The organism is Streptomyces sp. NPDC007983 (assembly GCF_042958345.1).
Lineage (GTDB): Bacteria > Actinomycetota > Actinomycetes > Streptomycetales > Streptomycetaceae > Streptomyces.
In genome coordinates this window covers 57,672-115,342 of the sequence record NZ_JBIBJI010000011.1, presented here as the reverse complement: position 1 = coordinate 115,342, position 57,671 = coordinate 57,672, and the positions used below count along the sequence as shown (strand labels likewise).

The 57,671-nt window shown below is 72.4% G+C and carries 10 protein-coding genes (2 of these 10 cut by a window edge); 6 read left to right on the top strand and 4 right to left on the bottom strand.

The window, feature by feature from the left end:
- The 4 genes from ACFZCY_RS29610 to ACFZCY_RS29595 form a co-directional block, all read right to left on the bottom strand.
- A protein-coding gene (locus ACFZCY_RS29610) for a Xaa-Pro dipeptidyl-peptidase (RefSeq protein ID WP_391179858.1) crosses the window boundary here: on the bottom strand, positions 1 to 1,811 show its 5' portion. It extends 73 nt beyond the left edge of the window; only the first 1,811 of its 1,884 coding nucleotides appear in the window; the start codon lies at positions 1,809 to 1,811; its stop codon lies off the left edge, out of view.
- A gap of 117 nt (positions 1,812 to 1,928) precedes the next feature.
- The gene (locus tag ACFZCY_RS29605; RefSeq protein ID WP_391179856.1) at positions 1,929 to 2,252 is read right to left on the bottom strand and encodes a DUF5988 family protein; all 324 of its coding nucleotides are present in this window, start codon (positions 2,250 to 2,252) and stop codon (positions 1,929 to 1,931) included.
- Positions 2,221 to 2,991 carry a BTAD domain-containing putative transcriptional regulator gene (locus tag ACFZCY_RS29600; RefSeq protein WP_391179853.1) on the bottom strand — a complete coding sequence of 257 codons (771 nt, stop codon included), beginning with the start codon at positions 2,989 to 2,991 and terminating at the stop codon, positions 2,221 to 2,223. Before ACFZCY_RS29600 ends, ACFZCY_RS29605 begins: the two co-directional genes overlap by 32 nt.
- Before the next feature lie 540 nt (positions 2,992 to 3,531).
- Positions 3,532 to 4,344, bottom strand: coding sequence for a methyltransferase domain-containing protein (locus ACFZCY_RS29595; RefSeq protein WP_391179851.1), 813 nt, complete (start codon positions 4,342 to 4,344; stop codon positions 3,532 to 3,534).
- A gap of 243 nt (positions 4,345 to 4,587) precedes the next feature.
- Here ACFZCY_RS29595 and ACFZCY_RS29590 point away from each other — a divergent pair, with 243 nt between their 5' ends.
- The 6 genes in view from ACFZCY_RS29590 to ACFZCY_RS29565 are tightly spaced (at most 42 nt apart) and all read left to right on the top strand, a layout consistent with a single transcriptional unit that may run on beyond the window.
- Entirely contained in the window at positions 4,588 to 11,802 is a 7,215-nt protein-coding gene (locus tag ACFZCY_RS29590; protein ID WP_391179848.1) for a beta-ketoacyl synthase N-terminal-like domain-containing protein, read from the top strand.
- A 42-nt stretch (positions 11,803 to 11,844) separates the two neighbouring features.
- Positions 11,845 to 18,450, top strand: a complete 6,606-nt coding sequence (locus ACFZCY_RS29585; protein ID WP_391179845.1) for an SDR family NAD(P)-dependent oxidoreductase — start codon at positions 11,845 to 11,847, stop codon at positions 18,448 to 18,450.
- Positions 18,451 to 18,492: 42 nt separating this feature from the next.
- Positions 18,493 to 30,534: an SDR family NAD(P)-dependent oxidoreductase gene (locus ACFZCY_RS29580; protein WP_391179842.1), complete on the top strand. Its 12,042-nt coding sequence runs from the start codon at positions 18,493 to 18,495 to the stop codon at positions 30,532 to 30,534.
- A gap of 17 nt (positions 30,535 to 30,551) precedes the next feature.
- Positions 30,552 to 42,581, top strand: a complete 12,030-nt coding sequence (locus tag ACFZCY_RS29575; RefSeq protein WP_391179840.1) for an SDR family NAD(P)-dependent oxidoreductase — start codon at positions 30,552 to 30,554, stop codon at positions 42,579 to 42,581.
- A 42-nt stretch (positions 42,582 to 42,623) separates the two neighbouring features.
- Positions 42,624 to 54,611 (top strand): SDR family NAD(P)-dependent oxidoreductase, encoded by an 11,988-nt coding sequence (locus ACFZCY_RS29570; RefSeq protein ID WP_391179837.1) that lies wholly within the window; start codon positions 42,624 to 42,626, stop codon positions 54,609 to 54,611.
- A gap of 25 nt (positions 54,612 to 54,636) precedes the next feature.
- A protein-coding gene (locus tag ACFZCY_RS29565; RefSeq protein ID WP_391179834.1) for a type I polyketide synthase crosses the window boundary here: on the top strand, positions 54,637 to 57,671 show its 5' portion. It continues 1,945 nt past the right edge of the window; only the first 3,035 of its 4,980 coding nucleotides appear in the window; the start codon lies at positions 54,637 to 54,639; the stop codon falls past the right edge of the window.

Genomic DNA, 57,671 nt, shown 5'->3' with positions numbered 1-57,671 from the left:
GGGTCCTCGAAGTAGAGGAAATCGGCGTCGGTGCCCGCGAGGACGAGACCGAGCCGGTGGCCGGGCTCGATCCGGTAGTCGTTCGGCAGCGTCCGCCAGGTGATGCGGTAGGACGCCCCCGGGGTCAGCGGTTCGGGTGTGGTCGGAGAGTGCCGGTTCTGCGCGTCCATCCAGCCCCGGGCGATCACCTCGGAGGGGCCGCGCACCGTCACATTGGCCGTCTTCTTGTAGCACGCGTCGTCCGCGGCGGTGCTCTCCCCGTGGCAGGACTCCTCGGCGAGTCCGCGCAGCCCGTCGTGGATTCCGTTCAGCGGATCGTTGCGCGCCCAGTCGATCCGTTCGGCCTCGCCGTAGTCGACCAGCAGTGCGGTGAGATTCGACGTCGGCTTGTCGAGCCTGACCCTGAGGTCCACGGTCGGGGTGCCCGAGATCCGTGCGCCGGTGCGCAGCGGCGGGGTGAGAAACGCGAGCCTGCCGGGCCGGGCGGAGGCCGGGTCGGCGGTGAGGTCCGCCTCGCTCAGCTTGAGGTCGGTGAAGGCGCCGGTGCTTGTGCCGGTGGCCGGACGGAGTGCCAGCGAGCCGTCGGGCTTCGGGCGCAGGGGCGCCGGGGAGGTGCGGGCCGGCCAGTCGGCCTGGGTGGTCCAGGTGGTGGGGCCGGACTGCAGATCCACCCGGGGCTCGTCCATGATGCCGTTCCGGATGCCGTACAGCCAGTGGTCGAACCACCGGTGCACGGTATCGACCCAGCGCGCGCGCCGCCCGGGCCAGTCGAACGGGTCGGTGTGGCCGTAGCGCCCGAGCCACAGCTTGCGCGGTACGCCGCGCTCGGCCAGCGGGGTCCACCAGTTGGCGAGCTGGTCGATCCGCACGTTGTAGTCGCTGAGGTCGTGGACGGCGAAGACACTCGCCCGCACCTTGCTCACCTGGGGAGCGGGCGGCGCGAGGTAGTCGCGCTCCTTCCAGTAATCGTTGTAGTCGCCGGTGGCGTCGTCCTCGCCCGCGGCCAGCCGGTCGCGCACCGCCTGGCACTTCGCGGGCGGGTCGGAGTCCAGCGAACCGGCCAGCCAGGGGCCGAACCCGTTCCAGTGCTTGGCGCCGTTGGTCCGGGCGAAGTCGTACCAGGAGCTGATCCCGGAGATCGGGACGATCGTCTCCAGCCCCTCCACTCCGGTGCCCGCCACGGCGTTCGCCAGGGTTCCCTCATAGGAGTGGCCGATCATTCCGGTCCTGCCGCTGGACCAGGTGGCCTTCACCTCGCTGCCGTCGGCCCGGTGGGCGGTGGCCCGGCCGCCCAGCCAGTCGATCGCCGAAGTGGCGGCGGCGACGTCGGCCTTGCCGCCGACGGTCGGACAGCCGTCGGATCTGCCGGTGCCGGTCACGTCGACGTCGACGACGGCGTAGCCGCGGGGCACGAAGTAGTTGTCGTAGAACAGGGGAAACGTGGCGGGGGAGCCATCGGAGGCGTAGGCCTTCCTCTCCGCCTCGAAGCCCCGGCCGACGGTGTCGTTGTACGGGCTGGCCAGCATGATGACCGGGACCTTGAGCCCCCGTTCGGTCTCCCGGGGGCGGATGACGTCCACGGCCACGCGGTCCTTGGCGCCGTCGCCGTCGCTGTCGACGGGGGTCTGGACCATGACGTGTTCCCGGATGGCGTCCTGGTAGGAGAACACCGGCTGGGTACGGCCCCGGGTCACGGTGACCGAGGGCCCGGGGGAGGGGCGTGCCGCGGCGGGGCCGGTGGCGATGGCGGCGAGGGACGTCGATATCGCGACCGCGGCGGCCGCGGCCCCTCGCCATCGTGGAATGAGCACGCGGTCCTCCTGATTGCATGAGTGCTGCTGATGGGAAGAGTCCTGTCGCGCCGAGGGGCGCCGGACCGATGCCATCGGTCCGGCGCCCCTCGGGGAGGGTCTTCCGAGCCCCGGCGGCTACTCGGCGATTTTGGTGCGCATGATCCAGCGAAAGACCGCCGGGACGAGGTCGCCGTCAATGAGTTCGAAATGCTCGTATCCGTTGCGGTGCTGGATTTTGAGCTTCCTGGCGGCAAGGGACGCCCGCCCGGTCCGATGCGCCCGGGGAAGATCCTCCGGACCCCCTTCGAGGACGACCTCGATCGGGCCGCTGTCGGGAAAATATGTGCTCTGTTCCGTCATCTGTTCACCCGTCACCTGTTCACCTCGCCCCTCATGGATCGGCGATTTACCGGACCTGGCCGCGCCTTCACGCGGGAACCTGCAGTTCGAGCCGGTCATCCGAGGTGAGGATGGCCCGCTGCATGTCCTGAAGGGCCCGGCACGGTTCGAGTCCGAGTTCCTCGTTGAGCGTCTTCCGCGCCGCTTGATACACATGCAGTGCGTCCGCCCGCCGACCGCAGCGGTAGAGCGCCAGCATCAGCTGACGATGCAGTGCCTCCCGAAGCGGATGCTCGGTGGTCAGCTGATACAGATCACTCACCAGTTCGCGATGGCGGCCGAGCATCAGGCGCGAATCCGTCAGCATTTCGACACATTCCAGACGGGCTTCCTTCAGCCAGGTCTGAAAACCCTCGAGAATCGGGCCATGGCACACATCGTCGAGCAGCGGATCACGCCAGAGGTCGAGTGCGCTTTCGAAACTGGCCGTGGCCTGCTTGTAGCGCCGCTCCCTGAGATGATCCCGGCCCTCGCCCACCAGCCGTTCGAAACAGTGGAAGTCGAGGTCGTCGGAGCCCAGGCGCAGAACGTATCCCGGGGGACGGGTGAGAACCGGGCTTTCGCTCTGCTGGGGCCGGCGCAGGAACTTGCGGATCTGGGAGACGTACACATGGAGGCCCGCGATCGCCCGGCGCGGTGGGTCCTCGCCCCAGATCTCCGTGATGAGCTGGTCGATCGGGACCACCTGATCCGCCCGGACCAGGAGGACGGTCAACAGGACTTCGATCTTCCGTGCCCTGATGGATAACTTCCGCCCCTCCTCGGCCACCCGGAGAGGCCCCATGATCTCATATCGCACTACGTGCCCCGTCCGAGTCGCCGATGCGTGCGGTCATGGGACAGTCGGCGACGTTGCCGGAAATCCCCGCGAGATTCTTCGTGTTTTCGTGCCCGCCCGGGGGAGGTGCCTGTCTCCTGGAGACGAACGAATGTGCGGGCCCGCGTCGCATCCGTACCGCTGAGCCGCCCGCCTGTGGGAAGTGGACCGGCTGTTTATCGCCGCACGGGGACGGACAGTGCTGCCGGATCCGCTTACTCACGTCGTTCGCGACTGCCATTACTCACCCCTCTTTATCACGGACCTGCCGGTGATTCAGAAACCGCGAACGCGCAGTTCACTGCCCATGGCAGGTGCCCTTCGTCCTAAGCGAGTCCTATGACTACCCACCTCACCTAGAATCCGGATATATAAGCCCTAGAGGCGGCTCTTCGGAAAGGCGCGGATTTCGATACCGAGTGGAAGATCAGGGTCCGGATGTCTCGGCCTTGAGTGAGAAGTGGGAAGTCGCGGGACTTCAGGGGCCGGTCGCCCCGTGGAAACCGGCCCCGAAATCCTTGGTCAAAGCTTGTGGGCCACCACGATCGCACAACCGGCACTGGGCACCGTGGGCAGCGCCGACTTGGCGGCGTCGAGCACTTCCTGCACGCTCACCCCGTGCCGCTCCTCGAACTCCCGGCGGCACTTCAGAATGCCGTCGATCATGCGGCCTGCGGTGTCCTTGGTGTGCTCGGTGACGTCGGTCAGCTCGTCCAGCAGCAGCCCGGCGTCGCTGATCAGGCCGGGCCAGTCCGCCAGCCCGGTCAGCGAGGTGACCGCGCCGGGATCGTTCTCCGGCTGATAGCTGCCGTCGCTCGGCGGGGTCACATCCGTCAGCACCAGCCGGCCGCCGGGCGCCAGCACCCGGGCCATCTCGCGCAGCGCCGTGGGCCGGTGCATGTGGTTGATGGACTCGAACGCGAGGATCGCGTCGAACGACGCTTCCCCGAATGGCATGGCCATGGCATCGGCGTAGTGGAACGACACCTGGTCGGACATGTGCTCGGCGCACGCCGCTTCGGTCGCCTGCTTGACCTGAAGCTCGCTGATGGTGATCCCCAGAACACTGGCCCCGGTCGTCGACGCCACCCGCAGCGCGGGCTTGCCGATACCGCAGCCCACATCCAGCACCCGGTCTCCCGGCCCCACCCGCAGCCGTTCGATGAGCAGATCCGTGAAGCGGTCCGTCGCCTCCCGGACCGAGCTGGTGTCGGACGGGCCGTCCCAGTAGCCGAAGTGGAAGTTGTCGTCCCACGCCATCTGCAGCAGCGGTCCGAGCGAACTGTAGTAGTCCGAGACCTGGCCGCCTGGCGGCGCGGGTGATGGGGATGTCATGGCATTCCTCCTGTGTGCTCGGCGCTCCGAACGGCCGTCAAGTGGCCACGAGGGCCCCCTGTTCAGCGATGGTCCGGGGTTCCGGTAACGCGTCTCTAAAGTGACCGGCCGCGGGCTTTTGGTCTGCCTTTAGAACCGCGCCCCACGATGGGCCACGTGCTCGCACCGATCATCAATCCGGAGCGGGAGTGCCGCCCATGACCAACCACATCCCTGCCCACCTCGAGCGCCGTACGTGGTGTGATGGCTAGCGCCCCGCCCACCCGGCCACCTCAGCCCGCGGAGCCCATCGCCGTCGTGGGAATGGCCTGCCGGCTGCCCCACGCACCCAGCCCGTCAGCGTTCTGGCAGCTGCTGCGGCAGGGCCGCCACGCCATCACCGCGATGCCCGCCGACCGCCGACAGCCCGGCCCGCCTGCCGATCCGGCCGCGCCTTCCGCTCCATCCACCGGCTGGTACGGCGGATTCCTGGACCACGTCGACAGGTTCGACGCCGAGTTCTTCGGCATCCCGCCGCGCGAAGCGGTGGCCATGGACCCTCAGCAGCGGCTGATGCTCGAACTCGGCTGGGAGGCGTTCGAGGACGCCGGTTTCCGCCCCGAAACGCTGAAGAACACCCCCACCGGCGTTTTCGTCGGCGCGATCTGGGACGAGTACGCGGCCGTGCTGAGCCGCCACCGGCCCCTCGCGAGCACCCGGCACGCCATGACCGGCGTCCACCGCGGCATCATCGCCAACCGGATCTCCCACCGCTACGGGCTGCGCGGCCCCAGCCTCACCCTCGACACCGCACAGTCCTCGTCCCTGGTGGCCGTCCACACCGCATGCGAGAGCCTGCGCCGCGACGAATGCACCCTGGCGCTGGCCGGCGGCGTCAACCTCATCCTCACCGAGGAGAGCATGGAGGCCGCCGCGGCACAGTTCGGCGGACTCTCCCCGGACGGCCGCTGCCACACCTTCGACGCCCGCGCCAACGGCTTCGTACGCGGTGAGGGAGGCGGCGCCGTCCTGCTCAAGCCCCTCGCCGCGGCGGTGCGGGACGGCGACCCGGTGTACTGCGTGATCCGCGGCAGCGCGGTCAACAACGACGGCGCCACCGACGGCCTGACCACCCCCGATCCGGCGGCGCAGGAAGCCGTGGTGCGCCTCGCCCACCAGCGCGCCGGAACCACCCCCGGCGACATCCAGTACGTCGAACTGCACGGCACCGGCACACCCGTCGGCGACCCCATCGAGGCCGCGGCGCTCGGCGCCGCCCTCGGCAGTGCCCGTACGGCGGACAACCCCCTGCTGGTCGGCTCGGCCAAGACCAACGTCGGCCACCTGGAGGGCGCCGCGGGCATCGTCGGACTGCTCAAATGCGCCCTCGCCATCACCCACCGGCACCTCCCGCCCAGCCTCCACTACACCACCCCCAATCCGCGCATCCCGCTGGCCGAACTCGGACTGCGTGTGCAGGACGAACTCACCGTGTGGCCACGCCCGGAGCGGCCGCTGCTCGCCGGAGTCAGCTCCTTCGGCATGGGCGGCACCAACTGCCATCTGGTGCTCGCCGAACCGCCCGCACCCACGGCGGCCACCCCGCCCCCGCTCCCGGCTCCGCCCGTCGTCCTGTGGCCGCTTTCCGCCAGGACCCCCGCCGCGCTGCGTGCCCAGGCCGCGCGGCTGCGCGACCACCTCGCCGACCACCCCGGCGCCGACCCCGCGGACATCGGCCACGCGCTGGCCACCACCCGGACCGCCTTCCCGTACCGCGCCGTGCTCCTCGGCGACGGCCACCACCCCGACGAGCTGCCGCGCGGGCTCGACGCACTCGCGCAGGGCGCACGGACCGCCGGACTCGTCCGGGGCCGGGCGGCCGGACGAGGGCTTGCGCTGCTCTTCAGCGGCCAGGGCAGCCAGCGACCCGGCATGGGCCGCGAACTGTACGCCGCACACCCACTCTTCGCCGACGCCCTGGACGAGATCTGCGACACCCTGGCCCCGCACCTCGAACTACCCCTGCGTGACGTCATGTTCGCCGAACCCGGTACGCCGCACGCGGCGCTGCTGGACCGGACGTCGTACACCCAGCCCGCCCTGTTCGCCATCGAAGTCGCCCTCTACCGGCTGGTGACCTCCTGGGGGCCGGAGCCCGACTGTCTGATGGGCCACTCGGTCGGCGAGATCGCCGCGGCACAGGTGGCCGGGGCGCTCTCCCTCCCCGACGCCTGCGCGCTGGTGGCCGCCCGTGGCCGGCTCATGCAGGCGATCACTGCGGACGGGGCGATGGCCGCCTGGCAGGCCACCGTGGACGAAGCCACCGAACTGCTGGCCGGGAGGGAAGACCGGATCGGCATCGCCGCGGTCAACGGCCCCTCCTCCGTCGTGGTCTCCGGGGACCGGGACTCCGTCCACGACATCACCACCGGCTGGCGGGAGCGCGGCCGCAAGGCCCGTCTGCTGAAGGTCAGCCACGCGTTCCACTCCTCGCACATGGACCCGATCCTCGGCGAACTGCGCTCCGTGGCGGCAGACTTGGCTGTCACCCCACCGGTCATTCCCGTCGTCTCCAATGTGACCGGCCGCGTCACCACCGCCGAACAACTCGCCTCCCCGGACTACTGGGCCCGCCACGCCCGAGAGGCGGTGCGGTTCGCCTCCGGAATGCACACCCTCCGCGCGGCGGGCGTCACCACCTTCCTCGAACTCGGACCGGACGCCCAGCTGACCGCCATGGCCCGCGAATGCCTCGCCGAGCAGCCCGGCACCGAGGACGGCCCCGACCGGCCGCGCCCCCTCGCCGTGGCCGCTCTGCGACGTGACCGGCCGGAGGTGCGCACCTTCGCCACCGCCCTGGCCGAGGCGTACGTCCGCGGCGCCGCCCTCGACTGGGAGCGGGCCTTCGGCGGACACCGCTCCCGCGCGGTAAGCCTGCCGACGTACGCCTTCCAGCGGGAGCGCTACTGGCCCGTGGCCGAGTCCACGGCCCCGGCCACGGACAGCGCAGCCACCGCCTCGTCGCCGACCGGTCGGCCGGCGGAGCTGACCGGCGCGGAGCGCGACCGCGCCCTGCTGGACACGGTGCGCGACGCCGCTGCCGCCGTCCTGGGACACCCGGGCCCGGAGGCCATCGACCCGGCCCTCAGCTTCAAGGACCTGGGCTTCGACTCCCTGGCGGCCACGGAACTGAGCGAGCGGCTGAGCGACGCCACCGGGCTGCCGCTGCTCGCCACGCTCACCTTCGACCACCCCACGCCACTGGCCGTCGCCGCCCATCTGCGCAGCCACGTCGACCGGACCCCGGACACGCCGACGAACGCCCCGACCGCCCGGGTGAGCCCGCCACCGGCCACGAACGACGACGATCCCATCGCGGTGGTGGCCATGGGCTGCCGCTACCCCGGCGGGGCCGACACACCGGAGGCGCTGTGGCGGCTGCTGGCCGAGGGCGTGGACGCGATCGGCGCGTTCCCCGGGGACCGGGGCTGGGACCTGGCGGGGCTCTTCGACCCGGACCCGGACCGCCCCGGCACCAGCTACGCCCGCGAGGGCGGTTTCCTGTACGACGCCGCACGCTTCGACGCGGACTTCTTCGGCATCAGCCCGCGTGAGGCGCTGGCGATGGACCCGCAGCAGCGGCTGCTGCTGGAGACCGCGTGGGAGGCGTTCGAGCGCGCGGGCATCCGCCCCGCCGCGCTCCGCGGCAGCGCGACCGGGGTGTTCGTCGGGGTCACGCCCCAGGACTACGGCCCACGGCTGCACGAGGCGCCGAAGGGGCTCGACGGCCATCTGCTGACCGGCAGCACGCCCAGTGTGGTGTCCGGGCGGATCGCGTTCACCTTCGGTCTGGAGGGGCCCGCGGTGACGGTGGACACCGCGTGCTCGTCCTCGCTGGTGGCCCTGCATCTGGCCACCCAGGCGCTACGCCGGGGGGAGTGCCGGATGGCACTCGCGGGCGGAGTGGCCGTGATGGCCGCCCCGGGCATGTTCACCGGCTTCTCCCGTCAGCGCGGCCTGGCCCCCGACGGCCGGTGCAAGCCGTTCGCAGCCGCAGCGGACGGCACGGGCTGGGGCGAGGGCGCCGGACTGGTGCTGCTGGAGCGGCTGTCGGACGCGCGGCGCGACGGCCACCCGGTGCTGGCTCTGATCCGGGGCTCGGCGGTGAACCAGGACGGCGCGTCCAACGGACTGACGGCACCGAACGGGCCGTCACAGCAGCGGGTGATCCGCCAGGCCCTGGCCGCCGCCCGGCTTGCCCCGTCCGAGGTGGACGCGGTGGAAGCACACGGTACGGGCACCACGCTGGGCGATCCGATCGAGGCACAGGCCCTGCTCGCCACGTACGGACAGCAGCGCCCCACGGAGCGCCCCCTGTGGCTCGGATCCATGAAGTCGAACATCGGCCACACCCAGGCCGCCGCGGGGGTGGCGGGCGTCATCAAGATGGTGATGGCCATGCGGCACGGGCAACTGCCCGCCACCCTGCACATCGACGAGCCGAGCCCGCACGTCGACTGGGACAGCGGCGCCGTGCGCCTGCTCACCGAACCGGCCGCGTGGCCGCCCGGCGAACATCCCCGCCGCGCGGGCGTCTCCTCCTTCGGCATCAGCGGAACCAACGCCCATCTCATCCTGGAACAGCCCCCCGCCCCGGACACCGCGACCGCCGTTTCGTCCCCGGACGGACCCACGCCCTGGGTACTGTCGGCACGTAGCGCGGAGGCGCTGCGCGCACAGGCCCGCGCCCTGGTCGCCGCGCCGGCCACCGATCCCGACGCGTCCGCCACGGAGCTGGGCTGGTCGCTGGTCACCACGCGGTCGGTGTTCGCACACCGGGCGGTGCTGGTCGGCGAGGACCGCGACGCGCTGACGGCGGCGGCCCGGGCACTGGCGGCCGGTGACAGCCACCCGGGCCTCGTGGGCCCCGGCGCGGCACCTCCCGGAGCCATGAAGGCGAGCGGTCCGGGCCCCGTGCTGGTGTTCCCGGGTCAGGGATCGCAGTGGCAGGGCATGGGCGCCGAACTCCTCCGTACCTCCCAGGTGTTCGCGGCCAGAGTGGCCGCGTGCGAACGGGCGCTGACGCCCTATGTGGACTGGTCGCTGACGGAGGTACTGCGCGGCACCGACGGCGCGGGCGATCTGCGCCGGGTCGATGTCGTACAACCCGTGCTGTGGGCCGTGATGGTCTCGCTGGCCGCGGTGTGGGCGGAGTACGGAGTGCGCCCGGCCGCGGTCGTGGGCCACAGCCAGGGCGAGATCGCGGCGGCCGTGGTGGCGGGGGCGCTGTCGCTGGAGGACGGCGCGAGGGTGGTGGCGCTGCGCAGCCGGGCGCTGTGCCGCCTGGCCGGTGGCGGAGCCATGGCCTCGCTGGGGCTGGGCCGTGAGCGGGTGGCCCAGTTGCTGACCGAGCTGGGCGACCGGGCCGCCGCGGTGGTGGTGGCAGTCGTCAACGGGCCCGGATCCACGGTGGTGTCCGGACCGCCCGGGCAGGTGGCCGCCGTGGTGGCAGCATGCCAGGAGAGGGAGGAGCGCGCACGGTTGATCGAGGTGGACTACGCGTCCCACAGCCCCCAGGTCGACGTGATCACGCAGGAGCTGACCCACCTGCTGGACGGAATCCGCCCGGCCACGTCCACCGACACCGGTGTGGCGTTCTACTCGACGGTGACCGGCGGCCGGGCCCAGCCCGCCGACCTCGACACCCGCTACTGGGTGCGCAACTTGCGGGAACAGGTGCGGTTCGCCGACGCGGTCGATGCGCTCCTGGCCGATGGCCACCGCGTGTTCATCGAGGCCAGCACCCATCCGGTGCTGACCATGGGGATGCGGGAGTGTTTCGAGGAGACGGACGCCGCCGCCGTCGCCGTCCCCACACTGCGGCGCGACCACGGCGGCCGGGCCCAGCTGATGCGCTCACTGGGGCAGGCCTTCACCGCCGGGGTCGACGTCGACTGGACCGCCCTGTTCCCGGCCGACCCGCCGCCCCGTACGGTCGGACTGCCCACCTACGCGTTCCAGCGCGAGCACTACTGGCTGGACGCCGCCACCTCGCGCGGCGGCGATCCCGCCGACCTCGGTCTCACCTCCGCCGAACACCCCCTGCTGGGCGCCGCCGTGGAATTCGCCGACGGCAGCGGCTTGATGCTGACCGGGCGCATCTCGCCGCGGACACACCCCTGGCTGAGCGGGCATGTGGTGGGCGGCGTGGCGCTGGTGCCGGGCGCCGCGCTGGTGGAATGGATGCTGCGGGCGGGCGATGAGGCCGGTTGCGGTGAGGTCGAAGAGCTGGCGTTCCGGGCGCCGTTGGCGCTGCCCGCCACAGACGGCCTCCGCGTACAGGTGGCGGTGGGCGCCCCCGCCGACGACGGGCGGCGTGACGTCTGCGTGTACGCCCGGCCCGACGGCGACAGTACATCTACGGCATGGACGTGCTACGCCACGGGCGCACTGCGCCCCTCCGCGCCGGAGGACCAAGCGGCCGAGCCCGGGCCATGGCCCCCGGCCGGTGCGCGGCCGATGGCGACGGACGGGTTGTACGAACGGATCGCCGCCTCGGGCTACGCGTACGGCCCGGCCTTCCAGGGCGTGCGCGCGATGTGGCGCGACGGCGCGGACATACTGGCCGAGGTGGAGTTGCCGGAGGCCGCCGGGGAGCCGGGCGGGTACGGCATCCACCCGGCCCTGCTGGACGCGGTGCTGCAACCGGCCCTGGCGACCGAAGAGGACCGGCTACCGCCGGACGAGCGGCTGTGGCTGCCGTTCACAATGAGCGGCGTGGCGCTCTGGGCCGCCGACGCGACCACCGTACGCGTCCGGCTGTCCCCGCAGCGGCAGGGTGCGGACGGTGAGCGCGCGATGCGCGTGGCCGTGTCCGACGCCGCGGGCGCACCGGTGCTCACCATCGACACGCTCGTGATGCGCCCGGCCACCCCCGAGCAACTACGCCCCTTGGACGGCTACGGCTACGGCTACGGCGCGGCCGAACGCACCGCACCGGTGTCCGGCAACGGCGCACGGGACCATGGGGTACGGGGCGGGCGGCGGCGCTCCGCGTCCACTGCGGCCGGCACGCCCTCGGCCGACTGGACCGCACGGCTCAGGGGACTGTCGGCGGCCGAACGGCAACGGGCGGTGCTCCACCTGGTCCGCCAGCACGCCGCCACCGTGCTGGGGCACACCGACCCCGACGCGGTACACACCGGGGCCAGCTTCAAGGAACTGGGCTTCGAATCCCTCACCGCCGTCGAGCTGCGCGACCGCCTCGCGGCGGCCACGGGGCTGCGCCTGCCCGCTGCTCTCATCTTCAGACATCCGACCCCGGAGGGCATCGCCCACTATTTGACGCAGCGGCTTTCCCCCGAAGGCAAGGTCCCGACGCAGAAGTCGACGGAAGCGATGAATGTTGCGGAAAGGCTGGAGTCCGCGTCCGCGGATCAGGTTCTTGACTTTATTGACAACGAGCTTGGTGTGTCCTGAATGTACCGGGTGCGACGATCGCTGAAGGCCGGGTGACCCCTAGTGGCGAACGAAGAGAAGCTGGTCGAGTATCTCAAGCGGGTCTCCGCTGACCTGCACGATACGCGACAGCGTTTGCGTGCGGCGGAGGAGCGTGCCCAGGAGCCGGTGGCCGTGGTGGGAATGGCCTGCCGCTTCCCGGGAGGCGTCACCTCCCCCGAGGAATTGTGGGATCTGCTCAGCTCCGGCGTCGACGCGATCGGGGATTTTCCCACGGACCGCGGCTGGGATCTGGAAAACCTCTACCACCCCGATCCCGAGCATTACGGCACCAGTTGCGTCCGCCAGGGCGGATTCGTCGAGGCCGACCAATTCGACGCCGCGTTCTTCGGGATCAGCCCGAGAGAGGCACTGGCGATGGACCCGCAGCAGCGGTTGGTGCTGGAAATCGCCTGGGAAGCGCTGGAGCGGACCGGAATCGACCCGGCCACTCTGAAAGGCACCCGCACCGGCGTCTACACGGGCGTGTCCAGCCAGGACTATCTGGCCCGGGCGCCGCGGATTCCCGAGGGCTTCGAGGGGTACGCCACCACGGGCACCCTCACCAGCGTCATCTCGGGCCGGGTCGCCTACACGTTCGGTCTGGAGGGACCGGCGGTGACCGTGGACACCGCGTGTTCCGCCTCGCTCGTGGCCATCCATCTTGCCTGTCAGGCACTGCGCCAGGGCGAATGCACCCTGGCGCTGGGCGGCGGCGTCACCTCGCTCGCCACACCCATCATGTTCACCGAGTTCTCCCGGCAGAGGGCGCTGGCCCCGGACGGCCGCTGCAAGTCCTTCGCGGCCACCGCGGACGGCACCGGCTTCTCCGAGGGCGTCGGCCTGGTGGTGCTGGAACGGCTGTCGGACGCGCGACGCAACGGCCACCGGGTGCTGGCGGTGATCCGGGGATCGGCCATCAACCAGGACGGCGCATCGAACGGTCTGACCGCGCCCAACGACGTCGCCCAGGAACGCGTCATCGGCCAGGCGCTGGCCAGCGCCCAGCTGTCGCCGGGCGATGTGGATGCGGTGGAGGCCCACGGCACCGGTACGAAGCTGGGCGACCCGATCGAGGCCGAAGCGCTGATCGCCACGTACGGCCAGGGCCGCCCCGCCGATCGACCGCTGCTGCTGGGCTCCCTGAAGTCCCACATCGGGCACACCCACGCCGCCGCCGGGGTGGCGGGCGTCATCAAGATGGTGACGGCCCTGCGGCAAATGGTCCTGCCGGCGAACCTGCACCTGGACGAGCCGACCCCGCATGTGGAGTGGGAAGGCAGCGGCGTGCGGCTGCTGACCGAGCCGACCGCCTGGCCCGAACTGGACCGGCCCCGTCGGGCGGCGGTGTCCTCCTTCGGCATTTCCGGCACCAACGCCCACGTGATCCTGGAGCAGGCTCCGGACGTGCTTGAGTCCGTGGAGGTACGGCCGGTTGTGGGCGTGGTGCCGTGGGTGGTGTCGGCGCGAGGCGTGGAGGCGCTGCGGGGTCAGGCGGCGGCGTTGGCGGCGCGGGTGGCTGATGGGGAGGTGACGCCTGCCGAGGTTGGTTGGTCGTTGGTCAGGTCGCGGTCGGTGTTCGAGCATCGTGCGGTGGTGGTGGGTGAGGACCGTGCGGAGTTGTTGGCCGGGGTGAGGGCGTTGGCGGTGGGGGAGTCGCATCCGGGTGTGGTGTGTTCGGGTGTTCCGGCGCTGGCGGGTGAGGTGGGTCCGGTGTTGGTGTTTCCGGGGCAGGGTTCGCAGTGGGTGGGGATGGGTGCGGGGTTGTTGGATGCGTCGCCGGTGTTTGCGGCGCGGGTGGCGGAGTGTGAGCGGGCGTTGTCGCCGTATGTGGATTGGTCGCTGAGCGGCGTATTGCGTGGCACTGGGGGTGATGTGGGTCGGGTTGATGTGGTGCAGCCGGTGTTGTGGGCGGTGATGGTGTCTTTGGCTGCGGTGTGGGCGGGGCATGGGGTGCGGCCTGCGGCGGTGGTGGGTCATAGCCAGGGGGAGATTGCGGCTGCTGTGGTGGCGGGGGCGTTGTCGTTGGAGGACGGCGCGAAGGTGGTGGCCCTGCGTAGCCGAGCCCTGCGCAAGCTGGCCGGTGGTGGGGCAATGGCGTCGCTGGGTGTGGGGCAGGAGGAGGCCGGTCGGCTGCTGTCGGGACTGGGCAATCGGGCCGCCGGGGTGGGTGTGGCGGCCGTCAACGGACCGTCTTCTACGGTGGTTTCGGGTACTCCGGAGCAGGTGGCGGCCGTGGTGGCCGCGTGCCGGGAGAACGGCGACAGGGCACGCCTGATCGACGTGGACTACGCCTCCCACGGCCCCCAGGTCGACGAAATCCGCGATGAACTGGCGCATCTACTGGACGGCATCCGTCCGATCGACACCTCCGGTACCGACACCGCCTTCTACTCCACAGTGCATGGCCATCGAATCGACACCACCGGGCTGGACACCGCGTACTGGGTGACGAATCTGCGGGAGCGCGTACGCTTCGCCGACGCCATCGAGGCGCTGCTGCTGGATGGGCACCGGGTGTTCATCGAGGCCAGCACCCACCCCGTGCTCACCGTCGGCATGCAGGAGACCTTCGAGCGGGCGGGCGTCGAGGCAGTGACCGTACCGACGCTGCGCCGCGACCACGGCGGGCAGGACCAGCTCGTACGGTCCCTCGCCCAGGCGTTCAACGCGGGCGTCCCCGTGGACTGGACGACCCTGTTCCCGGCCGACCCCACGCCACGGACCGTGGATCTGCCGACCTACGCCTTCCAGCACGAGCGGTACTGGCTCGACGGCCTCACCGGTCGGGGCGCCGACCCCACCGACCTCGGGCTCGTCCCCGCCGGGCATCCGTTGCTGAGCGCCGCCGTGGAGCTGGCGAACGGCGACGGTCGGCTGCTGACGGGACGGCTTTCGGCGCGTACCCACGCGTGGCTCGGCGAGCACGTGGTGGCGGGCGCGGTGCTGGTGCCGGGGGCGGCGCTGGTGGAGTGGGCGCTGCGGGCCGCCGACGAGGTCGGCGCCGGTGGTGTGGAGGAGCTGGCGCTCCAGGTCCCGCTGGTGCTGCCGGAATCGGGCGGGCTTCGCCTGCAGATCGTGGTCGGGCCGCCCGGCGCCGACGAGCGGCGCGAGGTGCACATCTACTCCCGTCCCGAGGGGGAGGCGGAGTCGTCCGCCGGGTGGGTGTGCCACGCGGAGGGCGTGCTGAGCCCGGCCCCGGAGGGCGAGGGTGAGGGCGCGGCGGAAGGTATGGGCGGCGTATGGCCTCCGGCAGGGGCGGATCCCGTGGCGTTGGAGGATTTCTACGCACAGGTCGAGGCGTCGGGGTATGCGTACGGTCCGTCCTTCCAGGGGCTGCGCGCGGTATGGCGCGACGGGGCGGATCTGCTGGCCGAGGTGGTGTTGCCGGAGACCGCGGGCGAGCAGACCGGGTTCGGTATCCACCCGGCGCTGCTCGATGCCGCGCTGCACCCCGTCCTGCTGACCGGCAAGGGCACGACGGACACCGAGTCGGCTCACGGCCGGGTGTGGCTGCCGTTCACCTGGAACGGGGTGTCGCTCCGGGCCCAGGGGGCGACCAGCGCACGGGTCCGGCTGTCCCCCGGGGAGGGTGGTGGCGAGAGCGAGCGGACCGTGCGGGTGACGGTGGCCGATGCGGTGGGCGCCCCGGTGCTGAGTGCCGACGCGGTGGTGCTGCGCCCGGCGAGCGAAGACCAGCTGCGGAGCACACATGCCCCGGGCGCGGACGGTCTGTTCGCCATGGACTGGGCTCCCTTGCCTCTCACGCACGACAGCAGCGCCGATGGCATGAGCTGGGTGGCTTTGGGGAGCGAAGCCACCCCGGATCTGGACTCGTTGATCGCCGCGCTCGACGGTGGAACACCGGCTCCTGCGGTCGTCCTGGCGTATCAGCCCGCTGCCGACGCGTCGGCCGACGTCGATGCCATGGCGGCCGATGGGCTGGTGTCGGCGGAGCGGGTCCTGAAGCTGTTGCAGGACTGGCTGGCCGAACCACGGCTGGCCGAGTCCCGGTTGGCGGTGGTGACGCGTGGAGCCGTACCAGCGGACGACACCGGAAGTGTGGATGTGCCCGGCGCCGCGCTCTGGGGTCTGGTGCGCAGCGCGCAGGCGGAGAATCCGGGCCGGTTTCTGCTGCTCGACGTGGGACCGAAAGCGCCGGACACCGACCACGGCAGTGTGCTGAATGCCGTACTGCGAGCCGTGGAGACGGAAGAGTCGCAGGTGGCGCTGCGCGCCGGGCAGGTGCTGGTGCCCCGGCTGGTGCGGGCCGCCGACGGTGGCCTGGCGCCCCCCGCGGGGCAATCCGCGTGGCGGCTCGGGGTCGTCGGCGCCGCGACCGTGGAGAGTGTGCGGCCCGTGGCGTGTCCGGAGGTGCTGGAACCCCTGCGCGCCGGTCAGGTACGCATCGCGGTGCATGCGGCGGGCGTCAACTTCCGCGACGCGCTGATCGTGCTGGGGATGTATCCGGGTGAGGCCGTGTTCGCGGGCAGTGAGGGTGCCGGTGTCGTCCTGGAGACCGGGCCCGAGGTGTCGGGCCTGGCCGTGGGCGACCGGGTGATGGGCCTGTTCGAGGGCGCGTTCGGCCCGCTGGCGGTGGCGGACGCACGTACGGTCGTCCCCATCCCCTCCGGCTGGAGCTTTCAGCAGGCGGCCGCCGCGCCCGTGGTGTTCCTCACTGCCTGGTTCGGGCTGGTCGAGCTGGGCGGGTTGCGGTCGGGAGAGTCGGTGCTGATTCATGCCGCGACGGGTGGTGTGGGGATGGCGGCGGTGCAGATCGCCCGCCACTTGGGCGCGGAGATTTACGCTACGGCTTCCCCTGGTAAGCACGCGGTGCTGGAGGACATGGGTATCGACCGTGCTCACCGGGCTTCGTCTCGCGATCTGGGCTTCGAGCGCGTGGTGCGGGAGGCCAGTGGTGGCCGTGGTGTGGATGTGGTGCTGAACAGTCTGGCCGGGTCGTTCGTGGACGCTTCCTTGCGGTTGCTGGCTGGTGGTGGCCGGTTGCTGGAGATGGGGAAGACCGACGTTCGTGATCCGGAGCAGGTCGCGGCCGAGTATCCCGGGGTGCGGTACGAGGCGTATGACCTGATCAGCGATGCGGGGCCGGACCGTATCGGCCGGATGCTGCGTGAGCTGAGTGAGCTGTTCGTATCGGGTGCTTTGGTGCCGCCTCCGGTGCGGGTGTGGCCGTTGTGCCGGGCTCGGGATGCGCTGCGGTATCTGAGTCAGGCCAAGCACACTGGCAAGCTGGTGCTCGACGTTCCGGCCCCGGTGGATCCCGAGGGCACGGTGCTCATCACCGGCGGTACCGGAACCTTGGGCGGGCAGGTGGCCGAACATCTGGTCCGTGCCTGGGGTGTCCGGCATGTGCTGCTGGTCAGCCGTAGCGGCCCCGACGCCCTCGGCGCCAAGGAACTAGCACTCCGGCTCAGCGAGTTGGGCGCCGACGTACGACTCGAAGCGGCCGACGTGGCCGACCCCACCACCGTCAACGATCTCGTCGCGGGCATCGACCCGGCACATCCGCTGACCGGCGTCATCCACGCCGCGGGTGTGCTGGACGACGCGATGCTTCCCGCGCAGTCCCCGGAGCGGCTGGCCCGGGCATGGGCGGCCAAGGCTGCGGCCGCGGCCAATCTGCACGCGGCGACGGCACATCTGCGACTCACCACGTTCGTCATGTTCTCCTCCTTCGCCTCCGATCTGGGCACTCCCAGCCAGGCCAACTACGCGGCGGCCAACGCCTTCTGCGACGCCCTCGCCGCCCATCGCCAGGCCTCCGGTCTGCCGGGGTTGTCGGTGGCCTGGGGGCTGTGGGCGGCGACCAGCGGTCTCACCGCCCGGCTGGACACCGCCAACCTGGCCAGGATCGGCCGCCTGGGGATCACGGCCAACACCACCGAAGAGGGGCTGGCCCTGCTGGACGCGGCGTACCGCCAGGGCCGTCCCCATCTGCTGGCGCTCAAGCTGGACACCCGGGCCCTGGCCGCCCAGGACACCGCCACCCTGCCCACCCCGCTCCGGGCGCTCGCGGCCACCGGCGGCAGCGGCCGTGGCCGCCCGACCGCGGCGGCCGGTGGCCAGCCGGCCGACTGGGCCGGTCGCCTCCGCGGTCTGCCGTCGCCCGAGCAGCACCGGCTGCTGCTCAACCTCGTACGCAGCCACGCCGCCACCGTGCTGGGCCACGCCGACCCCGCCACGGTCCACCCGGACGCCTCGTTCAAGGACCTCGGCTTCGATTCGCTGACCGGGGTCGAACTGCGCAACCGGCTGGCCGCGGCCACCGGGCTGCGACTGCCCGCGGCGCTCGTCTTCGACCATCCCGAAGCGGCCGCGCTCGCCGAACACCTGCGCCATCAACTCGCCCCGGACGACGCCGGGGGCCGGGGCCGGGACATCCCCCACCCGGTCTTCAACGAGCTGGTGAGGCTGGAGAACAGCCTGTCCGCCGTGGCCGTCGACGAGCTGGATTCCGGGGCCGTCACGACCCGGCTGGAGACATTGCTTTCGCGCTGGAAAGCGATGTGTCCCTCGGACGAAGACGACGGCGGCGCCGTGGAGCGGCTGCAGATCGCGACCGCCGATCAGGTGCTGGATTTCATCGACAACGAGCTTGGCCTGTCATGACCGACGTGGCGCGCCCTTTCGCGGAAGGCCGGGTGACCCTCTGTGCCGCATGCTGATGAAGAGAAACTGGTCGACTATCTGAGGCGAGTGGCGGGCGATCTCCACGAGACACGCCGGCGGCTCCGCGCCATGGAGGACCGCTCCCAGGAGCCGGTGGCCGTGGTGAGCATGGCCTGCCGGTATCCGGGCGGTGTGCGTACCCCCGAGGACCTGTGGCGGCTCGTCGCCTCCGGCGACCACGCGATGGGGGAGTTCCCCACGGATCGCGGCTGGGACCTGGAGAGCCTGTTCCACCCGGACCCCGACCACCCCGGCACCAGCCACGCCCGTGAGGGCGGATTCCTGTACGACGCCGACCGGTTCGACCCCGAGTTCTTCGGCATCAGCCCGCGCGAGGCCGTGGCCGTCGACCCGCAGCAGCGGCTGCTGCTGGAGGTGGCCTGGGAGCTGCTGGAGCGCGCCGGGATCGACCCCGTCACGCTCAAGGGCAGCTCGACGGGCGTCTACGCCGGGACGGCCCTCCCCGGTTTCGGCACGCCGCACATCGACAGGAGCGCCGAGGGCTATCTGGTGACGGGCAACGCCCCCAGTGTGCTGTCGGGCCGGGTGGCGTACACGCTCGGACTCGAAGGGCCCGCGGTGACGGTGGACACGGCGTGTTCATCCTCGCTGGTGGCCATGCATCTGGCCTGTCAGGCGCTGCGGCAGGGCGAATGCGGGCTGGCCCTGGCCGGTGGCGTGACGGTGATGGCCATCCCGAACGTGTTCACCGAGTTCTCCCGGCAGCGGGGCCTCGCGCCCGACGGCCGGTGCAAGGCGTTCTCCGCGGACGCGGACGGCACCGCCTTCGCCGAGGGCGTCGGTCTGGTGCTGCTGGAGCGGCTGTCCGACGCCCGCCGCCACGGCCATCGGGTGCTGGCGGTCATCAGGGGTTCGGCCATCAACCAGGACGGCGCCTCGAACGGCCTGACCGCGCCCAACGGCCCCTCCCAACAGCGCGTCATCACCCAGGCGTTGGCGAGCGCGCGGCTGTCACCGGCCGAGGTGGACGTGGTCGAGGCCCATGGCACCGGCACCCGGCTGGGCGACCCCATCGAGGCGCATGCGCTGCTGACCACGTACGGCCAGGACCGGCCCGACGGCAAGCCCCTGTGGCTGGGGTCGGTCAAGTCGAACATCGGCCACACCCAGGGCGCGGCGGGCGTGGCGGGCGTGATCAAGATGATCATGGCGATGCGGTACGAAACGCTGCCCGCCACCCTGAACGTCAACCGGCCCACCCCCCATGTGAACTGGGACGCGGGCGCCGTACGCCTGCTCACCGAACCCGTCCCCTGGCCATCGGGGGAACGCCCGCGCCGGGCCGCGGTGTCCTCGTTCGGGATCTCCGGAACCAACGCCCACCTCCTCCTCGAATCCGCACCGGCCGACGCACCAAGCCGTACGCCGACCGAGAGCACACCGCCCGGCGGCCGCGCGCTGCCCTGGGTGCTGTCCGCCCGTACCGGCCTGGCGCTGCGCGACCAGGCCGCGGCACTGGCTGCCCATGCCGACGCCCATCCGGGACTGCCCCTGGCCGATGTGGGCTGGTCGCTCGCCAGGACCCGTACCGTCTTCGAACACCGGGCCGTGGTCCTCGGTGACGACCGCGACCAGCTGCTGACGGCCGTACGCGCGCTGGCCGACGGCCGGGATCACCCGAACCTGACCCGTGCCGGGGCGGCCCGCTCCGGTGCCACGGCGTTCATGTTCACGGGTCAGGGCAGCCAACAACCCGGCATGGGAGCACAGTTGTACCGGACCTTCGAGGTGTTCGCCACGGCCCTCGATGAGACCTGCGCCCATCTGGACCCGCTGCTGGGGTGCTCGCTGCGCGACATCCTCTTCGCCGCCGAGGACGCCGCCGAGGACACCGACGAGGCCCGCTCCCTGCACCGCACCGGAGTGACCCAGGCGGCCCTCTTCGCCCTGGAGACCGCCCTCTTCCGGCTGGTGGAGTCCTTCGGGCTCACCCCCGGATATCTGACCGGCCACTCCGTCGGCGAAATCGTCGCCGCACATGTGGCGGGCGTTCTGTCACTGCCGGACGCCTGTACGCTCGTCGCCGCCCGGGGCCGCCTCATGCAGGCGCTCCCGGCCGGTGGCGCCATGGCCGCTGTCGAAGCCACCGAGGAACAGGTCATCCCCCTGCTCAGCGGGCATGCGGACCGTCTCTCCCTGGCCGCAGTCAACGGCCCCACCGCCCTCGTGGTGTCCGGCGCCGCGGACGCCGTGGAGGAGGTGGTGCGCACCCTCAAGGAGCGCGGCCACCGCACCAAGCGGCTGCGCGTCAGCCATGCCTTCCACTCGCCGCTCCTCCAGCCCATGCTGGACGACTTCCGCGAGGTCGCCCGCACCCTCACCTACCACGCGCCGCACATCCCGGTGATCTCCAACCTCACGGGTGAGCCGGCCGACGCCGACCAGCTGCGCGACCCGGAGTACTGGGTACGCCACGTCCGCGAGCCCGTACGGTTCCACGACGGGCTGCGAACCCTGCGCGCCGAGGGCGTGGTGCGCTACCTCGAACTCGGCCCGGACGCCGTCCTCACCACCATGGCCGAGGACGCCCTCGCCACCGAGGGGGCGGCCGAGGGGACGGCCGAGGGGACGGCGCCGGTGTTCGCCGCCGCCCTGCGCCACGGCCGCGACGAGCCCCGCACCCTGCTCTCCGCCCTGGCCCGCATCCACATCGACGGCGGCACCGCCGACTTCTCCGCCGCGCTCCCGGACGGCGCGGGCCAGGTCGACCTGCCCACCTACCGCTTCCAGCGCGAACGCTACTGGCGACCGGTCCCGAACGGCACCGCCGACGTACGAGCCGCCGGGCTCGGCGCCACCGGCCACCCCCTCCTCCAGGCCGTCGTGGAAACACCCGACGGCGCACTGCTCCTCACCGGGCGGCTGTCGCTGAACACCCACCCCTGGCTGGCGGACCACACCATCGCGGGCAGCGTGCCGCTGCCTGGGGCGGCCCTCCTGGAGCTGGCCCTGCTCGCCGGTGCGCGGACCGGGTGCGACCTGGTCGACGACCTCACCCTCGAGACCCCGCTGCTCCTGCCCGCATCCGGCGCGGTGTGCGTACAGCTGGCCGTCGCCGCCCCCGACGAAGCGGGCCGACGGACGCTCAGCCTCTCCTCCCGCCCCGCGGACGAGGATGACGAGGCCCCGGGATCCATGGACACCTGGCGCCGCCACGCCGTAGGGCTCCTCGCCCCCGCGGCCCCGGCAGCGCCCGCCACGGAGGCACCCCCGGCGTCGTGGCCACCGGCCGACGCCGTCCCGGTCGACGTGGCGGACCTGTACCGGCGCCTCACCGAGCAGGGGTACGCGTACGGCCCCGCCTTCCGCGGACTGCACGCCGCGTGGCGGCACGGCGAGGACCTGCTCGCCGAGGTGCGCCTGGCCACCGAGCAGCGCGGCGAGGCCGAGGGCTTCGGCCTGCACCCCGCCCTCCTCGACAGCGCGCTGCACCCGGTGGAGGAGCTGTTCAACGCCGATAACGCGAACACCGGGCGTACACCGAGCACCGTCAGGCTGCCGTTCTCCTTCAGCGGAGTACGGCTGTTCGCCACCGGCGCCACCCGGCTACGGGTCCGCATCACCCCGACCGGCCCGGACACCGTCGCGCTCACCCTGACCGACGACCACGGCGCGGTGGCCGCCACCATCGAAACCCTCGGGCTGCGCGAAATCCTCGCCGACCGCTGGCGCTCCACGCGTACCGACGACTCCCTGTACCGCCTCGACTGGCAGCCCCAGCCCCAGCCCCAGCCGCTGCCCGCAGGCCAACCGGCACCGGCCGAGAGCTGGGCCTTCATCGGCCCCGTCCCCCTGGACGTGGACGACGGCCGCGAACCCGTCCCCACCTACCCGGACCTGGCCGCGCTGCAGGCCGCCATCGGCGCAGGACTGCCCGTCCCGAGCCTCGTCACCCTGACGTGCCCCGGCCGCGACACCGCGTCGTCCAACCCCGACCAGACCCCCGCGCGGGTGCGCGCGGCCGCCCACCAGGTGCTGGACACACTGCGCGCGTGGCTGACCGGCGAGCGGTTCGGCACGGCCCGGCTGGTGATCACCACCCACGGCGCGATCGCCGCCACCGCCGAGGACCCACCCGCCGACCTGACCACCGCACCCCTGTGGGGCCTGGTCCGCGCCGCACAGGCCGAACACCCCGAGCGTATCCTGCTGCTGGACCTGGACGACGCCCCGGCCTCCCGCCACGCCCTGCGCACCGCCCTCCCGGCCGCCGTGGCGGCCGGGGAATCCGAGCTGGCGGTACGGGCCGGGACCGTACGCGTCCCCCGTCTGGTGCGGGTCCACCCCGACCACGACGCGCCGCTTCCCGCCCTCGACCCGGACGGAACCGTCCTGATCACCGGCGGCACCGGCGCCCTCGGCCGACTGGTCGCCCGGCATCTGGCCACCGCGCACGGCGCCCGGCGTCTGCTGCTCGTCTCCCGGCGCGGCCCGGCCGCACACGACATCGACACGTTCACCGCCGAACTGGCCGAACTGGACGCGGACGTGCGGGTAGCCGCCTGTGACGTCGCCGATCCGCACGCGGTGGCCGGTCTGCTGGCCACGATCCCCGCCGCTCATCCGCTGACGGCCGTCGTCCACACCGCCGGAGTGCTGAACGACGGGGTGGTCACCTCGCTGACCCCCGAACGCTTCGACGCCGTACTCGCCCCGAAGCTCGACGCGGCATGGCATCTGCACCGACTGACCCGTGAGATGGCCCCGGCGGCGTTCGTGATGTTCTCCTCCGCCGCCTCCATCATGGGCAACGGAGGGCAAGCCAACTACGCGGCCGCCAACATGTTCCTCAACGCCCTCGCCGAACACCGCCGCGCCGAGGGCCTGGTGACCCACACGCTGGCCTGGGGTCTGCTGGCCTCGGCCGGTGGCATGACCCATGACCTCGACGACACCGACCTGGCCAGGATGGCGCGCTCCGGTGTCGCCCCCATCGCGGACGACCAAGTGCCGGTGCTGCTGGACACCGCGCTGACCACCCCGTACCCCGTCCTCGTACCGGCCCGGTTCGATCTGGCCGCGCTGCGCGCCCGGGCCGCCACCGGGCCACTGCCGCCCGTACTGCGGACCCTGGCGCCGAGCCCCGCCCGGCCGCCCGCCCAGGGCATTGGACCGGTGGCATGGGCCGAGCGGCTGGCCGGGCTGCCCGCCGCCGAACAGGACCGTGTCCTCGGCGAGCTGGTCCGCGACCAGGTCGCCACCGTGCTCGCCCATCCGGCGCCGGAGGCCATCGAGCTGGGCCGGGCCTTCCAGGAACTCGGCTTCGACTCCCTGACCGCCCTCGACCTGCGCAACCGGCTCAACGCGGCCACCGGGACCCGGATCCCGGCCACCGTCATCTTCGACTATCCGACCCCCGACGCCCTGGTGGGCTTCCTGCGCGAAAAGCTGATCGGGGCCGACGACGGGGCACCACTCGCCCCCGTGGCCGCGACGGTGGCCACCGACGGCGATCCCATCGCCATCGTCGGCATGGCCTGCCGCTATCCGGGCGGTGTCGGCTCGCCGGACGAGCTGTGGCGGCTGGTGTCCGAGGGCATCGACGCGATCGGCGAGTTCCCCGCGGACCGGGGCTGGGACCTGGCCGGACTCTTCGACCCGGACCCGGACCACCCCGGCACCAGCTACGCCCGCGAGGGCGGTTTCCTGTACGACGCCGCACGCTTCGACGCGGACTTCTTCGGCATCAGCCCGCGCGAGGCGCTGGCCACCGACCCTCAGCAGCGGCTGCTGCTGGAGACCGCCTGGCAGGCCTTCGAGAACGCGGGCATCGACCCGGTGACCCTGCGCGGCAGCCGGACCGCTGTGATCACCGGCGTCATGTACGACGACTACGGCAGCCGCTTCCTGGGCCGCACCCCGGAGGGCGTCGAGGGCCGACTGATGACCGGCAGCACCCCGAGCATCGCCTCGGGGCGGGTCGCGTTCACCTTCGGCCTGGAGGGGCCCGCGGTGACGGTGGACACGGCGTGTTCGTCGTCGCTGGTGGCCATGCATCTGGCGGCCCAGGCGCTGCGCCAGGACGAATGCGCGCTGGCCCTGGCGGGCGGCGTGACCGTGATGGCCACGCCGAACACCTTCGTCGAGTTCTCGCGGCAGCGCGGACTGGCCACGGACGGCCGCTGCAAGCCCTTCGCGGCGGCGGCCGACGGCACGGGCTGGGGCGAGGGCATCGGGCTGCTCGTCCTGGAACGGCTGTCGGACGCCCGGCGCAACGGCCACCAGGTGCTCGCCCTGCTCCGGGGCTCGGCCGTCAACCAGGACGGCGCATCCAACGGCCTGACCGCCCCCAACGGCCCCGCGCAGCAGCGGGTGATCCGGCAGGCGCTCGCCACCGCCCGCCTCACTCCGGCGGACATCGACGCGGTGGAGGCCCACGGCACCGGTACGACGCTGGGCGACCCGATCGAGGCGCAGGCGCTGCTCGCCACCTACGGACAGGAACGGGCCGACGGGCGGCCACTGTGGCTCGGCTCCATCAAGTCGAACATCGGCCACACCCAGGCCGCCGCCGGGGCCGCGGGCGTCATCAAAATGGTGATGGCGATGCGGCACGGACTGCTGCCCGCCTCCCTGCACATCGACGCACCGAGCCCGCATGTGGAGTGGGAGGACGGCGTACGGCTGCTGACCGAGGCGGTGGAGTGGCCACACGACGACCGGCCCCGCCGGGCCGCCGTGTCCTCCTTCGGCATCAGCGGCACCAACGCCCATGTGATCCTCGAACAGGCACCGGAGCCGGCCGACACGGCGGAGCCAGCCGCCCACCAGGGCGTAGTGCCCTGGGTGCTGTCCGCACGTGGCGCCACAGCCCTGCGCCAGCAGGCCCGGGCCCTGGCCACCCACCTCGCCACCAGCCCCGGGGCCACGCCCGCCGAAGTGGGCTGGTCGCTCATCAGGACCCGCGCCCTCTTCGACCACCGGGCCGTGGTCGTCGGCGCAAACCGGACGGAACTGCTGGCCGCCGTGGAAGCGCTCGCGGCCGACGAGACCCACCCGGGCGTCGTGCGGTCCGGTACGGGGCCGGGCCCCCGCGCGGCCGGCCCGGTGCTGGTGTTCCCCGGCCAGGGATCGCAGTGGCAGGGGATGGGCGCCGAACTCCTCGACACCTCCCCGGTGTTCGCGGAGCGAGTGGCCGCCTGTGAACGGGCCCTGGGCCCTTACACCGACTGGTCCCTCACCGACGTACTGCGCGGGCGCGGCACGGAAGGCGTCGCCGATCTGAGCCGCGTCGATGTGGTGCAGCCGGTGCTGTGGGCGGTCATGGTGTCCCTGGCCGCCGTATGGGCAGGTCATGGTGTGAAGCCCGCCGCCGTCGTGGGTCACAGTCAGGGCGAGATCGCCGCCGCCTGCGTGGCCGGGGCGCTCTCCCTCGACGACGGAGCCCGCATCGTGGCCCTGCGCAGCCGGGCCCTGCGGCGACTCGCGGGCGGCGGGGCGATGGCCTCCCTCGGGGTGGGCCGGGAACGCGCCGAGCGGCTGCTCGCCGACCTGGGCGAGCGTGCCGCCGCGGTAATGGTGGCGGCCGTCAACGGACCCGCCTCGACGGTGGTGTCCGGACCACCCGAGCAGGTGGCCGCGGCCGTGGCCGCCTGCCGTGACTCCGGCGAGCGAGCCCGGATGATCGAGGTGGACTACGCCTCCCACAGCCCGCAGGTCGACGAGATCACCGACGAACTCACCCGGCTGCTGGAAGGCGTCCACCCCACACGACAGGCCGGGACGGGCGCGGTCTTCTACTCCACCGTGACCGCCGGGCCCGCCGACCCCGCCGGACTCGACACCGCGTACTGGGTGCGCAACCTGCGCGAACAGGTGCGGTTCGCCGACGCCGTACGGGCCGCCCTGGCCGCTGGCCACCGCGTGTTCATCGAGGTCAGCACCCACCCCGTCCTCACCGTCGGCATGCAGGAAACCTTCGAGGAAGCGGGCAGCGAGGCCATCGCGGTACCCACCCTGCGGCGCGACCACGGCGATCTGGCCCAGCTGGTGCGCTCGATGGCCCAGGCGTTCACCGCCGGGGTCGAGACGGACTGGACCACCCTGTTCCCGGCCGACCCCACGCCCCGTACCGTCCCGTTGCCGACGTACGCCTTCCAGCGCGACCGCTACTGGCTGGACGGGGCGGACGGACTCGGCGGCGACCCCGCCGACCTCGGACTGACCTCCGCCGACCACCCCCTGCTGGGAGCGGCCGTCGAACTCGCCGACGGCGGCAGTCATCTGCTCACCGGCCGCATCGGCACCGGTGGCGGCCACGGCTGGCTGACCGAACACGTGGTGGCCGGGGCACCCCTGGTGCCGGGCGCCGCGCTGGTCGAATGGGCGCTACGGGCCGCCGACGAGGCCGGATGCGCGGTGGTGGACGAACTGACGCTGCAAACCCCGCTGATCCTGCCCGAAACCGGCGGGCTGCGCGTCCAGGTGGCGGTGGGCGCGGCCGACGAGGACGGCCGCCGCGAGGTGCGCGTCCACTCCCGCCCGGACACCGGCAGCGACGGCACATGGCGGTGCCACACCGACGGCATCCTCGCCCCGCCCCGCGGCCGCTCGGCCCCGGAGTCCTTCGGGACATGGCCGCCACCGGGCGCGGAACCGGTGGACGTGGACGGCTTCTACGCCCGGGCCGCCGCCGACGGATACGCGTACGGGCCCGCCTTCCAGGGCGTACGCAAGCTCTGGCGCGACGGCGCCGACGTGCTGGCCGAGGTGGCGCTGCCCGAGGCCGCCGGTGACCGCGACGGCTTCGGCATCCACCCCGCGCTGCTGGACGCCGTACTCCACCCGGCGGCCCTGCTCACCGGACAGCCACCCGGACAGGACGACGACCGCCGGATGTGGCTGCCGTTCACCTGGAACGGAGTGTCCCTGTGGGCCGCCGGGGCGACCACGGTGCGGGTCCGGCTGTCGCCGGAGGAGCGGAAAACGGACGGCGAGCGGGCGCTGCGGGTGACCGTGGCCGACGCCCTGGGCGACCCCGTCCTCACGGTCGACTCGCTCGTGCTGCGCCCCGCTCGTACGGACCAGCTGCGCACCCCGGGCCGACGCGGCGCGGACGGGCTGTTCACGCTGGACTGGATCCCGCTGCCGGGGGCACCGGAGCCGGTGGCCGACGGCGGCGACTGGATGGTGCTGGGCCCGGTGGACTGGGACACCGCGGGCGCCGTACGCCACCCGGATCTGGCGTCGCTGCTCGCGGCGGCCGACGGTGGCGGGCCCCTCCCCTCGGTGGTGCTGACCGGTGTCCCGGCCGCCCCGGACGCCACCTCGGCCGAGGGCATGGCGGCCGTCCAGCGCATGGTGAGCCTGCTGCAGGAGTGGCTGGCCGAACCCCGGCTGGCCGACGCCCGGTTGGTGGTGGTGACGCGAGGCGCCGTCGCGGCCGGTGCACCGGACGGGGACGGCCCCGGAGCCGATGCTGTGGACGCGGCAGGGGCGGCGGTGTGGGGGCTGCTGCGCAGCGCGCAGGCGGAGAACCCCGACCGGTTCGTTCTGCTCGATCTCGACCGCCATGACCGCGCGGATGACGCGCCGGGCGCAGGTGTCCTGGACGGTGTGCTGTGCGCGATGGGGATGGCCGAACCGCAGGTGGCAGTACGCGCGGGCCGGGTGTGGGCGCCGCGGCTGACGCGCGCCGGGGCCGCCGGAAGCGGCGGTCTGGTGGCCCCCGTGGCGCAACCGGCCTGGCGACTCGCGGTGGAAGGCGCCGCGACCATCGAGAACGTGACCCCGGTGCCCTGCCCCGAGGCGCTCGAACCACTGGCCCCCGGTGAGGTCCGTATCGCGGTCCACGCGGCAGGAGTCAACTTCCGCGACGCCCTGATCGCGGTGGGGATGTACCCGGGTGGTGGCGTGTTCCGGGGCAGCGAGGGCGCGGGCGTCGTCACGGATATCGGCGCCGGAGTGACCGGGCTCGGCGTGGGCGACCGGGTGATGGGCCTGTTCGAAGGCGCCTTCGGCCCCCTGGCGGTGGCGGACGCGCGGATGGTGGTGCCGATCCCGGACGGCTGGACCTTCCAGCAGGCCGCCGCCGTACCGGTGGTGTTCCTCACCGCCTGGTACGGGCTGGTGGACCTGGCCGGACTGCGGCGCGGGGAGTCGGTGCTCATCCACGCCGCGACCGGCGGCGTCGGCACGGCCGCCGTCCAGATCGCCCGCCACCTTGGCGCCGAGGTGTACGCCACGGCGAGCCCCGGCAAGCACGCGGTGCTGGAGGAGATGGGCGTCGACCCGGCACACCGGGCCTCGTCACGCACCCTCGACTTCGAGACCGAACTACGGGACGCCACCGGCGGCCGCGGCGTGGACGTGGTGCTGAACAGCCTCGCCGGCCCCTTCGTCGACGCCTCGCTGCGCCTGCTGGCCGACGGCGGGCGGCTCTCCGAAATGGGCAAGACCGACATCCGCGACCCGCAGCACATCGCCGCCACCCACCCCGGTGTCCGCTACCGGGCCTTCGACCTGGTGCCCGACGCCGGACCGGACCGCGTCGGCGAGATGCTGCGCACGCTACGGGAGCTGTTCACCGCCGGAGCGTTGCGGCCCGCACCGGTACGGGCCTGGCCGCTGAGCCGGGCGCGGGAAGCGCTGCGGCAGCTCAGCCAGGCCCGCCACACCGGCAAGCTGGTCCTGGACGTGCCCGCCGCCGTGGACCCGGACGGCACAGTGCTCATCACGGGCGGCACCGGCACCCTGGGCGGCGTCGTCGCCGAACACCTCGTACGCACCTGGCGGGTCCGCCACCTGGTGCTGGCGAGCAGGCGCGGCCCGGACGCACCGGGCGCCACCGAACTGGCCGGCCGCCTCCGTGAACTGGGCGCCCACGTGCGCGTGGTCGCGGTGGACGTCACGGATGCGGCCGCGGTGGCGGAGCTGGTGGCGGGGGTCGATCCGGAGCATCCCCTGACCGGCGTCATCCACGCCACGGGTGTGCTGGACGACGCGGTGCTCACCTCCCAGACCCCGGAGCGAGTGGCGCGAGTGTGGGACGCCAAGGCCACGGCCGCGGCCCATCTGCACGCGGCCACGACGGATCTGCGGCTCGGCATGTTCGTGATGTTCTCCTCCGCGGCCGGGGTGCTGGGCAGCCCCGGGCAGGCCAACTACGCCGCCGCGAACGCCTTTTGCGACGCCTTGGCCGCCCGCCGCCGGGCCGAAGGGCTGCCGGGAGTGTCGGTGGCCTGGGGGCTGTGGGCCGACGCCAGCGGGATGACCGGCCACCTGGCCGAGGCCGACCTCGCCCGGATGGCCCGTACGGGCGTGGGCGCCCTCGGCACCCGGCAGGGCCTGGCCCTGCTCGACGCCGCGGTCCAGCACGGCGGCGACCTGCTGGTGGCTGCCGACGTGAACCCCCGCACCCTGGCCGCCCTGCCCGCCGAGCGCCTGCCCGCCACCCTGCGCGCACTCGCCACCAGCAGCGGCGGCGGTGGCGCGGGACGGCGTACGGCGGCTGCCGCCGACGCGGAACAGCCCGTCGACTGGGCCGGCAGGCTGGCCGGGCTGTCGGCGACCGAGCGCCACCGGCTGGTGCTGGGCCTGGTCCGCGGCCACGCGGCCACCGTGCTGGGACACACCGACGTGGACGCGGTGCAGGCCGAGACCAGCTTCAAGGAACTCGGCTTCGATTCGCTGACCGCTGTGGAACTGCGCAACCGGCTCGCCGCCGCCACCGGGCTGCGGCTGCCCGCCGCGATGGTCTTCGACTACCCCGAGGCCGCGGTGCTCGCCGATTACCTGCTGGAACGGCTCGCACCCGACGACGCGACCACCGCGGGCCGGGACGGCGTGGACCCCGTTCTGGGCGAGCTGGCCAGGCTGGACCACACCCTGGACTCCCTCGACACGGACGACGAGGGACGGCACAGGATCGCCAGGCGGCTGAGTGGACTGCTGGCGAAGGTGAACGGCGGATCGACCGGGGCGCCCGGCGCGACGGACTTCGACGCCCTCGATTCCGCTTCGGACGACGAGATGTTCGCGCTCATTGACCGTGAACTGCCCTGATGGAGGAGCGAGAACAGATGCCGGGTAAGGGTTCGGGTACGGACGCGGGTTCGGGCGTGGGTACGGGTGCGGGTACGGAAGCAAAGCTCCGCCAGTACCTCAAGCGGGTGACGGCCGATCTGGGGCAGACCCGTCAGCGCTTGCGCGAGGTGGAGGAGCGGGCGCAGGAGCCGGTGGCCATCGTCAGCATGGCCTGCCGCTTCCCGGGCGGGATCGCCTCCCCCGAGGACCTGTGGCGCCTCGTCGCCTCCGGCCAGGACGCCATCGGGGACTTCCCGAAGGACCGCGGCTGGGACCTGGACGGCCTGTACCACCCGGACCCGGACCACTCCGGCACCAGCTACGTCCGCCGGGGCGGCTTCCTGCGAGGCGCTGACGGATTCGACGCCACCTTCTTCGGCATCAGCCCGCGCGAGGCCCTGGCCGCCGAACCGCAGCAGCGCCAGCTCCTGGAAGTCTCCTGGGAACTGCTCGAACGCGCCGGAATCGACCCCACCTCGCTCAAGGGCACCCCGACCGGCGTCTACGCGGGCGCCGGAATCCTCGGCTTCGGCACCCCCCACATCGAAAGGAGCGCCGAAGGATATCTGCTCACCGGCAACACGCTCAGCGTCGTCTCGGGCCGGGTCGCCTTCACCCTCGGCCTCGAAGGACCCGCGGTGACCGTGGACACCGCGTGCTCCTCGTCCCTGGTCGCCATGCACCTGGCCTGCCAGGCACTACGGCAGGGCGAATGCACCCTGGCCATGGCTGGTGGCGTCACGGTGATGACCACGCCCCACACCTTCGTGGAATTCTCCCGCCAGCGCGGACTGGCCCCCGACGGCCGCTGCAAGCCCTTCGCGGCAGCCGCCGACGGTACGGGATTCTCCGAAGGCGTCGGCCTGCTGCTCCTGGAACGGCTCTCGGACGCACGGCGCAACGGACACCAGGTCCTCGCGGTGCTCCGGGGCTCGGCGATCAACCAGGACGGCGCGTCGAACGGCCTGACCGCGCCGAACGGCCCCTCACAGCGGCGAGTGATCCGACAGGCCCTCATCAACGCCCAGCTCTCTTCCGCCGAGGTCGACGCCGTCGAGGCCCATGGCACCGGCACCACACTCGGCGACCCCATCGAAGCGGACGCGCTGATCGCCGCCTATGGGCAGGACCGGCCCGCCGACCAGCCACTGTGGCTGGGCTCGTTGAAGTCCAACATCGGCCATACGCAGGGCGCGGCGGGTGTGGCCGGTGTGATCAAGATGGTGATGGCGCTGCGCCACGAGATGCTGCCCGCGACCCTGTACGTCGATGAGCCGACCCCGCACGCGGACTGGAGCGGTGGCGCGGTACGGCTGCTGACCGAGCCGGTGGCGTGGCCGCGCGGCGAGCGCCCGCGGCGGGCGGGTGTGTCGGCGTTCGGCATTTCCGGCACCAACGCTCATGTGATCGTGGAGCAAGCCCCGGATGCGCCTGCGCGCATCGAGTCGCGGCCGGTTGTGGGTGTGGTGCCGTGGGTGGTGTCGGCGCGGAGTGTGGAGGCGCTGCGGAGTCAGGCGGCGGCGTTGGCGGCGCGGGTGGCCGATGCGGAGGTGGGGGTTGCCGAGGTTGGTTGGTCGTTGGTCAGGTCGCGGTCGGTGTTCGAGCATCGTGCGGTAGTGGTGGGTGAGGACCGAGCGGAGTTGCTGGCGGCGGTCGAGGCGCTGGCGGCAGGGGAGTCCCACCCGGATGTGGTGCACACGGGTGTTCCGGCGCTGGTGAGCGAGGCGGGTCCGGTGTTGGTGTTTCCGGGGCAGGGTTCGCAGTGGGTGGGGATGGGGGCTGCCTTGCTCGATGCGTCGCCGGTGTTTGCCGCGCGGGTGACCGAGTGTGAGCGGGCGTTGTCGCCCTATGTGGAGTGGTCGCTCACCGGCGTATTGCGTGGCACCGAGGGTGATCTGGGCCGGGTTGATGTGGTGCAGCCGGTGTTGTGGGCGGTGATGGTGTCGCTTGCGGCGGTATGGGCGGGGCATGGGGTGCGGCCTGCGGCGGTGGTGGGCCACAGCCAGGGGGAGATCGCGGCGGCTGTGGTGGCGGGGGCGTTGTCGTTGGAGGACGGCGCGAAGGTGGTGGCCCTGCGCAGTCGGGCCCTGCGCCGGCTGGCCGGTGGTGGGGCGATGGCATCGCTGGGCCTAGGCCATGAGGAGGCCGGACAGCTTCTGGCCCGGCTCGGCGATCAGGCCGCGGCCGTGGGCGTGGCGGCGGTCAACGGGCCCTCGTCGACGGTGATTTCGGGCCCTCCTGAGCAGGTGGCCGCAGTGGTGTCCGTATGCCGGGAAAGCGGCGACCGGGCACGCCTGATCGACGTGGACTACGCCTCGCACGGCCCCCAGGTCGACGAGATCCGCGACGAGCTGATGCGCGTACTGGACGGCGTAACCCCCGTCGCCGCTCCCTCGGACGACGTGGCCTTCTACTCGACGGTGGCCGGCGGCCGTGCCGATCCGGCCGGTCTGGACGCCGCGTACTGGGTGACGAACCTGCGGGAGCGGGTGCGGTTCGCGGAGGCGGTGGTGGCGCTGGTGGCCGATGGGCACCGGGTGTTCATCGAGGCCAGCACCCACCCCGTGCTCACCGTCGGCATGGAGGAGACCTTCGAGCGGGCGGGCGTCGACGCGGTGACCGTGCCGACGCTGCGCCGCGGCCACGGTGGCCGGGCGCAGCTCGTGCGGTCCCTCGCGCGGGCGTTCGTCGCGGGCGTCCCCGTGGACTGGACTGCCCTGTTCCCCGCCGAGCCGACACCCCGCATCGTGGACCTGCCCACCTACCCGTTCCAGCACCAACGCTTCTGGATGGCCGGATCGGGTGGGTTCGGCGACCCCAGTGGCCTCGGTCTGGTGCCCGCCGGACATCCGCTGCTCGGCGCCGCGGTCGAACTTGCCGATGGCAGTACGCACCTGCTCACCGGCAGGATCACGACCGCCGGCGGCGAGGGCTGGCTCAGCGACCATGTGGTGGCCGGGACCGTACTGGCGCCGGGCGCGGCGCTCGTGGAGTGGGCGTTGCGGGCGGCCGACGAGGTCGGCTGCGGTGGGGTGGAGGAGCTGGCGCTCCAGGCGCCCCTCGCGCTGCCCGAGTCGGGGAGCTTGCGCCTACAGGTCGTGGTGGGCGAGGCGGCAGAGGACGGGCGGCGTGAGGTTCAGGTGTACTCCCGTCCCGGGGACGCCGACTCCGTAGCGGGATGGGTGTGCCATGCGGAGGGCGTGCTGAGCCCGCCACGTGAGGACACCGGGTCGACGCCCGAGGGCTTGCAGGGCGCGTGGCCCCCGGCAGGTGCGCAGCCGGTGGACATGGACGGGTTCTACGAGCGGGCCGCGGCGGCGGGATATGCGTACGGGCCGTCCTTCCGGGGGCTGCGCGCGATGTGGCGCGATGGCTCGGATGTCATCGCCGAGGTGGCGCTGCCCGAGGCAGCTGGGGATGAGGAGGGCTTCGGCATTCACCCGGCGCTCTTGGACGCCGCGCTGCACCCGGCCCTGCTGATCGCCTCGTCCGAGCAGGGGCAGGACGACGACCAGGTGTGGCTGCCGTTCGCCTGGAACGGCGTGTCCTTGTGGGCCACCGGCGCCACCACCGTGCGGGTACGGATCTCCCCGCAGCAGCACCGCGTGGACGGCGAGCGGGGACTGCGGATGGTGGTGGCCGACGCCGACGGGGACCCGGTCCTGACGGTGAACTCCCTGGTGACGCGCCCGGCACGCATCGACCAGTTGCGGGCTGCGGGTGCGCGTGGCGTGGACGGGCTGTTCGCACTGGAGTGGAGGCCACTGCCTGCCGTGCCGGTCGCGGCGGATGACGACGACTGGGCGGTCCTGGGACTGGACGAGGCGGACGAGGGTCCGGGGCCGCTGATCGCGGCGCTCGATGCCGGAGGGCCGGGCCCGTCCGTCGTCCTCGCCTGCCTTCCCCACTCCGATGCGGGGACCGTGGCGGCGGACGGCGGTCTGGCCTTGGCGGAGCGGACGTTGGGGCTGTTGCAGGGTTGGCTCGCCGAACCGCGGCTGGCCGATGCCCGGTTGGTGGTGGTGACGCGGGGTGAGGTCGCACACGCCGAGCATGACGTCCCGGACGTAGCCGGTGCCGCCGTATGGGGCTTGGTGCGCAGTGCGCAGGCGGAGCACCCGGGACGCTTTTTCCTGCTCGACCTCGCGCCCGGCGCCGATCCGCTCACAGACGAGGTGCGGGACGCGGTCGCATGCGCGGTGGAACGGGACGAGCCCCAGTTGGCGGTACGGGACGGCCAGGTGCTGGTACCCCGGCTGATGCGTGCGGACAGCGACCAGCCGTTCGACGTGCCGGTCGCGCTCGACCCTGACGGTACGGTGCTCATCACGGGCGGAACGGGCACGGTGGGCGGCCTGGTCGCCGAACACCTCGTCCGTACGTGGCAGGTCGGCCACCTTCTGCTGGTGAGCCGCCGCGGGCCGGACGCCCCCGGCGCACGGGACCTGGCCGAGCGGCTGGAAGACCTCGGCGCGCGGGTGAGAATCGCCGCGGTGGACGTCACGGACGCTGCCGCGGTGACGGAGCTGGTGGCGGGGATCGATGCGGAGCATCCGCTGACCGGCGTCATCCATGCCACGGGTGTGCTCGACGACGCGGTGCTCGCCTCGCAGACCCCGGAGCGTCTGGCGGCGGTGTGGGCGGCCAAGGCCACGACGGCGGCCCATCTGCATGCGGCGACGGCGGGTCTGCAGCTGGGCATGTTCGTGATGTTTTCCTCGGCCGCCGGAGTGCTGGGCAGCCCGGGGCAGGCCAACTACGCGTCGGCGAACGCCTACTGCGATGCCCTGGCCGCTCACCGCCGGGCCATCGGCCTTCCGGCGCTGTCGGTGGCATGGGGGCTCTGGGCCCAGTCCAGCAGCCTGACCGGCAAGCTCGCCGAGGTGGACCGGGCCCGGATGTCCCGTTCGGGCATCGCCGCGATGCCCACCCCCAAGGCGCTGGCCCTGCTGGATGCCGCGTGCCGACAGCCGCATCCGCTGATGGTCGCCGTGGACCTTGATGTGGCGGGGGTGGCTGGGGGCGATGTGCCTGCGGTGTTGCGTGGGTTGGTGGCGGGGCGCGTACGACATCGTGTGGCGGTTGGTGGTGGGCAGGCTGATGGGTTGGCTGGGCGGTTGGTGGGGCTGGATGAGGGTGCTCGGTTGGGTGTGGTGGTGGAGGTGGTGCGGGGTTGTGTGGCGGTGGTGTTGGGGTTCGGTTCGTCGGATGAGGTGCGGTCGGGGGCGGCGTTCAAGGAGTTGGGTTTTGACTCGTTGACGGCGGTGGAGTTGCGTAACCGGTTGTCGGCGGTGACGGGGCTGCGGTTGCCCGCGACGATGGTGTTCGACTATCCGACACCCCACGCCCTGGCCACCTACCTGTGCACCCGGTTGGGTGGCGAGACGGCCCGATCCACTGCGCCCGTCGTGACGGCGACGGCCACCGACGAGCCGATCGCGATCGTCGCGATGACCTGCCGGTTTCCGGGCGGGGTCACCTCCCCGGAGGGCCTGTGGGATCTGGTGTCCTCGGGCGATGAGGCGATCGGGGAGTTCCCGACGGGCCGGGGCTGGGACCTGGACGGCCTCTTCCACCCGGACCCGGACCACCCGGGCACGTCCTACGCCCGGAAAGGCGGGTTTCTGTACGACGCCGATGCGTTCGACGCGGGGTTCTTCGGCATCAATCCGCGTGAGGCGTTGGCGACGGATCCGCAGCAGCGTCTGTTGCTGGAGGCGGCGTGGGAGGTGGTGGAGCGGGCCGGTATCGACCCGATGTCGCTGAAGGGCAGCCCGACCGGTGTCTACGCCGGGGTGATGTACCACGACTATGCGGCCGGTCTCAGCGGCGGTGACGCACGGCTGGAGGGTTACGCCATGCTCGCCAGCTCCGGCAGCGTGGTGTCCGGCCGGGTGGCGTACACGCTCGGTCTTGAGGGTCCGGCGGTGACCGTGGATACAGCGTGCTCGTCGTCGTTGGTGGCGATGCATCTGGCCGCGCAGGCGTTGCGGCAGAGTGAGTGCACGCTTGCTCTCGCGGGTGGTGTGACGGTGATGGCCACGCCGGATGTGTTCACCGGTTTCTCGCGTCAGCGCGGTCTGGCACCCGACGGCCGGTGCAAGCCCTTCGCCGCCGCTGCCGACGGCACCGGTTGGAGTGAAGGCGTCGGCCTGTTGCTCCTGGAACGGTTGTCGGATGCGCGGCGCCATGGCCGGCGGGTGCTGGCGGTGATCCGAGGGTCGGCGGTGAATCAGGATGGTGCGTCGAATGGTTTGACGGCGCCGAATGGGCCGTCGCAGCAGCGGGTGATCCGGCAGGCTCTGGCCGGTGCGGGGCTGTCGGCGTCGGAGGTGGACGCGGTGGAGGCGCACGGTACGGGGACGACGCTGGGTGATCCGATCGAGGCGCAGGCGCTGCTGGCGACGTACGGCCAGCAGCGGCCTGTCGATCAGCCGCTGCTGCTCGGCTCCATCAAGTCGAATATCGGGCATACGCAGGCGGCCGCGGGTGTGGCGGGTGTGATCAAGATGGTGCAGGCCATGCGGCATGGCGTACTGCCCGCCTCCTTGCACATCGACGAGCCGACGCCCCATGTCGACTGGGCCGGTGGCGCGGTGCGACTGCTGACGGAGCCCGTGGAGTGGCCGCGGAGCGAGCGTCCCCGCCGTGCCGGAGTGTCCTCCTTCGGTGCCTCCGGTACGAACGCTCACCTCATCCTGGAGCAGGCCCCGGACGCGCCCGAGCCGGACCCGGTGCCCGAGCAGAGCGGCGTGGTGCCGTGGGTGTTGTCCGCGCGGAGCACGGAGGCGCTGCGCGGGCAGGCCGCGGCACTGGCCGGGCACCTGGCGCCGGACCCGCGGGCGTCGGCCGCCGAGGTGGGATGGTCGCTGTTGACGTCCCGGTCGCTGTTCGAGCACCGAGCCGTGGTGCTGGGCAGCGACCGGGCGGACATGGTGGCGGCGGTGGAGGCACTGGCGGCCGGTGAGCAGCACCCGGGCGTAGTGGAACCACCCTCGGGCGCGGCCCCGTCCGGGAAGACGGTCTGGCTGTTCAGCGGGCAGGGCAGCCAGCGCGTGGGCATGGGCGCCGGGCTGTACGACCGCTTTCCGGTCTTCGCCGCGGCGTTCGACGAGGTCTGCGGCCTGCTCGACCGGCATCTCGAACTCCCGCTGCGACACGCGGCGTTCACCGGCGTGCCCGAGCGGCCGGGGCTGCTGGACCACACGACCTACGCCCAGGCAGGGCTGTTCGCGCTGCACATCGCCCTCGCCCGGTTGCTGGACTCGCTGGGCTGCCGCCCCGATGTGGTGATCGGCCACTCGATCGGGGAGGTTGCCGCCGCCCATGTGGCCGGCGTCTTCGATCTGCCGGACGCCTGCCGACTGGTGGCCGCCCGCGCCACGCTGATGGGCGGGCTCCCGGAGGGCGGCGGCATGGCAACCATCGCGGCCGCTCCCGACGAGCTTGCCGAGGACCTTGCCGAGCACGGCGGCCAAGTGGGTGTAGCTGCCCTGAACACGCCCGGCAACACGGTCATCTCCGGGCCCGCCGAACGGGTGGCCCGGATCAGCGCCGCCTGGGCCGCCAAGGGCCGTAAGACCAAGGTCCTGACCGTCAGCCATGCCTTCCACTCCCCGTCGATGGACCCCATCCTGGAGCCGTTCGCCCAGGCCATCGCGGAGCTGACGTATCACCGGCCCACCCTCCCGGTGCTGAGCAACCTCACCGGGGAGGCCGCCGACGAGCGGATCGCCACACCCGGTTACTGGGCCGAGCACATCCGGCAGCCGGTCCGTTTCCACCCCGCCATCACCCGTATCGCCCCCGAGGCCGGCGTCTTTCTGGAGTTGGGCCCGGATCCGGTCCTGGCCACCGCGACACAGCACACACTCGGCCATGCCACCCCGGACACCGAGCGGCCCAGCCCCCTGGTGGCGGCCACACTGACCCGTAAGCAACCCGATGTCCATGCCTTCGGCCGCGCCCTCGCCCAACTCCACACCTGCGGTGCCGATGTGCACTGGACCAGCTGGTTTCCCTCAGACCCCGCCCCGAGGACGGTGGAGCTGCCGACGTATGCCTTCCAGCGCGAGCGGTACTGGCTGTCCGCGGCCGGTGGAGTCGGTGATGTCGCTGCCGCCGGGTTGCAGCGTGTGGAGCATGCGTTGCTGCCCGCGGCGGTGGGGCTGGCCGACGGCGGGATCGTGCTCACCGGCCGGATCTCGGCCGGTGGTGGCAAGACGTGGCTTGCCGAACACGTGATGGCGGGCGCGGTGCTGGTGCCCGGTGCGGCGCTGGTGGAGTGGGCGCTGCGGGCGGCCGATGAGGCGGGCTGCGGTGGGGTGGAGGAGCTGGCGCTCCAGGTTCCGCTGGTGCTCCCCGCGTCCGGCGGGCTGCGTGTCCAGGTGGTGGCGGGCCCGGTCACCGAGGACGGGCGGCGCGATGTACGGATCTACTCCCGCCCCGACCGCGATGCCGAACCGGGCACCGACCCGGGGTGGGTGTGCCATGCGGAGGGTGTGCTGAGCCCACCGTCCGCCGATGGCGGTGCGGAGGAGCTGTCAGGGGCGTGGCCTCCGGCAGGGGCGGAGCCGGTGGATGTGACCGGCTTCTACGAGCGCGCGGCGGCGGACGGATACGCGTACGGCCCGTCCTTCCAGGGCGTACGGGCCGTGTGGCGGGACGGTACGGACGTCCTCGCCGAGGTGGCGCTGCCCGAGCCCGCCGGTGACGGGGACGGCTTCGGCATCCACCCCGCGCTGCTGGATGCCGCCCTGCACCCGGCGCTGCTGCTCGACCCGTCCGGCCGGGAACGGGACAGCACCCGGGTGTGGCTGCCGTTCGTCTTTCGGGGCGTGTCGTTGTGGGCGGGTGGCGCGACGACGGTCCGGCTCCGGCTCTCTCCCCGGCCGCGGCTGGCGGACGGTGCGGAGGGTGAGCGGGGCCTGCGGGTGGTCGTGGCCGATGCGGTGGGCGTTCCGGTCCTGACGGTCGATGCGCTGGTCATGCGGTCGGCCGACCCGGATCAGCTGCGGGCCGCTGCGAGGCCCGAGGTGGAGGGGCTGTTCACCCTGGACTGGACCTCGTTGCCGACATCACCCGAAGGCCACGGCGCCGACGAGCCATCAGCAGCTGCCGACTGGGTGTTGCTGGGTCAGGCGGAATCGGCCCCGGTCGGGGAGGGCGCGGTCTGCCATCCGCGTCTGGAGTCGCTGATCACCGCCCTCGATGGCGGTGCTCCCACCCCCTCCACGGCTATCGCCTTCCTGCCCGCGCCCTCCCCGGACCGCGATGTGGCGGATGCGGGCCTGGCCCTGACGGAAGAGGCATTGGAGCTGGTCCAGGGCTGGCTCGCCGAGCCGCGGCTGTCCGATGCCCGGCTGGTGGTGGTCACCCGGGGCGCGGTCGCGATCGGCACACCCGAAGGCGAGGAGAAGAACGGCGACGACGGGGTGAACGCGGCCGGTGCCGCGGTATGCGGGCTGGTGCGCAGCGCGCAGGCGGAGAACCCGGACCGCTTCCTTCTGCTCGACCTCGATCCCGCTGATGACCTGGCCGGCGCGGTGCCCGGGCACAGCGTGGTGGATGCCGTACGGCGGGCCGTGGCGATGGACGAGCCCCAGGTGGCGCTGCGCGCCGGGCGGATCCTGGTGCCCCGGCTGATGCGCGCCGGTGGGGCGAGCAGCGGGGGAGTGGTGGGGCCGGCCGGGCAGCCCGCGTGGCGGCTTGAACTGACGGGCGCGGCGACGCTGGACAACGTGAAACCGGTCCCCTGCCCCGAGGTGCTGGGGCCCCTGGGCGCGGGCCGGGTGCGGGTCGCGGTGCACGCGGCGGGCATCAACTTCCGCGACGCGCTGATCAGTCTGGGCATGGTCCCCGGCCAGACCGGACTGGGCGGCGAGGGCGCCGGTGTGGTGGTCGCGGTCGGCCCGGGGGTGACCCAGGTGGCGGCGGGCGACCGGGTCATGGGTGTCTTCGACCGCGCCTTCGGCCCGCTGGCGGTGACGGACGCGCGGATGGTGGCGCCGATCCCCGCCGGGTGGAGTGTCCAGCAGGCGGCCGCGGTGCCGGTGGTGTTCCTCACCGCGTGGTACGGACTGGTGGAGCTGGGCGGCCTCCGAGCGGGTGAGTCGGTGCTGATCCACGCGGCCGCCGGAGGCGTGGGCATGGCGGCGGTGCGGATCGCCCGTCATCTGGGCGCCGAGGTCTATGCCACGGCGAGCCCCGCCAAGCACGCGGTGCTGGAAGCCATGGGCATCGACGCGGCACATCGGGCCTCCTCGCGTGACCTGGACTTCGAGCACGTCGTACGGGAGGCCACCCGCGGCCGTGGCGTGGACATGGTGTTGAACAGCCTCGCCGGTCCCTTCGTCGACGCTTCGCTGCGGCTGCTGCGTGAGGGCGGCCGGCTCCTGGAGATGGGCAAGACCGACATCCGCGATCCGGAGCGGATCGCGGCCGACCACCCCGGTGTGCGCTACCAGGTCTACGACCTGATCGGGGACGCCGGACCGGACCGCATCGGCCGGATGCTGGCCGAGCTGGGCGCGCTCTTCACGGCCGGGATCCTGGAGCCGCCGCCGCTGCGTGCCTGGCCGTTGGACCGGGCGCGAGAGGCACTGCGATACCTCAGCCAGGCCAAGCACACCGGCAAACTCGTGCTGGACGTCCCGGCCGCGGTGGACCCGGACGGTACCGTACTGATCACCGGCGGTACCGGCACCCTGGGCACCCTGGTCGCCGAGCACCTGGTGCGCACATGGCGGATCAGGCATCTGCTGCTGGTCAGCCGCAGCGGCCCCGATGCCCCGGGCGCGAAGGAGCTGAGCGCCAGGCTGCGCGAACTGGGCGCGCGGGTACGGATCGAGGCGGCGGATGTCACCGAGGCCGCCGCGGTGGCCGCCCTCGTGGCGGGCGTCGACCCGGAGCACCCGCTGACCGGGGTGATCCACGCGGCCGGTGTCCTGGACGACGCGGTGGTCACCTCGCAGACGCCCGAGCGACTGGCCCGGGTCTGGGCGGCCAAGGCCACGGCGGCTGCCCATCTGCACACGGTGACGGCAGAACTGCGGCTCGGCATGTTCGTGATGTTCTCCTCCGCGGCCGGGGTGATGGGCAGCCCCGGGCAGGCCAACTACGCTGCGGCCAACGCCTTTTGCGATGCGCTGGCCGCCCATCGGCGGGCCCTCGGCCTGCCGGGCGTGTCCGTGGCCTGGGGGCTGTGGGCCGAATCCAGTGAGATGACCGGCAACCTCACCGAAGCGGATCTGGCGCGGATGGCCCGCTCCGGTATCGCCGCGATGGCGGGCGACCACGCCCTGGCACTGCTCGACGCCGCGATCCAGCATGGTGGCCACCAGCTGATCGCGGCCGATGTGAACGCCCGCGTCCTCGCCGCCCAGCCCCCGGACACCCTGCCCGCCGCGCTCCGCGCCCTGGTCGCGGCGGGCGCCGGTACGGGACGTACGACGGAACGGCGTACGGCGGCGGGCGCCGGTGCGCAACCGGTCGACTGGGCGGGACGACTGGCGGGAATGTCCGCCGACGAGGGGCGCCGGGTGCTGCTCGACCTGGTCCGTGGCCACGCGACCACCGTGCTGGGCCACGCGGATGCGGAAGCGGTCCAGGCGGATACCAGTTTCAAGGATCTGGGCTTCGATTCGCTGACCGCGGTGGAACTGCGCAACCGGCTTTCCGCCGCCACCGGCCTGCGGCTCCCCGCCGCCCTCGTCTTCGACTACCCCGAAGCGGCCATCCTGGCCGACTATCTGCTGGAACGCCTCGCGCCCGAGGACGACGGCTCGCCGGGCCGGTCGGGCCTCGACCCGGCCCTCAACGAACTGGCCAAGCTGGAAACCACCTTGGCCCGCCTCGATGTGGCGGATGACGAGTCCGGGGCGGTCACGGCCCGGCTCGAGAGTTTGCTGGCCACGTGGAAGGCGACGCGGAACCTGGCAGATCACGGGACTGCCGCGGAGCGGCTGGAGTCCGCCTCCGCGGCCCAGGTTCTCGACTTCATCGACAACGAGCTGGGTGTGTCCTGAATGTGCCGGGCGCGACGATCGCTTAAGGCCGGGTGAAACCTCATGGTGAACGTGAACGTAAACGAAGAAAAGCTGGTCGAATACCTCAAGCGCGTGTCCGCGGATCTGCACGACACACGGCTGCGCTTACGTGAGGTGGAAGAGCGTGCCCAGGAGCCGGTGGCCGTGGTGAGCGTCGCCTGCCGCTTCCCGGGCGGGGTGGACACGCCAGAGGCACTGTGGCGCCTGGTGTCCGAAGGAGTCGACGCCATCGGCGACTTCCCCACCGATCGTGGCTGGGACCTGGAGGGGCTTTACCACCCGGACCCCGACCACCCCGGCACCACCTATGTCCGCCGGGGCGGATTCCTCGACGCCGCCGACCAGTTCGACCCCCAGTTCTTCGGCATCAGCCCGCGCGAGGCACTGGCCACCAGCCCGCAGCAGCGGCTGCTGCTCGAAACCGCGTGGGAAGCGTTCGAGCGGGCCGGTATCGACCCCCTTTCCCTGAAGGGCTCGCCCACGGGGGTCTACGCCGGTACGGCCACCACGGGCGGCGCCTCGGGCGACATCCCGGAGACGGCATCGGAGGGGTACGCGGGCAACGCCCCGAGCCTGCTCTCGGGCCGGGTGTCCTACACCTTCGGCCTGGAGGGCCCGGCCGTCACCGTCGAGACGGCGTGCTCGTCCTCGCTGGTGGCCATCCACCTCGCCATGCAGGCCCTGCGGCAGGGCGAATGCACGCTCGCCCTGGCCGGTGGGGTCACGGTGATGGCCACCCCCGAGGTGTTCACCGGATTCTCCCGGCAGCGTGGCCTGTCCCCGGACGGTAGGTGCAAGGCATTCGCCACCACCGCCGACGGCACGGGGTGGGGCGAAGGCGTCGGACTGCTGTTGCTGGAGCGGCTGTCGGATGCGCGGCGCAAGGGCCACAAGGTGATGGCCGTGATCCGGGGATCGGCCATCAACCAGGACGGCGCCAGCAATGGATTTACGGCGCCGAACGGCCCGTCGCAGCAGCGCGTCATCCGTCAGGCCCTGACCGCCGCCCGGCTCGCCCCGTCCGAGGTGGACGCCGTCGAGGCCCATGGCACCGGCACCACGCTCGGCGACCCCATCGAGGCTGACGCGCTCATCGCCACCTATGGGCAGGACCGGCCGGAGGACCGCCCGCTGTGGCTGGGCTCGTTGAAGTCCAACATCGGCCATACGCAGGGCGCGGCGGGTGTGGCCGGTGTGATCAAGATGGTGATGGCGCTACGGCACGAGATGCTGCCCGCCACCCTGCATGTCGATGAGCCGACCCCCCATGTGGAGTGGGACGGAGGCGGCGTACGGCTGCTGACCAAGCCCGTCGAGTGGCCGCGCGGCGACCGGCCACGGCGGGCAGGGGTGTCCTCGTTCGGTATCAGCGGCACCAACGCGCACGTGATCGTGGAGCAGGCGCCGGACGCACCCGAGGCGGAGTTGGTGCCCGAGCACGGTGGTGTGGTGCCGTGGGTGGTATCGGGGCGGAGCGCGGAGGCCTTGCGGGGCCAGGCGCGCGCATTGGTGGCGCGGCTGGCCGAGGATTCTGGGCTGAGGCCGGTGGATGTGGGCTGGTCGTTGGTCAGGTCGCGGTCGGTGTTCGAGCATCGTGCGGTGGTGGTGGGTGAGGACCGTGCGGAGTTGCTGGCGGCGGTCGAGGCCTTGGCGGTGGGGGAGTCGCATCCGGGTGTGGTGTGTTCGGGTGTTCCGGCGCTGGCGGGTGAGGTGGGTCCGGTGTTGGTGTTTCCGGGGCAGGGTTCGCAGTGGGTGGGGATGGGTGCGGGGTTGTTGGATGCGTCGCCGGTGTTTGCGGCGCGGGTGGCGGAGTGTGAGCGGGCGTTGTCGCCGTATGTGGATTGGTCGCTGAGCGGCGTATTGCGCGGCACTGGGGGTGATGTGGGTCGGGTTGATGTGGTGCAGCCGGTGTTGTGGGCGGTGATGGTGTCTTTGGCTGCGGTGTGGGCGGGGCATGGGGTGCGGCCTGCGGCGGTGGTGGGTCATAGCCAGGGGGAGATTGCGGCTGCTGTGGTGGCGGGGGCGTTGTCGTTGGAGGACGGCGCGAAAGTGGTGGCCCTGCGCAGTCGGGCCCTGCGCCAGCTGGCCGGTGGTGGGGCAATGGCGTCGCTGGGTGTGGGGCAGGAGGAGGCCGGTCGGCTGCTGTCGAGGCTGGGCGATCGGGCCGCCGGGGTGGGTGTGGCGGCCGTCAACGGACCGTCTTCTACGGTGATTTCGGGTCCGCCGGAGCAGGTGGCCGCCGTGGTGGCAGCGTGCCAGGAGAACGGCGATCGCGCCCGGCTGATCGACGTGGACTACGCCTCGCACGGCCCCCAGGTCGACGAGATCCGCGACGAGCTGATGCGCGTACTGGATGGCGTGACCCCGGTCGAGACAGCCGGTACAGGCGTCACGTTCTACTCCACGGTGACTGGCGGCCGGGTCGCCACCAGCGGTCTGGACACGCCGTACTGGGTCACGAATCTGCGGGAGCGGGTGCGGTTCGCGGAGGCGGTGGAGGCGCTGTTGGCCGATGGGCACCGGGTGTTCATCGAGGCCAGCACCCACCCCGTACTGGCGGTGGGCATGCAGGAGACCTTCGAGCGGGCGGGCGTGGACGCGGTGACCGTGCCGACGCTGCGCCGCGACCACGGTGGTCGGGCGCAGCTCGTACGGTCCCTCGCGCAGGCGTTCGTCGCGGGCGTCCCCGTGGACTGGACTGCCCTGTTCCCCGCCGAGCCGACGCCGCGCACGGTGGACCTGCCGACCTACGCGTTCCAGCGTCGGCGGTTCTGGGCGGCTGCCGCGAGCGGTCGGGTGGGCGATGTGGCCGCAGCGGGGTTGCAGCGGGTGGAGCACACCGTACTGCCTGCCGCGGTCGGGCTGCCCGATGGCGGGTTGCTGCTGACCGGCCGGGTCTCGGCGGGAAATGGTGGCTGGCAGGCCGAGCACACCGTCGCGGGTGCGGTGTTGATGCCCGGCGCGGCGCTGGTGGAGTGGGCGCTGCGGGCGGCCGATGAGGCCGGGTGCGGTGGAGTCGAGGAGCTGGCGCTTCAGGCGCCCTTGGCCCTGCCCGGGTCGGGAGCTTTGTGTGTACAGGTGGTGGTGGACGAGGCGGCGGAGGACGGAAGGCGCGACGTGCGGGTGTACTCCCGCCCCGACCGCGCCGCCGAGCCGGGAGGCGACCCGGGCTGGGTGTGCCACGCGGAAGGCGTGCTGAGCCCGCCGTCCCCGGGGGGCGCAGGGGAGGAGCTGGCCGGTGCATGGCCCCCGGCGCACGCGAAGCCGCTGGATGTAGCGGGGTTCTACGAGCGGGCCGCGGCGACGGGGTACGCCTACGGCCCGTCGTTCCAAGGACTTCGGGCAGCGTGGCGCGATGGCCAGGATCTGCTGGCCGAGGTGGCGCTGCCCGAGGCCGCCGGAGACCATGACGGCTTCGGTATCCACCCGGCGCTCCTTGACGCAGCCCTGCATCCCCTCCTGCTGGCCGACTCGGAGGAGGTCGAGCAGCTGTGGTTGCCGTTCGTCTGGAGTGGCGTATCGCTGCACGCTACGGACGCGACCACGGTCCGCGTACGGCTCACTCCCCGCCAGGAGGGCGGGGCGGGTGAGCGCGGGCTACGGCTGGTCGTGGCCGATGCCGGGGGCGCTCCCGTTCTCACGGTTGACTCCCTCATGATGCGCCCGGCCGACGCGGAGCAGCTCCGGTCCGCAGGCGGGCGCGATGCCGGTGGGCTGTTCACCCTCGACTGGACGTCCCTGCCTGCAGGGTCGGGCACGGCGGATGACGACAGCTGGGTGGTGTTGGGCCAGGATAATGGGGCCGATGGTGCGGTGTGCCATCCGGATCTGACGGCGTTGGCCGCCGCGATGGACGGCGGCGCGCCTGCTCCGGCGATGGCCTTGACGTATCTGCCTGCTGTCCGTGAGCCCGCTGATCTCATGACGGGTGCGCCCGATGGCCTGATCGCTGTCGAACACGCACTGCAACTGGTGCAGGGCTGGCTGGCCGAACCGCGGCTGACCGATGCCCGGTTGGTGGTGGTGACGCGGGGCGCGGTCGCGCATGCCGAGGAAGACGCCCCGGATCTGGCCGGTGCCGCCGTATGGGGCCTGCTGCGGAGTGCACAGGCAGAAAACCCGGACCGGTTCGTTCTCCTCGATATCGACGCGGGTACCCCCACTGAGGCGACCCATCGCAGTGTGGCCGACGCCGTGGCCCGTGCCGTACGGGCCGATGAGCCGCAGGTGGCCATGCGGGCCGGCCAGCTGCTGGTGCCCCGGCTGACCCCGGCCCGCGCAGGCCGTGACGAGTCCGCCACCGAGCATCCCGACGTGCCCGGAGCTCTCGACCCGGACGGGACGGTGCTGATCGTCGGCGGTACGGGCCTGCTGGGCGGCCTGGTCGCCGAACACCTCGTACGCACCTGGCAGGTCAAGCATCTGGTGCTGGCGAGCCGCCGGGGCCTCCAGGCTCCTGGCGCGCGAAAACTGACCGACCGGCTGAGCGACATGGGTGCTCAGGTACGGGTCGTCCCGGTGGACGTCACGGACGCGGGCGCGGTGGCCGGGCTGGTGGCCGGGATCGGACCGGCACACCCCCTGACCGGGGTCATCCATGCCGCAGGTGTGCTGGATGACGCGGTGATCACCTTGCTCACCCCGCGACAAGTGGCGCGGGTGTGGCAGGCGAAGGCCACCGTCGCGGCCCATCTGCATGCGGCGACGGCGAGTCTGCCGCTGGGCATGTTCGTGATGTTCTCCTCGGCCGCTGGAGTGGTGGGCAACGCGGGCCAGGCCGGGTACGCGGCGGCGAACGCCTACGTCGATGCGCTGGTCGCCCACCGCCGGGCCATCGGCCTTCCGGCGCTGTCGGTGTCCTGGGGGCTGTGGGAACAGACCAGCGCCATGACCGGACACATGGGTCAAAGGGATCTGACTCGGCTGCGCGGAATGAGGCCGTTGTCGTCCGAGCGCGGACTCGCCCTGCTGGATGCCGCGTGCCGACTCCCGCATCCGCTGGCGGTCGCGGTGGACCTTGATGTGGTGGGGGTGGCTGGGGGCGATGTGCCTGCGGTGTTGCGTGGGTTGGTGGTGGGCCGTGCTCGGCGTCGGACGGCGGTTGGTGGTGGGCGGGTTGGTGGGTTGGCTGGGCGGTTGGTGGGGCTGGATGGGGGTGCTCGGTTGGGTGTGGTGGTGGAGGTGGTGCGGGGTTGTGTGGCGGTGGTGTTGGGGTTCGGTTCGTCGGGTGAGGTGCGGTCGGGGGCGGCGTTCAAGGAGTTGGGTTTTGACTCGTTGACGGCGGTGGAGTTGCGTAATCGGTTGTCGGCGGTGACGGGGTTGAGGTTGCCCGCGACGATGGTGTTCGACTATCCGACACCCCACGCCCTGGCCACCTACCTGTGCACCCGGTTGGCGGGCGAGTCCGCGGTGACGCGTGGCCCGGCGATGACGGTGGCCGAATCCGGTGAGCCGATCGCGATCGTGGGTATGACCTGCCGGTTCCCCGGTGGCGCGACGTCTCCCGAGAAGCTGTGGGAGCTGGTCGCCTCGGGGAAGGACGTGATCGGGGAGTTCCCGACGGGCCGGGGCTGGGACCTGGACGGCCTCTTCCACCCGGACCCCGACCACCCCGGCACCAGCTACGCGAACGAGGGCGGTTTCCTCCACGATGCCGATGCGTTCGATGCGGGGTTCTTCGGTATCAATCCGCGTGAGGCGTTGGCGACGGATCCGCAGCAGCGTCTGTTGCTGGAGGCGGCGTGGGAGGTGGTGGAGCGGGCCGGTATCGACCCGATGTCGCTGAAGGGCAGTCCGACCGGTGTCTACGCCGGGGTGATGTACCACGACTACGCGGCCGGGTTGAGTAGCGGCGCCGATAGCAAGCTCGAAGGCTATGCGATGCTCGCGGGGTCGGGCAGCGTGGTCTCGGGCCGGGTGGCGTACACGCTCGGTCTTGAGGGGCCGGCGGTGACCGTGGATACGGCGTGCTCGTCGTCGTTGGTGGCGATGCATCTGGCCGCGCAGGCGTTGCGGCAGGGTGAGTGCACGCTTGCTCTCGCGGGTGGTGTGACGGTGATGGCCACGCCGGATGTGTTCACCGGTTTCTCGCGTCAGCGCGGTCTGGCCCCCGACGGCCGGTGCAAGCCCTTCGCCGCCGCCGCTGATGGTACGGGGTGGGGCGAGGGCGTCGGACTGCTGTTGCTGGAGCGACTGTCTGATGCGCGAAAGAACGGCCACCAGGTGCTGGCAGTCGTGCGCGGAAGCGCCGTCAACCAGGATGGTGCGTCGAATGGTCTGACGGCGCCGAATGGGCCGTCGCAGCAGCGGGTGATCCGGCAGGCGCTGGCCGGTGCGGGGCTGTCGGCGTCGGAGGTGGACGCGGTGGAGGCACACGGTACGGGGACGACGCTGGGTGATCCGATCGAGGCGCAGGCGCTGCTGGCGACGTACGGCCAGCAGCGGCCTGTCGATCAGCCGCTGCTGCTCGGCTCCATCAAGTCGAATATCGGGCATACGCAGGCGGCCGCGGGTGTGGCGGGTGTGATCAAGATGGTGCAGGCCATGCGGCATGGCGTACTGCCCGCCTCCTTGCACATCGACGAGCCGACGCCCCATGTCGACTGGGCCGGTGGCGCGGTGCGACTGCTGACGGAGCCCGTGGAGTGGCCGCGGAGCGAGCGTCCCCGCCGTGCCGGAGTGTCCTCCTTCGGTGCCTCCGGTACGAACGCTCACCTCATCCTGGAGCAGGCCCCGGACGCGCCCGAGCCAGAGCAGGTGCCCGAGCAGAGCGGCGTGGTGCCGTGGGTGTTGTCCGCGCGCAGCACGGATGCGCTGCGCGGGCAGGCCGCGGCACTGATGGCGCGTCTGGCCGAGGACCCTGGGTTGAGGCCGGTGGATGTGGGCTGGTCGCTGGTCAGGTCGCGGTCGGTGTTCGAGCATCGTGCGGTGGTGGTGGGCGAGGACCGCGCGGGGCTGGTGGCGGCGGTCGAGGCGCTGGTGGCAGGGGAGTCCCATCCGGGTGTGGTGCGCACGGACACTCCGGCACCGGCGAGCGATGCGGGCCCGGTGCTGGTGTTTCCGGGCCAGGGGACTCAGTGGGCCGGGATGGGAGCCGCACTGCTCGATGCGTCGCCGGTGTTCGCGGCTCGGGTGGCGGAGTGCGAGCAGGCACTGTCGCCGTACGTCGACTGGTCGCTCACCGACGTACTGCGCGGCGCCGAGGACGCGGGCGATCTGGGCCGGGTCGATGTGGTGCAACCGGTGTTGTGGGCGGTGATGGTGTCCTTGGCCGCGGTGTGGGCCGGGCACGGGGTAAAACCTGCCGCGGTCGTCGGTCACAGCCAGGGGGAGATCGCCGCAGCGGTCGTCGCCGGGGCGCTGTCGCTGGAGGACGGCGCGAAGGTCGTGGCCCTGCGCAGCCGGGCCCTGCGCCGGCTGGCCGGTGGCGGAGCGATGGCATCGTTGGGCGTGGGCCAGGAGCAGGCCGGACAGCTGCTGGCCCGGCTCGGAGACCAGGCGGCCGCGGTGGGTGTGGCAGCGGTCAACGGGCCCTCGTCAACGGTCATTTCAGGACCGCCACAGCAAGTGGCCGCCGCCGTGGCCGCATGCCAGGAGAACGGCGAGCGCGCACGGCTCATCGACGTGGACTACGCCTCGCACGGCCCCCAGATCGATGAGATCCGCGACGAGCTGTTCCGCGAATTGGACGGTATCCGCCCGACCGACACCTCCGGAACAGGCATCACGTTCTACTCCACGGTGACCGGCGGCCAGGCCGACACGGCACGGCTGGACACCGCCTACTGGGTGACGAATCTGCGGGAGCGCGTACGGTTCGCCGACGCGCTCGAGGCGGCGCTGGCCGACGGGCACCGGGCCTTCATCGAAACCAGCACCCACCCCGTGCTGACCATCGGCATGCAGGAGACCTTCGAGTGCACGGGTGTGCAGGCCGTCACGGTCCCCACACTGCGCCGCGCCCACGGAGACCGGACCCAGCTGCTGCGGTCCCTCGCCCAGGCGTTCATCGCCGGAGTCGACGTCGACTGGAGGACCCTGTACCCCACCTCGCCCCCGCCCCGGGTCGTGGAGCTGCCCACCTACGCCTTCCAGCGGGAGCGGTATTGGCTCGACGGCCACACCGGGCGCGGAGGCAACCCCGCCGAGCTAGGGCTGGTCTCCGCGCGGCATCCCGTGCTGGCCGCGGCCGTGGAGCTTGCCAATGGCAGTGGCCATGTGCTGACGGGCCGACTCTCGGCGCGCAGGCCTGCGTGGCTGGGTGACCACGTGGTGGCGGACGCGGTCCTGGTGCCGGGCGCCGCCCTGGCGGAGTGGGTTCTGCGGGCCGCCGACGAGGTCGGCGCCGGTGGCGTGGAGGAGCTGGCGCTCCAGGTCCCGCTGGTGTTGCCCCCGTCCGGCGGGGTGCGGCTTCAGGTGGTCGTCGGCGCGTCGGGGGATGACGGACGCCGCGACGTCCAGGTGTACTCGCGGCCCGACGGCGATGCCGATCCCGGCGGCGCGTACCCCGGCGCGGAGTGGATGTGCCACGCGGAGGGCGTACTGAGCGCGCCCGCCGATCGCGCCGACGCCGTGGCAGGACTGGGTGGCGCATGGCCCCCGGCGGGCGCGGAACCGCTCGAGACCGAGGGATTCTACGAACGTGTCGTGGCCGCCGGGTATGCGTACGGACCCGCCTTCCAGGGGCTGCGCGCGGTGTGGCAGGACGGCGCGGACGTCCTGGCCGAGGTGGTGCTGCCGGACGCCGCGGGTGAACACGGAGGCTTCGGCATCCACCCTGCGCTCCTCGACGCCGCCCTGCACCCGGCCCTGCTGATCGACCAGCTCACCACCGGCACGGACACCGAGACCGCCCCTGGCCAGGTGTGGTTGCCGTTCGCGTGGAACGGCGTGACGCTATGCGCGGCCGAGGCGACCACGGTCCGGGTCCGGCTGTCCCCCCACGAGCAGAGCGCGAACGGCGAGCGGGCGCTGCGCGTGACCGTGGCCGACGCGGTCGGCGCGCCGGTGCTCACAGTGGATTCGGTGGCGATGCGCCCGGCGAGTGCGGACCAGCTGCGGTCGGTGGACACCCGTCGTACGGACAGCCTGTTCACCCTCGACTGGACGTCCCTGCCCCTCGCCGTGGGCACGGGCACCGCGGAACCGGCGGACGACGACGGCCGCTGGGCCGTGCTGGGCACCGATGCCCCGAACCTTGCCCGCCCGGACATGAGCCACTTCCCGGACCTCACGGCACTGAGCGAGGCGCTCGATCGCGGGGAGCCGACCCCGCCGGTGGTCTTCGCCGACGTACCGCCCACGGACGTCGGCGACGCGATGGCGGCCGAGGGCCTGGCCATGACGGAGCGGACGCTGGCCATGCTTCAGGGCTGGCTGGCCCAACCGCGGCTGGCCGACGCCCAATTGGTGATCGTGACGCACGGCGCGGTCACCGCTGACGGCTCCGCCGAAGACGGCGTGCAGGTGGCTGCCGCAGCTGTGTGGGGCCTCGTACGCAGCGCCCAGTCGGAGAACCCCGGCCGGTTCCTCCTGCTCGACCTCGACGGCGAGACCAACGCCGACACCGTACGGACCGCCGTCACCCACGCCGTGGCGAGCGACGAACCACAGCTCGCCATCCGTGCGGGGCGGGTCCTGGTGCCCCGTCTCGTCCGGGCCGGTGCCGGTGGCGCGGGACTCGTGGGCCCGGTGGAGCAACCGGCCGCATGGCGGTTGGACACTGTCGGTACGCCCACCCTGGACAACGTGGTGCCGGTGCCCTGCCCGGAGGTACTGGAACCGCTGGGGACGGGCCAGGTGCGCATCGCCGTCCGCGCGGCCGGTATCAACTTCCGGGACGTCGTGGTGAGCCTGGGCATGGTCCCGGGGCAGACCGGGCTGGGCGGCGAAGGCGCCGGCGTGGTGGTGGACATCGGCCCCGGAGTCACCGAAGTCGCGGTGGGCGACCGCGTCATGGGCGTCTTCGACCAGTCCTTCGGCCCCCTGACGGTCACGGACGCACGGCTCGTGGCCCCCGTACCGGACGGGTGGAGCTTCCAGCAGGCCGCCGCCGTACCCGTGGTGTTCCTCACCGCCTGGTACGGGCTCACGGATCTCGCCGGACTCCGGTCGGGGGAGTCGGTGCTGATTCATGCCGCGACGGGTGGTGTGGGGATGGCGGCGGTGCAGATCGCCCGCCACTTGGGCGCGGAGATTTATGCCACGGCGAGCCCCGTCAAGCACGCGGTGCTGGAGGACATGGGTATCGACCGTGCTCACCGGGCTTCGTCTCGCGATCTGGACTTCGAGCACGTCGTGCGGGAGTCCAGTGGTGGCCGTGGTGTGGATGTGGCGCTGAACAGTCTGGCCGGTCCGTTCGTGGACGCTTCCCTGCGGTTGCTGGCTGGTGGTGGCCGGTTGCTGGAGATGGGGAAGACCGACGTTCGTGATCCGGAGCAGGTCGCGGCCGAGTATCCCGGGGTGCGGTACGAGGCGTATGACCTGATCACGGCTGCCGGGCCGGACCGTATCGGCCAAATGCTGGGCGAGCTGAGTGAGCTGTTCGTATCGGGTGCTCTGGTGCCGCCTCCGGTGCGGGTGTGGCCGTTGTGCCGGGCTCGGGAGGCGCTGCGGTATCTGAGCCAGGCCCGGCACACCGGCAAGCTGGTGCTCGACGTTCCGGCCCCGGTGGATCGCGAGGGCACGGTACTGATCACGGGTGGCACCGGAACCTTGGGCGGGTACGTGGCCGAACATCTGGTCCGTGCCTGGGGTGTCCGGCATCTGCTGCTGGTCAGCCGCAGTGGCCCCGACGCCCCCGGCGCCAAGGAACTAGCGGTCCGACTGGGCGAGTTGGGCGCCGAGGTACGGATCGCCGCAGCCGACGTCACCGATCCGACCGCCGTGGCCGATCTCGTCGCGGGCATCGACCCGGCACATCCGCTGACCGGCGTCATCCACGCCGCGGGCGTGCTGGACGACGCCGTCGTCACCTCGCAAACGCCGGAGCGGCTGGCGCGGGTGTGGGGAGCCAAGGCCACCGCCGCGGCCAACCTGCACACCGCCACCGCACACCTTCCGCTGGCCGTGTTCGTGATGTTCTCCTCGGCCGCCGGAGTCATGGGCAGCCCCGGGCAGGCCAACTACGCTGCGGCCAACGCCTTCTGCGACGCCCTCGCCGCCCACCGCCAGAACCTCGGCCTGCCCGGCGTATCGGTGGCGTGGGGACTGTGGGCCGAGGCCAGCGGGATGACCGGCCATCTGGCCGAGGCGGATGTGGCCCGGATGGCCCGGTCCGGAATCGCTGCGATGTCCAGTGACCAGGCGCTGCGCCTGCTGGACGCCGCCTGCTGGCACGGCGATGCTCGGCCGGCGGCCGTAAACCTCGACATCCGCGCCCTCTCCGCACAGCCTGCCGACGCCCTCCCGGCTCTGCTGCGCGCCCTCACCCAGGACGCCCGCGGGGCCACCGCGCGGCGAACCGCCGCCACCGGCGCACCCGCCGCGGGACTGGTCGGTCGGCTCACCGCGCTGACGCCGGACGAACAACACCGCGAACTGCTGCACCTGGTACGCACCCAGGCGGCCGCGGTGCTGGGGCACACCGATGCCGGGGCGGTGGACAGCGACACCCCGTTCAAGGATCTGGGGTTCGATTCGCTGACCGCCGTCGAGCTGCGCAATCGGCTCGCCGCGGCCACCGGGCTGCGCCTGCCCGCCACGTTCATCTTCCGCCATCCGACGTCCTCGGCCATCGCCACCGACCTCCGCGAACAGCTGTGCCCCCCGGCCGCGGACACTTTCCTCCCCGTCTTCGGCGAGCTGGAGAAGCTGGAAGGGGCGATGGCCCGGTTCGTCCCCGACGACCAGGCTCGCGGCAGGCTGGCGAAGCGCCTGGAGGCGCTGCTGTGGCGGCTCGGCGACGGCACCCCGGAGGCCGCCGTCGGCCAGACCGTGGACGACGAGGCCGTGGAAGCTGCGTCGGACGACGAGCTGTTCGCGTTCATCGACCGGGAACTGCCTTCTTGATCACACATAGCGTGAGTGAGGACTGATGTCGGGTACGGAAGAGAAGCTCCGCCACTACCTGAAGCGGGTCACGGTGGATCTGGGGCAGGCCCGTCAGCGGGTTCGGGACCTGGAGGAGCGTTGCCAGGAGCCGGTGGCCGTGGTGAGCATGGCGTGCCGTTACCCCGGCGGGGTGGGCTCGCCCGAGGAGTTATGGGAGCTGGTGTCCTCGGCCGGAGACGGGATCGAGGAGTTCCCCGCCGACCGCGGCTGGGACCTGGAGGGCCTGTACCACCCGGATCCCGACCACCCCGGTACCAGCTATGTCCGGCACGGTGGATTCCTGCACGAGGCCGACCGCTTCGACGCCGAGTTCTTCGGCATCAGCCCGCGCGAGGCGCTCGCGATGGATCCGCAGCAGCGGCTGCTGCTGGAGGTGTCCTGGGAACTGCTGGAACGAGCGGGCATCGACCCCGCCTCGCTGAAGGGCAGCCCGACAGGTGTGTACGCCGGGGTGTCCAGCCAGGACTATCTGACCCGGATGCCCAGGATCCCCGAGGGCTTCGAGGGGTACGCCACCACCGGCAGCCTCACCAGCGTGGTGTCCGGCCGGGTGGCGTACACCTTCGGGCTGCAGGGGCCCGCGGTGACGGTGGACACCGCGTGTTCGTCGTCCCTGGTGGCGATGCACCTGGCCTGTCAGGCGCTGCGCCAGGGCGAATGCGACCTGGCGCTCGCGGGCGGGGTCACCGCGCTCACGACCCCGACCGCGTTCGCCGAGTTCTCCCGGCAGCGCGGACTGGCTCCGGACGGGCGCTGCAAGTCCTTCGCCGCGGCCGCCGACGGCACCGGATTCTCCGAGGGCGTCGGGCTGGTACTGCTGGAGCGGCTGTCGGACGCACGCCGCCACGGCCACCGGGTGCTGGCGGTGATCCGTGGTTCGGCCGTCAACCAGGACGGCGCCAGCAACGGCCTGACCGCCCCCAACGACGTGGCGCAGGAGCGGGTGATCCGGCACGCGCTGGCCAACGCACGCCTCGCCCCCGACCAGGTGGACGCGGTGGAGGCGCACGGCACGGGGACCTCGCTCGGCGACCCGATCGAGGCGCATGCGCTGCTGGCCACGTACGGCCGCGACCGACCGGCCGACCGGCCCCTGTGGCTGGGCTCCCTCAAGTCGAACATCGGTCATGCCCAGGCCGCGGCGGGCGTGGCCGGTGTGATCAAGATGGTGATGGCCCTCCGGCAGGAGACGCTGCCGGTCACCCTGCACATCGACGAGCCGACGCCGCATGTGGACTGGGAGGGCGGCGGAGTACGGCTGCTCACCGAACCGGTGGCGTGGCCGAGGGGCGGGCGACCGCGCCGGGCGGGAGTGTCCTCCTTCGGCATCAGCGGCACCAACGCCCATCTGATCCTGGAGCAGGCGCCCGAGCCGCCCGAGCCTGCCGCAGAGGCTGTACCGGACGCGGACGCCGACGACCTCACCGCGTGGGTGCTCTCCGCCCGTAGCCAGCGAGCCCTGCGGGGACAGGCGGCGGCGCTGGCGGCACGGGTGGCGGAGGACCCGCGGCTGCCCGCGGCCGATGTGGGCTGGTCGCTCGCCACCACACGGTCGCTGTTCGACCACCGGGCCGTCGCCCTCGGCGAGGACCGGGACGCGCTGCTGGCGGCCGCCACGGCGCTCGCCGCCGGCGACGCGCACCCGGGCCTGGTCCACTCCGGTGCCGCCGCCGTGGCGGGTGAGCCGGGCCCGGTGCTGGTGTTCCCGGGCCAGGGTTCGCAGTGGCCGGGCATGGGGGCCGGGCTGCTCGACGCCTCGCCGGTGTTCGCCGCGCGCGTGGCGGAGTGCGAGCGGGCGCTGTCACCGTACGTCGACTGGTCGCTCACCGATGTCCTGCGCGACGCTCAGGGCGCTGCCGAGATGAGCCGGGTGGATGTGGTGCAGCCCGTGCTCTGGGCCGTGATGGTCTCCCTGGCGGCGGTGTGGGCCGGGCACGGGGTGACGCCCGCGGCGGTCGTGGGCCACAGTCAGGGCGAGATCGCGGCGGCCGTGGTGGCGGGGGCGCTGTCCTTGGAGGACGGTGCCAAGGTCGTGGCGCTGCGCAGCCGGGCGTTGCGCAGGCTGGCGGGCGGCGGGGCGATGGCGTCTCTCGGCCTGGGCCATGAGCAGGCGAGCAAGCTGCTGGCCGGGCTCGGCGACGGGGCCGCCGAGCTCGGGGTGGCGGCCGTCAACGGCCCTTCCTCCACCGTCATTTCGGGGCCTCCGGCACAGGTGGCCGACGCGGTGGTCGCCTGCCGGGAAACGGGCGGGCGAGCGCGCCTGATCGACGTGGACTACGCCTCCCACGGCCCGCAGGTCGACGACATCGCCGGTGAACTGACCGAGGTTCTGGCCGGAATCCGGCCGAGCGCGTCGAAAGTGGCGTTCTACTCCACCGTCACCGGCGGACGGCTCGACACCGTCACCCTGGACAGCGGTTACTGGGTGACGAATCTGCGGGAGCCCGTACGATTCGCCGACGCCATCGAGGGGCTGCTGGCCGATGGCCACCGGGCGTTCATCGAGACCAGCACCCACCCCGTGCTGACCATCGGCATGCAGGAGACGTTCGAGCACACGGGCGTCGAGGCCGTCACCGTGCCCACCCTGCGCCGCGACCACGGTGGCAGGGCCCAGCTGATCCAGTCCCTCGCCCAGGCGTTCACCGCCGGGGCCACGGTCGACTGGACGACCCTCCACCCGACCGGCCCGGCGGCCCCGCGCACCGTCGACCTGCCCACCTACGCCTTCCAGCGCGAGCGGTACTGGCTGCCCGACGCGGTGCCGACCCACGCGACGCCGAAGGCGGACGAGGACGAGGAGCGGTTCTGGGCCGCCGTCGACGGTGAGGACCTGCGGGCCGTCTCCGACACGCTGCGGCTCCCCGACGACCATGGCGCGAGGTCGGCATGGGGCACGGTGCTGCCGGTGCTCTCCGCGTGGCGGCGCGAGCGGCGTGAGCGGTCCGCCGTGGACTCCTGGCGCTATCGGATCCAGTGGCAGCCCCTCTCCGACCTCACCGACAACACTCCGGACGG

Excerpts from the sequence above, each read along its gene's own strand:
- ACFZCY_RS29605 (WP_391179856.1), bottom strand. The coding sequence starts at position 2,252 with ATGACCGGCTCGAACTGCAGGTTCCCGCGTGAAGGCGCGGCCAGGTCC.
- ACFZCY_RS29595 (WP_391179851.1), bottom strand. The coding sequence starts at position 4,344 with ATGACATCCCCATCACCCGCGCCGCCAGGCGGCCAGGTCTCGGACTAC.
- ACFZCY_RS29590 (WP_391179848.1), top strand. The coding sequence starts at position 4,588 with ATGGCTAGCGCCCCGCCCACCCGGCCACCTCAGCCCGCGGAGCCCATC.
- ACFZCY_RS29575 (WP_391179840.1), top strand. The coding sequence starts at position 30,552 with ATGCCGGGTAAGGGTTCGGGTACGGACGCGGGTTCGGGCGTGGGTACG.
- ACFZCY_RS29570 (WP_391179837.1), top strand. The coding sequence starts at position 42,624 with ATGGTGAACGTGAACGTAAACGAAGAAAAGCTGGTCGAATACCTCAAG.